This is a genomic window from Nocardiopsis sp. iso_237 (assembly GCF_056173345.1).
The window spans coordinates 2116372-2174042 of sequence record NZ_CM149669.1 but is presented as its reverse complement, the minus strand read 5'-3'; the positions used below and the strand labels follow the sequence as shown (position 1 = coordinate 2174042).

Here is a 57671-nt window from a genome sequence, read left to right as displayed (position 1 = left end):
CTTCTTCCCGAAGGAGGCGCCGGAGAGCAGCTGTCCCTGCGCGGTCACCGTGGTGAGTCGTTCGTCCACGAGCCTGACGGGGACGGGGTCGAGGAGCCGGGCCAGGGTGTTCGCGAACTCGCGGGCGGACCGGGCCGCCGGTCCCTCCTGGCCGGACAGTGAAGCAGGGTAGCCCACGACGATCTCGCGGGCCTCCTTCTCCAGGACGAGGAGGGCGATGCGCTGGACGTCGCCCCTGCCTCGCGGGATGGTCTCGACCGGGCTGGCCAGCACGCCGCTCGGATCGCTGGCGGCGACTCCGATACGTGCGTTGCCCGGGTCGATGGCCAGGCGCACACCGTGTCTCACGAGGACGCCTCCTCCTGCCTGGGGGCGCTGCTCGCGCGGGCGGCCGTACCGTCGACGGCACAGCACCGCTGCTGGGAAATCCTCAACACGGTGGTCCTGTTCATCAGCTGGATCGCGGGAATCTCCGCGCAGACAGCCATGTGATCGGCTGTGACGCGCCACAGTATGCCCGATTCGATGACGGTGCGCAGCCTCACCCATGGAACGCTCCCGGTCGCGCGGGGACGGGGCCTCTGGCCTCGGGTCTGCCGTGACGACGGGGACCGGGGAGCACACGTACCGTCCGAGTGTAGGTCACGGTGGTCACGTGCCGGGTCCGGGCCCGTCTCGCCGGGCCGTCCGGCCGTGTCGTGCGTCGGAGCGGGACCCGGTGCCGGAAGAACCGTCAGCTTGGTCACATAGCGAAACTGTACGGACATGTTCGGCGAGACGGGGTGATTGGCCGCTTCGGTGTGGCGGGAGGCGGACCGCGCCCCGTGGACCCCCTGAAGGGTCCACGGGGCGCGGTCGGAGCGGCCTCGCGGGCGTCTAGGCGCCCGCGACGCGCGCCTCCACGGCGCGCAGGGCCTCGTCCACCTTGCTCGCGTCGGTTCCGCCGCCCTGGGCGATGTCCGGCTTGCCGCCGCCACCGCCGCCGAGGGCGCGGGCCGCGACGCCCACGAGCTCGCCCGCCTTGATCCCGGCCTTCTGGGCGGCCTTGTTCGCGGCGATCACCACGACCGGACGGTCCTTCGGCACGGCGGTCATCGCCACGACCACGGGCTCGTCCTCACCGAGGCGTCCGCGTACGTCCAGGACCAGCTTGCGCAGGTCGTCACCGCTGGCGCCCTCGGGCGCCTCGGCGGCCACGACCCGGGCCGAGCCGTGTCGGCGGGCGCCCGCCGCGAGGTCGCCCGCGGCCTGGAGCACCTGCGCCGCGCGGAGCTTCTCGATCTCCTTCTCGGCGGCGCGCAGCCGCGAGACCATCGTGTCGATCCGCTCGGGCAGTTCCTCGCGCGGGGTCTTGAGCTGCTCGGAGAGCTGGCCGACCAGCGCCGACTCCTTGGACAGGCGCCTGAACGCGTCCACCCCCACGGCCGCCTCGACGCGGCGCACGCCCGAGCCGATGGAGGACTCCCCCAGCAGCTTGACGATGCCGAGCCTGGCGGTGGAGCCGACGTGCGTGCCGCCGCAGAGCTCGACCGAGTAGTCGCTCATCTCCACGACCCGCACGCGGTCGCCGTACTTCTCGCCGAACATGGCCAGCGCGCCCATCTTCAGCGCGTCGTCCAGGCTCTTCTCCTCGGTCCGGACCGCGATGTCCCCGGCGAGGACGGTGTTGACCTCCTCCTCGACCTCGGCCAGGCGCTCCCCGCCCAGCGCGTTGTCGGCGGTGAAGTCGAACCGCAGCTGACCGGGGCGGTTCTCCGAACCGGCCTGTCCGGCGGAGGGCCCGATCGCGTTGCGCAGCGCCGAGTGGATCAGGTGGGTGGCCGAGTGGGACCGCTCGATGGCGTGGCGACGGCCGGTGTCGATCTCCGCGTGCACGGTGTCGTCCAGGACGACCTCTCCCGAGCGCACGGTGCCCCGGTGCACGAACAGGCCCGGGAGCGGCTTCTGGACGTCCTCGACGTCCACGACGCCGCGCCCGTCGACGGTCAGGGTTCCGGTGTCCGCGAGCTGACCGCCGCTCTCCCCGTAGAACGGGGTGCGGTCCAGGACGATCTCGACCTTGTCGCCCGCGCGGGCGGCCGGGACTCCGGTGCCGTCCACCACGATGCCCCGGACGTGGGAGTCGCTCTCGGACTCGGTGTAGCCGAGGAACTCGGTGTTCCCGGCGTTCTCGTGCATCTGGGCGTAGAGGGAGATGTCGGCGTTGCCGAGCTTCTTCGCCTTGGCGTCGGCCTTGGCGGTGTCCTTCTGCCGCTGCATGAGCTCGCGGAACGAGCCCTCGTCCACGCTGAGGCCCTGTTCGGCCGCCATCTCCAGGGTGAGGTCGATGGGGAAGCCGTAGGTGTCGTGGAGCTGGAAGGCGTCCACACCCGAGAACACGGTCCCGCCCGCGGCGCGGGTGCGCTCGGCGGCGCGGCCGAAGAGCGTGGTGCCCGCGCGGAGGGTGTCCGCGAAGTTGCGCTCCTCGTTGTCGATCACGCCGTGGATGACGTCGGCCTTGTCGAGCAGGTCCGGGTAGATGTCCTTCATCGCGTCGATGCTGACGTCGGTCAGCTCGTGGAGGAAGAAGGCCTCGGTGCCCGAGAGCAGGCGCAGGTTGCGGATCGAGCGGCGCAGGATCCGGCGCAGGACGTACCCGGCCTTCTCGTTGCCGGGCTTGACGCCGTCTCCGACGAGCATGACGGCGCTGCGCACGTGGTCCGCGACCACGCGGAGCATGACGTCCTGGTCGTGGTCGTCACCGTAGGAGGTACCGGTCAGCTCGGCGGCGCGGTGCAGCACGCGGCCGATGATGTCGGTCTCGTAGATGTTGTCGACGCCCTGGAGGACCGCCGCCAGGCGCTCCAGGCCCAGGCCGGTGTCGATGTTCTTCTTCGGCAGCTCACCGAGGATCGGGTACTCCTTGCCGGAGCCCTCACCTCGCTCGTACTGCATGAAGACGAGGTTCCAGATCTCGATGTAGCGGTTCTCGTCCGCCTCGGGACCGCCCTCGATCCCGTACTCGGGGCCGCGGTCGTAGAAGATCTCGGAGCAGGGGCCGCAGGGACCGGGCACGCCCATGTCCCAGTAGTTCTCCTCCTTGCCCATGCGCTGGATGCGCTCGGGCCGGACCCCGACCTTGTCGCGCCAGATCGACGCGGCCTCGTCGTCGTCGAGGTAGACGGTCACCCACAGCTTCTCGGGGTCGATCCCGAAGCCGCCCTCGGACACCGGGGTGGTGACGAGCTCCCACGCCAGCGGGATCGCCCGCTCCTTGAAGTAGTCACCGAAGGAGAAGTTGCCCAGCATCTGGAAGAAGGTCGCGTGACGGGAGGTCTTGCCGACCTCCTCGATGTCCTTGGTGCGGATGCACTTCTGGACGCTGGTGGCGGTGTCGAAGGAGGGAGTGCGCTGACCCAGGAAGTAGGGCTTGAAGGGGACCATGCCCGCTGGCACCAGCAGCAGCGTCGGGTCCTCGGCGATCAGGCTTGCCGAGGGCACCACGGTGTGTCCGTTCTTCTCGAAGAAACTGAGGAAGCGGCGCGCGATCTCTGCCGTCTCCATTGATGCCCTCCTGTGCTTGGCTCCGCCGCGCCGTGGCGGCGGGGTTGTCCCTGGGTGGGACCGTGGTCACGCGTGGTCGGTAGGGGCCCATCGTAGAGGGGACCGCCACGTCTGCGCGCATGGTTTGCAGTGGCCGCCGAGGACTCGCGCCGTTGGGGACAACGGCGGCGGTCCGGCCGTTCCCAGGCTATCGCCGCTGGCCACCGACGCATCCCCGCGCGGGTTCCGGGGCGGCCCGGAAACGCGGAGGGGCCCGGCGGTCTCCCGCCGGGCCCCTCACCGGTCGCTCCGGTTCTCCGCCGGATCGACCGGCCGTGACGTGCGTGCCTAGGCGCCGTAGAAGCGCCGCACCGTCGGGGCGAACATGAGCCCGGTCATCGTGACGTGGAAGGCCAACGGAATCAGCGAGGAGGGAGCGGCCTCCATGGCGATCGACGCGATCACGTTGAGCACCAGGAGAAGCGACGCGATGACGTTGAAGACGACCACGCCCCAGTAGACGCCCTTCGAGCGCTTGCCCATCTTGGCGGCGAGTGTCGTCGACACGATGCCGTAGACGAGCGGGATCAGGGCGACGACGACGCCGAGGGCACCGAAGACCCCCACCATCCCCATCATCTCGGCGCTGTCCACCTCGGGCGAGCTGCCGGCGGCGGTTCCCATCCCGACACCGAGCAGGACCATCAGGCCGACACCCAGGCCGAGGAGGATACCGACCGGACCCCCGATGAACATGAGCACGCGCACGGCGACGCCCGGACCGGGCAGCGACTCGGACGCGCCGGGCCCGCCGTGGAAGTGCGGGGGCGGGACCGGGGCGCCGGGGGCGCCGTAGGGCTGGCCCGGGCCGGGGCCGTGCGGCATCGGCGCCTGGGGGTAGCCGTAGCCGCCCTGCTGGTGCTGCGGGGGGTGGCCCTGACCGTAGGGCTGGTTGGGGCCGGAGGGAGGTGAGGGATACACCTTGGTCCTCTCTGAGGAGATGTGTGGAGTGCGGGAAGGCTCGACAGAGTCAGACCCGAGGAAACGGACCGGGGTGCCGGGGCGGTCGGAACCGCCCCGGTTCTCAGTAACCGGCGCGGGGGCCGGCGGACGCGGGCGTGTAGTACGCGCGGGTCGCCGGGACCACCATCAGGACGATCATGCCGACCGCGAAGAACAGCGGGATGATCGCGCCGATGGCGCCGGTGAACAGGTTGATGACCAGCAGGAGCGCGGCCAGGGCCTGGAAGACGACGATCGACCAGAGGATGCCGCCGCTACGCCGTCCCATGAGCGAGGCGAGCGCGGTGGAGACGATGCCGTACACGAGCATGACGGCGCCGATGATCGCCATGACGATGACAATCTCGGCGGGGTCGATCTGGACGCCCGTCTCCTGCACACCCTCCGCGAAGCCCTGGGCGAACTCGCCGCCGCCACCGGCAGCGACACCGACCAGAAGGACGAGACCGCCGAGAAGCAGGCCGAACACACCGCCGATGAACATGAGCACGCGCACGGTGATCGCGGTGCCGGGCATCTTGTCCGGTGCCTGCGGGACGCCGGGGTAACCGTACTGCCCCTGGTTGTAGGGGTCGTGGCCTCCGGGGACGGGACCCTGGGGCGGTTGTGGCGGGTACATGGCGCTTCCTCCGTGTTGCACTGGTTCGTCAACCCTACAGACGCGCGTCAGGGGCTGGCGGTTCGCGAATGCGGTCACAAATCTGACCCGTTCGGGCCCCGTCCGGTTCCCTCGTTGTCCCAGGTTGTTCCCGTTACGACCAGTTGCTACCCGCGTTCGGGGCCGAGCGGGGGCGCGGCGTCGGCGGAACGGAGGGCCCGAGGCTCGGGCGCGTACCGGCGCAGCAGCTCCGCCTCCTCCTCCCGGACCGCCTCCGTGAGGTCCTCGTTGAGCTCCTGGAGGGCGCCCCGGTACTCGCTGACCCGGCCCTCGACGCGGTCGGCGATTCCCCCGGGCGTCAGCGCCTGACGGGCCCGGTTGACCCGGTGGACCACGTAGCCGCCGATCGCGGCCCCGGCCGCGAGGTAGAACAGTCGGCCGATCACCGGTTCTCCTTCCTCTTGCGTCCGCGCACCACGGCCAGGGCCTTGCGGCGGCCCAGGACCTGGCGGACGGCGTAGGAGAACGAGGCGATCCGCACCAGCGGGCCGGTGAACACCGACCGGGTGAGCGCGGTCATGGAGGAGACGTCCTCCGAGGAGGCCTGCACGTTGGCGGTGATCTCCTCGACCCGCTCCAGTGACGTGTTGGTGCGCTCCACCGTGGAGGCCACGTCGTCCAGCAGGGGCGGGGTCCGGTCCCCCACCTCGGAGACGACCTTGGTGGTCTCGTTGATGAGCTTGATCAGTTTGACGAGCGCCACGCACATGAACGTGGCCAGCACCGCCCAGACCACCGCTGCGACGAGCGCGGCGACCTCTCCTCCGGTCAGCATGAAGGCTCCGTAGGGCAGATAGAGGGTTGCTTCGAGGATGTGCGAACGGTCCCCGCGCGCGCTCGGGCGCGCACCGGACACCGTGGTCGGGTACGGGGGCCAGCGATCGCGCCGGGTCGGGGCTCCCGATCCGCGTCCGCCGCCGCTGCCGCTGAGGGCCGGGGCGGCTGGTTTCGGCTGACCCTATCGCGTCCGGTGTGGGGGCGCGTGGGCGCGCCACGGTGTGGCAGGCGGTGGCGGCGGTCACGTGTCCGACGGATCCGGGTTCGGACCCGTTCGGAGGCGCTGCGGGTATCGACGGGGCGGCGGGCCTCGACGAGAATCTCGGCAGGGACGGTTCTTCACTACGATGTCCGGACACCAGGGCACACCCGCAGCCGCCCGCTGGCCCAGAAGCACCGACAGGACACCCATGAGCCCCCGTTCTCCGCGTGAGATCTCCGTACTGGTACCCCCGGACCTGGCCCCCCTCTACCCGGACGACCCGTCGCGGATCGGCCCCTACCTCGTCCTCGGACGACTGGGGCAGGGTTCCACCGGCACCGTGTACGCCGCCGTGGACACCGCCTCCGCCACCGCTGGCGACCGCCTGGTCGCCGTGAAGCTGCTCCGGTCCCCCGAGCTGGAGTCGCCCGACGTCCACCCCGCCCTCGCCCGGAGGCTGCGCCACCTGTCGCAGGTCGACTCCGAGCGGGTGGTCGTTCCCCTGGCGTTCGACGCGGACGCCAACCCCCCGTGGCTGTCCATGCCCTACCTGGCCGGGCAGCGCCTCTCCCACTACGTGACCAGGCGGGGCGGGATCGGGGTCGGGAAGCTGATCGCCCTGGCCACCGCGCTGGCGGAGGGGTTGTCGGCCCTGCACGCGCGCGGGGTCTCGCATGGTTCGCTGCGCCCCAGCGAGATCCTGCTGGAGTCGCACGGTCCGCACATCATGGAGTGCGCGATCGCCCCAAGGGCGGAGCGGCTGCGCGGTTCGGGGGCCACCTGGCTGAGCCCCGAGCGGTACCGGGGCGGGGCGCCGACGCCCGCCGCCGACGTGTTCGCCTGGGGCGCCGTCGTGGCGTTCGCGGGGACCGGGCGTCTGCCCTTCGGTCCGGGCGAGCCCGAGGAGATCGCCGGTCGGGTGGCCTCCGGGGACTTCGCCCTGGACGGGTTGCCCCAGGGGCTGCGGCCGGTCGTGGGGCGTGCCCTGGACCCCGACCCGGACCGTCGGCCCAGCCTGCGCGAGGTGACCGGAGCGGTCTTCGCGGTGTGGCAGGCCGAGGGGTCCGGGGAGGACGGCTCGTCCGGGGGTCGCGAGGAGATCAGCCGCGTGCTCGAACGCGAGTGGCACGCCGTGGAGCCGCCCGCCCGGGTGCCGGAGGTGATCCGGTTGGAGGGGCGGATGGGCGACCGCCGCCCGACCCGCGCCCTCTTCCTGGCGGGTTCGGTATCGGTGGCCGCCCTGCTGGTCGGCGGGGGCGTCTGGGGCCTCTCCCAGGCGATCGGTGACGGCGCCGAGGCCGACCCGGTGGCCGACGGGAGTTCGGAGGCCCCCGAGGAGGAACCCGTCGAGGAGGAGGACCCGGGGACCCTGGTGGTCCGGTTCGACCCCTCGGAGCAGGCGGAGCCGGAACCCGGGGTGGACGAGCGGGTGTGGGTGTACACGCCGGTGACCCGGGACGACGAGATCCCGCGCAACCAGGGCATCCCGTCCCACGAGGCCTGGGCGGAGCAGTGGGAGGAGGCCGGTGACCCGGGCGAGGCGGTGATCCGGACCGACGCCGAGGTGAAGTGCGCCCGTTTCTGCGCGGCCCCCGAGCACGTCTTCCTGGACGAGGAGGCCCGTGGCACCTGGGACCTGAGCGGCGGCGACTTCGTCGACTACCTGTCCTGGGGCCCGGTGATGATCGTGGAGCTCACCTTCGCCGAGGACCAGGAGGGCGACGGGCCCCGTGAGGTGGTAGGGGTCGTCGAGCTGTTCTCCGACTGAGCCCGGACGGGAGGGCGGTTCCGCCCCCTCCCGCCTCTCCCGTGGGACGGCCCCGGCGCACCGCGCCGGGGCCGTCGCCGGTCTACCCCTCGCTCTTGAGGACGCTCCTGATCCTCTGGAGGATCTCGGTGAAGCGCCGCTCGGCCCCGTGCTGGGTGGGGCGGTAGTACTCGCGCTCGGTGAGCCCCTCGGGTGCGTGCTGCTGCGGGGCCACCCCGCCGGGGTGGTCGTGCGCGTAGCGGTAGCCCCTGCCGTGCCCGAGGTCGGCGGCGCCCTTGTAGTGGGCGTCGCGCAGGTGGGCCGGAACGGGCCCGGCACGGCCCGCGCGGACGTCGGACAGGGCCTCGTCGATGGCGGTGATCACCGCGTTGGACTTGGGGGCGAGGCTGATGTGGATGACCGCCTGGGCCAGGTTGATCCGGGCCTCGGGCATCCCGATGAGCTCCACCGCCTGGGCCGCCGCGACGGCGGTCTGGAGGGCGGTGGGGTCGGCCATGCCGACGTCCTCGCTGGCGTGCACGACCAGGCGCCGGGCGATGAAGCGGGGGTCCTCCCCCGCCTCGACCATGCGGGCCAGGTAGTGCAGGGCCGCGTCCGGGTCGGAGCCGCGCATGCTCTTGATGAAGGCGCTGATGACGTCGTAGTGCTGGTCGCCGGAGCGGTCGTAGCGCACGGCGTGGCGGTCCACGGCGCGCTCGACGTGCTCGGCGGTGATCTCCACCGGGCCGTCGGCGGAGGGCGGCCCGGCGACGAGGGCGCCCGCCTCCAGGTAGGTGAGGGAGCGGCGGCCGTCTCCCCCGGCCAGCCGGATGAGGTGCTCGGCGCCCTCCTCGGTGAGGGTGTACCGGCCGTCCAGGCCGCGCTCGTCGGTCAGGGCCCGGTCCACCAGGGCCCTGATGTCGGAGTCGTCCAGGGACTCCAGGGACAGCAGCAGGGAGCGGGACAGCAGCGGGCTGACCACGGAGAAGAAGGGGTTCTCGGTGGTCGCTCCGATGAAGCTGACCCAGCGGTTCTCCACGGCGGGCAGCAGGGCGTCCTGCTGGGTCTTGTTGAAGCGGTGCACCTCGTCCACGAAGAGCAGCGTGCGGGTGCCGTTCATGCCCATGCGGCGCTTGGCCTCCTCCACGACCGCGCGCACGTCCTTCACCCCGGCGTTGACCGCGGAGAGCTCCACGAACCTGCGCCGGGTGACCCGGCTGACCACGGTGGCCAGGGTGGTCTTGCCCGTCCCCGGCGGCCCCCACAGGAACACGGACATGGGTGCGTCGTCCTCGACCAGGCGGCGCAGCGGACTGCCCTCGCCCAGGAGGTGGCGTTGGCCCACGACCTCGTCGAGGGTACGCGGCCGCATGCGGACGGCCAGCGGTTCCTGCCCCTTGGCGGCCTCGGCCCCGGCATCGTCGAACAGTGTTTCGGACACGCACCCAGGGTAGGCGAGGACGGAGACGGCCGTGGTCGCCCCGGAGGCCGGTCCCGACCTCAGCCCTGCTGGACGGAGATGTTCTCCGGGCTCCCGGCCTGTTCGGGCGGGGGCGTGGCGCGCGGGATCATCCGGGTGATGAGCAGGGCGATGTCGTCGCCCCGGCCCGCGGGCGCCATCTCCGCCAGGACCTGCGCGGCGGCGTTGGGGTCCTGCCCGTGCTGCGCGAGGGCCTCCCCCACCTGGGCCAGGCCGTCCTGCATGGTGACGTCGGAGCTCTCGACGAGGCCGTCGGAGCACAGCAGCAGCGTGGTGCCCGGGGCCAGCACCCGGGTGGTCACGGTGTACTCGGTGTCGGCGAGCACACCCAGGGGCGGTCCGGTCTCGGGTGACCACAGTTCGTAGGAGCCCTGGGTGGCGAGCACGGCCGGGGGCTGGCCCGCCCAGGCCGCCTGCATGACCCCGCTGGCCCGGTCCACCACGAGGTAGCCGCAGGTGGCGAAGACGATCTCGCCGGTCTCGGTGAGCAGCCGGTTGGTCTCGCCCAGGACGACGCCCGGGTCGGACTGGTTGCTGGCGTAGGCGCGGAAGGCCACCCGGATCTGGCCCATGGCGGCGGCCGCCTCCACGCCGTGGCCCTGCACGTCTCCGACCAGGAGGCCCACCTTGTTGTCGGGGAGCTCGATGACGTCGTAGAAGTCACCGCAGATCCGCCACTCGGCGCGGGAGGGCAGGTACTTGGTGGCGATGTCCATGTCCGGGAAGCTCGCCACCTGGCGGGGCAGCATGCGGCGCTGGACGGCGTCGGCCAGTTCCAGCTCGGCCTGCTGGGCCTTGATCCGCTGGAGCGCCTGACCGGCCAGCCCCGCGAAGGTGAGCATGAGGGCGCGTTCGTCGCGGCTGGCGTGGTGGGGACGGTCCCAGACCATCTGCCACACACCGAGGGCGATCTTGCCGTCTCCGAAGATGGGGACGGTGGCCCAGGCCTGGCCCCGGGCCGAGCGCATGAGGTCGACGGCGGCCGGGAAGCGGCTGGCGATCTCGGCGCGGCTCTCGAAGAACCGGGGCTGGCGGTCCTGGATGACCGCGCCCATGGGGAAGTCGGTGTCGTCGGCACGGCGACCGTCTATGCGGTGGGTGTTCCCGCGTTCCCTCGCGCTGGGCGAGGTGCGCAGGATGCCCTCCTCGACGTACAGGGCGAGGGCGTAGACGCCGCCGAAGATCGGCAGGAACTCCTCGCTGAGCAGGTCCATCACCTTGTCGACGGTGGTGGCCGAGACCAGCTTGGAGGAGAGCTCGGTGACCAGGCGGCCGTGTTCGGCCTCGGTGCGGCGGCGGTCCGCCAGGCGGCGCACCAGCTGGACGTGCTCGGTGACGTCGTCGATGATCCCGACCAGGCGGTCGGGCTGACCCGGTACGAACCGGGCGCGCACGTGCAGGGAGCGTTCGTCCCCGAGACGGTCGAAGATCCGGAAGCGCTGCTCGTAGTCCCGGCCGCTGAACGAGGCCGCCATGGCGTCGCGGACACGGGCGTTGTCATCGGGGTGGATGCGTTCGAGGATGCGCTCCAGGTCGCGGTCGTTCCCGGCCAGGAGCCCGCCCAGCGGGGTGGGTCCGAAGAGTTCCCGCAGGCGTCCGTTGCTCAGGTCCAGGCTCCACAGGACGGAGTCGGAGTTGTCGGTGCGCAGTTCACCGACCACGCGGAGGTCGGTCTCCTCGGTGGAGAGCACGTGCAGGAGGACGACCACGGCCGGAGTGGCGGGGTCGTCGGGCACGGCGCCGTCGCCGTCGACGGGGCGGAGGCGGACCTCGGCCAGCCGGGAGGACTTGTCGGTGACGGCCAGGCGCAGCCGGGAGCGGCGGTGCCAGTTCCCGGAGAGGGCGTCACCGTGGGCACGGGTGCCGTGTTCGACGTCGGCGGAGTCCAGGAGTTCGAACCAGGGCCGCCCGGCGAGTTCGTCGGCTTCCCGGCCGAAGAGTTCGGTGAGCGCGTGGTTGGCGTGCTGGATCGCGCCGTCGGTCCCGGTGACCGCCATGGGCTCGGGAGCATGCCGGAACGCCTCCGCGAGAGCGTCCTCGGAGCCACCGCCTGAAGCGCGTTTTCCGTTCACGTATGACTCATCCTCATGTCGGCTCGGACGTCACACCCGCGTCAGGCGCGGTCACCCCTGGAACGTACCGATTCGGCTCATTGTAGTGTCCGGAACGGGAACGGTCCGGGCCGGGAATCGAGGCCGGCCCACCGGCGCCCGTCTCCCGTCGGCTGCGTCACCTCGTCGAACACGGACCCTCATGGTCCATCAACGTGCTGGGGTCACGGCCGGTTCCACTCCGGGGGGCCGTACCCTACCGGCCCCAGGGCGCGAATCGTTACGCCCGTGTGACTCGGCGGCGCAGAAATGCACTCCGCTCCCACGGCGCCCCCTCTTGGGACGGGCCTCGTCGACGCTCCGTGTTCACTCCCGGACACGTGCGTTCCTCGGCGTGGGAGGGTGATTCGCCCCCAACGGTAGGGGATGACGGGCCCGACCGCATCCGCGTGTCGCCTTCTTCCGGATTACGGACGGGGTTTTTGACCTGTTAATCACCTATTTTCACTTTCTGGCCGAATGTGGCACGTTCAAAGCGAGGTCTTTCCGGGCACCGATCTGGTCAGTCGAGAACTCGTCCCCCAACCCGAGGACTCACCATGCACCCTGAACGCGTCCGTGCCCTGGCCGGAGCTCTCCTCCCCGACGCCACCTGCGACTGGACCTGTCGGCTCTGCACCCACAGCAACCCCGAGGACGAGGACATCTGCTGTCAGCGCTGCGGCGCCACCAAACCCTGACCCGACGCGGCGGGGCGGTGCCGGTCCGGCGCACCGCCCCGCCGCTCCTCTAGCCGAGCACCGACTCGGTCGCCGGTTCGGCGGCCCCGAGGTCGAGCCGCCCCCAGGTGCCCGTGTCCCGCCTCAGCTGGCGGTCGTGGGTGGCCAGGACCACCGCCGCACCGGACGCTCCAAGCCCTTCGGTGAGCTCGTCGACCAGTGGGATCGACAGGTGGTTGGTCGGCTCGTCCAACAGCAGCACGTGCGGCCTCGACGCCAGGGCCAGCGCCAGGTCGAGTCGGCGCTGCTGTCCGGTCGACAGCTCACGCACCGGCCGCCCCGCGTCGGCGGACGACAGCAGTCCCAGGGAGCTCAGGGAGACCGTCTCCTCCTCTTCGAGGACGCCCTCGCTGACGAGTCGGCCCACGTGCGCGGCGAACACGTCACGGGCCCGCCGGGCACCGGGCGCGGGCGACTCCTGGTCCAGCAGGCGCACCCGCGCCGTACGCGCGGTCCGCACGAGCCCGCCGGTGGGTTCGGCCCGCCCGGCCAGCAGTGACAGCAGGGTCGACTTGCCCGCGCCGTTGGGCCCGGTGACGACCAGCTTCGTGCCCGACTCCAGGGCGAGCGTGACCGGCCGGTCCAGCCTCCCCTCCACACGGACCCCCTCGGCCCGCAGCAAGGTGATGCCCGGCCGTTCGGGCAGGTCCGGAAAGCAGAACCGCATCGGTGGCGGCGGCATGGTGACGGCGTGCGCCTCCAGGTCGTCCCGACGCCGGTGGACGGCGCGGACCAGGGCGGGCGCCCGGGTGGCCCGTTGGTGCTTGCCCGTGCCCTTCTCCGGTCGCCATCCGCTGATCAGCCGGTTCCGTGCCTCGGACAGGTCCTGGGTGAGCCGCGCGTGCTCGGCCCGCTGTTGTTCGTACTCCTGCTCCCAGCGCTCCCGTTCGGCGCGCCGACCCTCCTGGTATCCGGCGAACCCCCCGCCGAAGACGCGGGGCCCGCCGTCCCGGCTCGGGTCGAGGTCGAGCACGGTCGTGGCCACGTCCGACAGCAGGGCGCGGTCGTGGCTGACCAGCACCACGCCGCCCGGATGTGCCCGCAGCCGGTCGGTGAGGAAGTCGAGCCCGCCGGCGTCCAGGTGGTTGGTGGGCTCGTCCAGGAGGAGGAAGTCACGGGTGGCGCCGAGCAGACAGGCGAGTCTGACCCGGTAGCGCTGACCGACGGAGAGCGCCGCCAGGGGGCGCGACCGGTCGGTGACCGCGCCCAGGTGCTCCAGGGCGAGGTCCACGCGTCGGTCGGCGTCCCAGGCGTCCAGGACCTCCGCCGCGTCCAGCGCCTCCGCGTAGTGTTCGGCGGCCCGCGGGTCGCCGCTGGCCAGACCCGTGGCGCTGGCGTCGAGCGCGGCCAGGGCGGCACGGGCGTCGGACAGTTCGAGGTCGACCAGGTCACCGACGGTGCGGCCGTCGGCGACGGTCATCTCCTGTTCGGCAACGCCGAGCGTGCCGACGCGGCGCACCAGGCCGGAGTCGACGTCCAGCGCCCCGGTCAGGACGTGCAGCAGGGTCGACTTGCCGCGGCCGTTCTCCCCCACCACGCCCCACCGGGAGCGGGGTGTGACGGTCACGTCGACGCCGGACAGGACGGGGCGTCCGCCCCGGGCGACGTGGACACCGGACGCGGTGAGCTGGGCCCGCTCTCCGGCGGGCAGGCCGGAACGGGGGTTGAGTGCAGGCAAGGTTTCTCCGAACCGAGCTCGGCCCGGCCGGAACGCGAACACGGTTCGACGGCGGGGGCGCGTGTGAGCTCTTCGAGCAGACGAGGTGACCCGGGAAGGGGTCAGGACACACGTCGTGCGCCCGCGGCCACACTGTGGCGGGCGGGAGCCTCGGTTCGGCCTACAGGAAGTAGAGGTACTGCATGGGCCCAGGTTAACAAGGGGCCGCGAGGGAGGTCCAGGCAATAGACACGAGGCGTCGGCCACCGGAACCCTCCGGTGGCCGACGCCTCGTGTACGTCCGGCGGCCCCGTTCCCGGGGCCGGTCCGGCTACTTCTTCTTCTGCTCCGGGAGCACCGTGCGGATGTGCACGTCGCGCAGCTGCTGCTCGGAGACGACCGCCGGAGCGCCCATCATGAGGTCCTGGGCGTTCTGGTTCAGCGGGAAGGCGATGGTCTCGCGGATGTTGGGCTCGTCGGCGAGCAGCATGACGATCCGGTCGACGCCCGGGGCGATGCCGCCGTGCGGCGGGGCGCCGAACTTGAGCGCCTTGAGCATGCCGCCGAACTCGGCCTCGACCGCGTCCCTGTCGTAGCCCGCGATGTCGAAGGCCCTGTACATGATCTCGGGCGAGTGGTTCCGGATCGCGCCGGAGGACAGCTCCACGCCGTTGCAGACGATGTCGTACTGCCAGGCGAGGATGTCCAGCGGGTCCTTGTTCTCCAGCGCGTCCATCCCGCCCTGGGGCATGGAGAACGGGTTGTGGCTGAACTCGATGTGGCCCTCGTCGGAGCGCTCGAACATCGGGAAGTCCACGATCCAGCAGAAGCGGTAGACCTTCTCCTCGGCCAGGTCGGCACGGCGGCCGGCCTCGACCCGGACGGGGGCCATGATCCGGTTGATCTCGGCCTCGTCCTCGCTGGCGCAGAAGAACAGGCCGTGTCCGGGACCGGCGCCCAGGGTCTGGAGCAGTTCGTCGGAGATCTCGGTGACGAACTTGGCGATGGGACCGGTGAGCTCGCCGTTCTCCCCGACCTTCAGCCAGGCCAGGCCCTTGGCACCCTGCTCGACGGCGTAGTCACCGATGCCGTCGAAGAACTTGCGGGGCTTGTCCCCGACCTTCGGGACGGCCAGGGCACGGACCTTCTTGCCCGCGAAGGCGCGGAAGTCGGTCTTGTCGAAGAGCGCGGTGACGTCGAGCATCTTCATGGGCACGCGCAGGTCGGGCTTGTCGGTGCCGTACCACTCCAGCGCGTCGCGGTAGGCGATGCGCGGGTAGGGCGAGGTGATCTCCCAGTCCGTGGAGAACTCCCGGAAGACGTCGGTCATGACCTTCTCGATGACCTCGAAGACGTCCTCCTGCTCGACGAAGCTCATCTCGACGTCGAGCTGGTAGAACTCGCCGGGCGAGCGGTCCGCGCGGCTGTCCTCGTCGCGGAAGCAGGGCGCGATCTGGAAGTAGCGGTCGAACCCGGCGATCATCAGCAGCTGCTTGAACTGCTGGGGCGCCTGCGGGAGGGCGAAGAACTCACCCGGGTGCAGGCGGGAGGGCACCAGGAAGTCGCGGGCCCCCTCGGGGCTGGAGCTGGTGAGGATGGGGGTCTGGAACTCGTTGAAGCCCAGCTCCGTCATCTTCTGGCGGATGTAGGCCACCACCTGCGAGCGCAGCATGACGTTGCGGTGCATGCGCTCACGGCGCAGGTCGAGGAAGCGGTAGGTGAGGCGGCGCTCCTCGGAGGTGTTGTCCTCGGGGTAGACCGTCAGCGGCAGCTCCTCGGTGGTGCCGAGGACCTCCACCTCCGACGCCTCGATCTCGATCGCGCCGGTCGGCAGGTTGGGGTTGACGTTCTCCGCGCTGCGGGCCGCCACCACGCCCGTGACCTGGATCACCGACTCCTTGGAGATGCGGCTGAGCTCCTCGAACACCGGGGACTCGGGGCGGGCCATGAGCTGCGTGACACCGTAGTGGTCGCGCAGGTCGACGAAGAGCAGACCACCGAGATCCCGGCGGTTGTGCACCCAGCCAGAGAGGCGCACCTGCTGCCCGACGTGCTCCTCACGGAGCTGACCACACGAATGAGTCCTGTAACGATGCATGAGTTACCAAGTCCACTAACTACGCGGCTGAGCGAGGATGCCGGGGAGCCCGAGACCGGGTCCGGCGGGGGCGGGGCGTCGCCCCTTGAACAACTGGAATCCTACCGCCAACGGCACCGGCCGGTCCCCTGGATCACGACGGCGGGCGACGGTCAGCCCGCGACCCCGCGCAGGTACGGGTTGGTGGCGCGCTCGCGCTCGACCGTGGTCGCGGGGCCGTGGCCGGGCAGGATCTGGGTGTCGTCCCCCCGCCCCAGGACGGTGCGGGCGAGGCTCGCGTTCATCGCGTCGCCGTCACCGCCGGGGAAGTCGGTGCGTCCGATCGACCCCGCGAAGACCAGGTCCCCGGCGAACATCACCGGCACACCGTCCTCTGTGCGGGTGAGATAGACGACCGAACCGGGGGTGTGGCCGGGGGTGTGCTCGACGGTGAACTCCATCCCGCCCAGGGTGAGGCTCTGGCCGTCCGTCACCTCGACCAGCTGGTCGGGTTCGGGGTAGGGGCCGGGGCCCAGGAGCATCCGCAGCTGGGCGGCGAAACCGGCGTCGACCCCGGCGGCCGGTTCGGTGAGCAGGCCCCGGTCGGCGCCATGCAGGTGGACCGGGATCCCGTGCTCCTCCTGGAGTTCGGCGGCCGACCAGACGTGGTCGAAGTGGCCGTGGGTGAGCAGGATCGCGGCCGGGGTGAGGTCGTGTTCGGCCAGGGCCTTGGCGACCTGGGGTGTGGCCCCCTGACCGGGGTCGACGATGACGCACGCGCCGCCGGGTGCGGGAGCCAGCACGTAGCAGTTCGCGGAGAGGGGCCCGGTGGGAAGCGCGGCGATGAGCACGGCGGTGGTCGTCCTGTCCTGGTGGCTTCTGCGGTCCGGGAACCCTCCGACCTCGGCCGGAGCTCGGGTCCCCCAGCCGCAGAGCCTACCGAGCCGGGTCTGGGCGGGCCAACCGGCGGGTTCGCCGGGGAGGCGTTTGATCACCATTCGATCACCGCGCGCGGCCGGGCTCTTTGCCTGGGCGCGCGGTAGTGCCATATTGGTCAGCGTCGTCGTGTTGACCGAGGCCCTCGACCTGCGCCTCCTCTTCCGAGGCGGGTGACGGGCCCGGCCGACGGCATGGCAGCGGGACCAGAACCCCCGGGCTGCGTTGATGTGAGACACGGCGCGTCGTTGTCCGCCGAAACGTATGGATATCGTGCTGGTGCACGGTGGTTCCCATCACGAACAGGCGCGGTACCGCCGCGACGACCCGAACCCGACCCCGACCGGCCGGGTTCACGACAGCAGGAGGACACGGTGACCACGGACCCTTGGGGCCGCGTAGACGATGACGGCACGGTCTATGTGCGCACAGGTGAAGGCGAACGGGTCGTCGGATCGTGGCAGGCGGGCGCCCCGGAGGAGGCCCTGGCCTTCTTCCGGCGCAAGTACGACTCTCTGGTCACCGAGGTGGAGCTGCTGGAGAAGCGCCTCCGCAGCACCGACCTGTCCGCCTCCGCCGCGATGACCACCATCGAGAAGCTGCGTTCCACCATCACGGACGCGAACGCCGTCGGTGACCTGGAATCGCTCATCGGTCGGCTGGACGCGCTGACCGGCCGCGCCGAGGAGCGCAAGGTCGAGCAGAAGCAGGCGCAGGAGGAGGCCCGCGGCCAGGCCCGCGAGGTCAAGGAGCGGATCGTCGCGGAGGCCGAGCGGGTCGCCGCCGAGACCACGCACTGGAAGTCCGGCGGCGAGCGGATGCTCCAGCTCATCGAGGAGTGGAAGAAGGCCCCCCGGGCCGACCGCCCGACCGAGCAGGCGCTGTGGAAGCGCATGTCCGCCGCCCGCAACTCCTTCTCCAAGCGGCGCAAGACCTACTTCGCCAACCTGGACCAGCAGCGGGAGGGGGTGCGCGCCGAGAAGGAGCGCATCGTCGCCGAGGCGGAGGCGTTGTCGAACTCCACCGACTGGGGGCCGACCGCGCGCGCCTACCGCGACCTGATGCAGCGGTGGAAGGCCACGGGCCGGGCCGACCGGGCCAGCGAGGACAAGCTGTGGACCCGGTTCAAGGCCGCGCAGGACACCTTCTTCGACGCCCGCAACGCGACCTTCGCCGAGCGTGACGCGGAGCTGCGGGTGAACGCGGAGGCCAAGGAGCGGATCCTGGCCGAGGCCAGGGCCGAGATCCCCGGCATCACCGACCCGCGCCGCGCCCGTGCCCGTCTGCGCGACTTCCAGGAGGCCTGGGAGGAGGCGGGCGACCTGCCGCGCGACGTGCGCGACCAGATGGAGGGCGCGTTCCGGCAGATCGAGGACGGCGTGCGCCGTGCCGAGGACGCCGAGTGGGAGCGCACGAACCCCGAGGCGCGGGCCCGCGCGAAGGACACCGTGGACCAGCTGTCGACGGCGATCGCGGGTCTGGAGGCCAAGCTGGAGAAGGCCAGGGCCAACGACGACGCCCGCCGGATCAAGGAGCACGAGGCCGCCCTGGAGGCCCGCCGCTCCTGGCTGGCCGAGGCCGAGAAGGCGCTGGGCGAGCTGAGCTGACGCTCCTCCCGAGCAGGGCACTGGGCCGTACCCCACGGGGGTGCGGCCCTTTCGTACACCCGCGCCCGAATTTTCCCTCCCCGTTCCGTGCCCTTTTGGACTTCCGCCGTCAAAGATGACCACAATGAGTGCATGGCTCATCGCTTTAAGAAGTCACGCCAGCGTGACGAGGCACGGTTCGGTTCCACCGGGAGGGGCGCGCTGTGCGCGCTCGGCGCGGCGACGGTGGTGGCCGTCCCGCTCATCTGGGGCACCGGCACCGCCCTGGCCACCGAGACGGCCGACGAGGCCCCGGCCGCCCAGGAGGTCAGCGGGTTCACCCCCGGGGCCGAGGGGGTCGGCACGGAGCAGGCGGAGAGTGTGTCCGTCCCGCCCGTGGAGGCTCCGGAGGTCCGGCCCCAGCGCGGCCCGGAGGCCCACGACGGCTACGGGTACGCGGGCCACCCGTCGGACGACGGGCCCGCCAAGGGCGGAGGCCACGGACACGCGAACACCCCCTCCGACCACAGGCCCGCCAAGAGCGGGGACCACGGATACGCGAACACCCCCTCCGACCACAGGCCCGCCAAGAGCGGGGACCACGGGTACGACGAGCCCTCGGCGGACGGCGGGTACGCGGAACCCCACCCAGGGCCGGGCGAGGGTCCGAACCCCGGCCACGGTGAGTCCCCCGGCGCGGGCACGCACCCCCTTCCCGAACCGGCGGGCGTCACTCCCCCGCCGTTCCCGGGCGGGGGCGGGGCTCCCGGCGAGGCGCCCGCTCCGAGCGGCGGCCCTCGCCCGGATCAGGGTGAGACGCCCGACGGGGCACCCGTCACCGAGGTCGACGCGCCCGGCCAGTCGCAGCCTCCGGGCCCCTCGCCCAGCGGGGGCGGCGACACTCCGGCCCAGACGTCCACGCACGGCAAGCCGACCCGACCTTCCCAGCCGGAGTTGGCCGCCACCGGGGCGGGCGCGGTCGTCCCGGCGGCCGCGGGCCTGCTGAGCGTGGCCACTGGTGCGGCCGCCCTGTTCGTCGGCAGGCGCCGCCGCGGCGAACTGGACTGACCCGTGCACGGGAGCGGGGCCGGGGATCGTCCCCGGCCCCGCTCCGTGTGTTCACGTCACCTGTGGGCGTCCAGTTGGTAAACGGGCGCCCGACCCGGGAAGGTGCGCAGGTTCGGCACCGAGCCGGGACTGTGGTTGCTCGGCGGCTCGGGCTCCGGCCGGGGTCCGCGAGTGCCCCGGTAGCGCAGGTAGCCGCCCACGGCGAACGCGACGGCGGCCACGGCGAGCAACCCGGCCACCACCCACACCATCGGCAGGATCCGCTGGACCTGGTGGACGGTGGAGGCGCAGGAGGAGAGCGGGGCGTCGGCCGTCGGGCGCAGGCAGACGGTGGAGACCGGCTGCTGGGCGCCCTCCGGCACCTCCGTGAGCTCACCGACCACGTTGAGGACCACCCGCTCCCCCGGTTCGAGGGGCCGCACCCACTCGGCCCGCCCGTCCTCCACTCCTTCGGGGGCACCGGAGACGTAGCGCATCGAGGGGGGCAGGAACTGCACCACGCGCGCGTCCGGCAGTGCCTCGTGTCCGGCGTTGCGCACCTTGACGGTGTACTGCACCCGATCGCCCGGCCGCAGCCGTTCCTCCGACGTCTCCTGGACGGTGACGTGCAGACTCCCGGCCCCGGGCACCGGTCCCTCGTCCGCCTGGACCGGCTGTCCCGGCAGCGCGATCAGCGCCGCCAGCCCCAACGCCGACACCGCAGCTGGCAGGGCCATGGTGTTCCTCCTCCGCATGGCAGCCCGAAAATGACTTTGTGCACACAATTATTAACACAGAGTAGTCAAACGGGGCGTAAGGCATGCGGGGGGATCCAGACGACACCGAGGGCGGGCGGCCTCACGGCCACCCGCCCTCGGTACTGGTACGTCTCCTAGGCGCCGACGAACGAACGCAGCGCCGCCGCGCGGTCCGTGCGCTCCCAGGTGAACTCCGGCAGCTCACGGCCGAAGTGGCCGTAGGCGGCGGTCCGGGAGTAGATCGGACGCAGCAGGTCCAGGTCGCGCACGATGGCGGCCGGACGCAGGTCGAAGACCTCCTTGACGGCCTTCTCGATCAGCTCCGTCGCCACCCGCTCGGTGCCGAAGGTCTCGATGAACACACCCACCGGGTGGGCCTTGCCGATCGCGTAGGCCACCTGGACCTCGGCGCGCTCGGCCAGCTCGGCGGCGACGATGTTCTTCGCGACCCAGCGGGTGGCGTAGGCGGCGGAACGGTCCACCTTCGACGGGTCCTTGCCCGAGAAGGCGCCGCCGCCGTGGCGGGCGTAGCCGCCGTAGGTGTCGACGATGATCTTGCGGCCGGTCAGACCGGCGTCGCCCATCGGGCCGCCGATCTCGAAACGGCCGGTCGGGTTGACCAGGAGGCGGTAGTCGTCCGCGTCCAGGCCGTAGGCGGCGACCACGGGCTCGATGACGTGCTCCCGGATGTCCGGGGTCAGCATCTCTTCCAGGTTGATGTCCGCCGAGTGCTGGCTGGAGACCACCACGGTGTCCAGGCGGACCGGGGTCTGGCCCTCGTACTCGACGGTGACCTGGGTCTTGCCGTCGGGGCGCAGGTAGGGGACGGTGCCGTTGCGACGGACCTCGGACAGGCGCTCGGAGAGCGAGTGCGCCAGCTTGATCGGCAGCGGCATGAGCTCGGGGGTCTCACGGTTGGCGTAACCGAACATCAGGCCCTGGTCGCCGGCGCCCTGCCGGTTGAGGACGTCGTCCTCGTGCTCGACGCGCGCCTCGTAGGCGGTGTCGACACCCTGGGCGATGTCCGGGGACTGCGCGTCGATGGAGACGTTGACCCCACAGGAGTCACCGTCGAAACCCTTGGCGGACGAGTCGTACCCGATCTGGAGGATCTTCTCGCGCACGATCGCGGGGATGTCGACGTAGGTCTGGGTGGTGACCTCACCCGCGATGTGGACCTGACCCGTGGTGATCAGCGTCTCGACCGCGACCCGGCTGCCGGGGTCGGTGGCGAGCATCGCGTCGAGGATCGCGTCACTGATCTGGTCGGCCATCTTGTCGGGATGACCTTCGGTGACCGACTCGGAGGTGAAAAGGCGGCGGGACACGTTGCGTGACTCCTTGCAGCGGCTGCTGGCTGACATGTGTCGGGACGGCAATACCGACCGACGCGGTTGGTTATCGGTCCACTGTAACGGGACTGGTGGGGGCGGGTGCGCGGCGGCGGGCCTCCTCAGCCGTTCGTCGGCACCCGAACGAGTCTGTCGTACTCAGCGGTAGGAATCCAGCGCGCCGAGCGGAAGTTTTGCCGACGGCACGGTGACGGACCCCCGATCGCGCGGTACGACGGGGGTTCCCTCGGCGGCGGTGATCCTCATCCCGGAAGCCGTTCGACCACCAGGTCCCACACACGGTCCGCGAGGTCCTCCTTGGGCCCTGTGGGAATGTCCACGACGCTCCCGTCGGAACCGAGCACGGTCGCCTGGTTGTCGTCGGTGCCGAAGGCGCGCCCGCCCCCGACCTGGTTGACCACGAGCAGGTCGCATCCCTTGCGGGCCAGTTTGGCGCGACCGTTGTCGATCACGTCGTCGGTCTCGGCCGCGAAGCCCACGATGGTCTGCTCCGTGCCCTCCCGGGACCGGGAGGCGACCAGACCGGCGAGGATGTCCGGGTTCTCCACCAGCTCGATCGGCGCCGGGGCGTCACCGGACTTCTTGATCTTGGAGGCGGCGCTGGTCACCGGACGGAAGTCGGCCACGGCGGCGCTCATCACCACGGCGTCGGCCCCGGTGCGCTCCGTCTCCATGGTCTCGGCCAGCTCCACCGCCGACTCCACCCGCACCAGGCGCACCCCGGCGGGGTCGGGCAGGGAGACGTTGGCCGCGACCAGGGTCACGTCGGCGCCCCGGGCGGCGGCGGTGCGCGCCAGGGCGTACCCCTGGCGGCCCGAGGAGTGGTTGCCCAGGAAGCGGACCGGGTCGATGGCCTCGCGGGTCCCGCCGGCGGAGACGACCACGCGGCGGCCCGCCAGGTCGGAGCGGGTGGCGCCCCGCCGCAGGACCAGCCGGGCGGCCTCGAACAGTTCGGCGGGGTCGGGCAGACGGCCCCGGCCGGTGTCGGCACCGGTGAGGCGGCCCACGGCCGGGTCCAGGACGATGGCGCCGCGCGAGCGCAGGGTGGCCACGTTGGCCTGGGTGGCGGGGTGCTCCCACATCTCGGTGTGCATCGCGGGGGCGAACACCACCGGGCACCGCGCGGTGAGGAGGGTGTTGGTCAGCAGGTCGTCGGCGAGTCCGGCGGCGGCCTTGGCGAGGAGGTTGGCGGTGGCCGGGGCGACGAGGACGAGGTCGGCCGACTGGCCGATGCGCACGTGCGGGACCTCGTGTACCTCGTCCCACACACCGGTGGCGACGGGCTGGCCGGACAGGGCGGCCCAGGTGGGCTCACCGACGAAGCGCAGGGCGTCGGCGGTGGGCACGACCCGGACGCGGTGGCCGGACTCGGTCAGTCGGCGCAGCAGCTCGCACACCTTGTAGGCGGCGATGCCCCCGCCGACACCGAGGACCACCTGGGGAACGGATTCTGTGTCACTCACACATGGAGTTCTACCAGGCCGCGCCCGCCGCACGCCCCGGGCGGGGGTGCGACGGGCGCGGTCGGTACCCCCAAGGGGGCGTGCCCCGTGGGGCGAGGCTCAGTTGCCCTCGTACGGCTCGGCGGTGAGCAGGCCGGACTTGACCTCGCGCAGGGCGATGGACAGGGACTTCTCCTGGACCTGGGTCTCGACCAGCGGGCCGACGTACTCCAGCAGGCCCTCGCCCAGCTGCGCGTAGTAGGCGTTGATCTGGCGGGCCCGCTTGGAGGCCATGGTGACCAGGCTGTACTTGCTGTCGACGCACTCCAGCAGGTCGTCGATCGGCGGGTTGGTGATGCCTTCGGCGACGGGCTCGGTACCAGCCACTTCGTTACCTCCAGGGACGGTGTCCGGCTCGTCGGAAGCCGTGACGCGGGTTGGAACAGAAAGGTTCAAGGGGCCCAGGGACGGGGCGGACGCGGCCGCCGCCGGAGTCCGGCGCGGCCCGATGCGCACCCGCTATCACACCTTGGGCGCTGTCATCAACGCTAGCAGCTCGTCGCACACTTCCTGTACGGACGTGTTGACGAGGGTGGTGTCGAACTCCTTCTCGGCGGCGAGCTCGATCTTGGCCACCTCCAGGCGGCGCTGGATCACCTCGTCGGACTCGGTCCCCCGGCCGGTCAGCCTGCGGACCAGCTCCTCCCACGAGGGCGGGGCGAGGAAGACGTGCAGGGCGTCGTCCATGGACTCGCGGACCTGGCGCGCGCCCTGGAGTTCGATCTCCAGCAGCACGGGGACGCCCGCGCTGAGGCGTTCCTCGACGGGGCCGCGCGGCGTGCCGTAGCGGTTGCCCGCGAACTGGGCCCACTCCAGGAGCTGGTCCTCCGCGACGAGGCGGTCGAACTCCTCGTCGGAGACGAAGTGGTACTGGACCCCGTCGCGCTCGCCGGGTCGGGGTGCGCGGGTGGTCACCGACACCGAGAGCCACACGTCGGGGTTGACCTGGCGCAGGTGGGCGACGACCGTGCTCTTCCCCACGCCGGAGGGGCCGGACAGGACGGTCAGTCGTTTCTCGGCCGGTCGGGTCTGGTCTGCGGTCTGCGCAGGCATGTGAGTATCAGGCTTCCATTCGGCTCTCCGCCACGCGGTGGGCCGTGGGCCTCGTGAGCGCTGCCTGGGCCGGACCCGGGGTCCGGCGCGCACCGCGCGGGCGGCTCGTGCTGGCGCACTGGCGCGCAGCGTACGGTCGCGGGAAGCTCCCTTTATATCACCGAGCCACGGTGGGGCGGACGGGGTGTGACCTGGGGCCCACCCGCCCGCCCACCGTGGCGTCGGGTTGTTGCTCACCGCGTGCCGTGGCCACTGGTGCAGCGGCTCCGAGCGACTGTGGGGGACGCGTCGGGGGCGGTGTTGGCCGGTGTCGCCACCGGACCGGTGTTACTTGGTGAGGTCGCCGAACTCGCTCTCGAGGGCGGCACGCTGGTTGGTGCCGAGGCCTCGGACACGGCGCGACTCAGCGATGTTGAGCCGCTCCATGATCTGCTTGGCACGCACCTTGCCGACACCGGGGAGGGATTCCAGCAGAGCCGAAACCTTCATCTTGCCGATGACGTCGTCCTTGAGGCCGTTGGAGAGGACCTCGGACAGCGAGATGCCGCCGTTCTTGAGCTTGTTCTTGACCTCCGCACGCTCTTTTCTGGCCTTGGCGGCCTTCTCAAGAGCCGCACTGCGCTGCTCGGGTGTGAGGGGAGGAAGGGCCACGCCGGGTCACCTCGGTTTTCTACTCGTTTGTAGAGGGCGGACGCCTGCGCAAGTTAGTAGGTCTGACCCCTGTTAGGCAACGTAAAGTGCCCTTTCAAGGGCTATTTCATCGAAGGAACTACCCTGGGTGACGATCCAATTGCGGTCGGACACGAAAATCAGGACTTTGGTCCCGATTGACGAGCTGGGAAAGCGCACCACCTGCGCAGGTCACCCTACGGTGACTCGGGTCACTCTTCGCCATGGATTCCTAGTTTTGGACACGCCTAATTGGTGACCGTCCGTGATCCACAACTGTGAGTGATGGGACAGATGCGACAAATGGGACTACCCCGCCCTGACCGGCCCTGAGTCCGGGCAGCCCACGGGCCCCCGACCCCGACCCCTCCCGGTTTTCAGACACGCCCACCGGCCCTCCGCACGGCCGCCGCGATCGAGGCCGCCGCCGCACCCGGGTCCGGGGCGCGGGTGATGGGTCGTCCGATGACCAGGAGGTCCGCCCCGGCCTCGATCGCCGCCTCGGGGGTGGCGACCCGCGACTGGTCACCGAGGTCCGCCCCGGCCGGTCGCACCCCCGGGGTGATCAGCGTGACGTCCGGACCCACCTCGGAACGGACCATCGCCACCTCCTGGGGCGAGCACACCAGCGCACGGGCGCCCGCGCCCACCGCGAGCACCGCGAGGCGCCGCACCGCGTCCCGCGACGGACCGAGCAGCCCCACCTGCTCCAGGTCCGCCTCGTCCATGGACGTGAGCACGGTGACCGCCGCGATCCTGGTGTCCGGCGCCGCCTCGACCGCCGCGCGGACCATGTCCGCGCCCCCGGAGGCGTGCACGGTCAGGATCGAGGGCCGCAGACCGGCGACCGAGCGCGCCGCCCCGGCGACCGTGGCCGGGATGTCGTGCAGCTTCAGGTCGAGGAAGACTCCGACCCGGTTGGCCCCGCGCACGGCGCTGATCACGTCGGGGCCGTAGCGCAGGTACAGCTCCAACCCCACCTTCACCGTGCTCACGTGCGGCGCGACCGCGGAGGCCCAGGTGGCCGCCGTCTCGATCTCGTTCGCGTCGATCGCGACGGCGATGGGCGCGGAGTGCGCGGTCATGTCGGTATCTCCAATCGTGTGCCACCGGTGTTGGACCGGTGCCGGAAAGCTTCCGTTCGTGCCTTACGTCCGTACTTACGCCCGTGCTTACACACGCACCAGCCGATGCACGTTCGCTGTCATGTGCACACCATCAAGGTGTGCGGTTCCCCGGATCGGCCGCTTCATGCGCCCTACCCGCGTCACTTCCCCGTAACGGCCGCTCAAACGGACGTAGGCGCATGTTCTCCGCGAACCCACCCACGTATCCCCGCAGCACGCGTTCGGCCACACAGAGCCATCTCAGGGCCGTTCAGGCCGGTCAGGGCACTATGGATGCGTGAACGGGTGGTCACACACCCGTGCCGGCGCGGTGGGCGGCGCCCACCACGTCCGAGGCCCTGGAGACTCCGCGCGCCTCCAGCGCCTCGTTGAACTCCCGCAGGACCCGCGTGCACGCCGACGGATCGGAGAAGTTGACCGTCCCCACCGCCACCGCGCTGGCGCCCGCCGCCATGAACTCCAGGACGTCGGTGCCGGTGCGCACCCCGCCCACGCCGACGATCGGCACCTCGGGGAAGGCCTCGTGCACCCGGTAGACGCACCCCACCGCCAGCGGGCGGATCGCCGGGCCGGACAGCCCGCCCATACCCCCGGCCACCGCGGGGCGCAGCGTCCGCGGGTCCACGCTCATCCCGCGCAGGGTGTTGATCATGGTCAGTCCGTCGACGCGGGCCGCCACACAAGCGCTGGCCAGCTCCACCACGTCGGGGACGTCGGCGGCGAGCTTGGCCAGCACCGGAACGTCCGAGCGCGCGTGCGAGCGCACCGTCTGCACGATCGTCGCGGCCTGGGCGGCGTCGTCCGCGAAGTGCCGCCCCGCCGGGTCGGCCGGGTTCGGGCAGGAGAGGTTGACCTCGATGGCGCCCACCCCCTCCGCCTCGGAGACCCGCCGGGCCAGCTCACCGAACTCGCCCACGCCCGACCCCGCGATGGAGACGATCGCCCGTCCCCCTCGTGCGAGCAGCCAGGGCAGGTCCCGCTGGAGGAACACGTCCACCCCGGGCCCCTGCATGCCCGTGGTGCTCAGCATCCCGCTCGGGGTCTCCGCCATGCGCGGCGCGGGTCTGCCCGCACGCGGTTCCAGCATCAACGACTTGGTGGTGACCGCGCCGATCTCCCCGATGTCGAAGAACTGCGACAGCTCGCGCCCCGAACCCGCGCACCCGGCGGCGGTGACCACCGGGTTCGGGAGGCGGAGGGAGCCGAGCCTGGTCCTGAGGTCTGCGTTCACTGGCCTTCGCTCGCTCGTGGCCCGGCGCCGTGCGGCGCCGGGCCTCTCGTGGCTCTGATGTGTCAGGCGATGTCGCGGGCCGACTCCGCGGCGCGGGCCGCGCTGGACCCCTTCCACCCCGGGGCGCCCAGGGCGTCGAAGGGGATGGTCCCGACGTCGTCGAAGCGCACCTGCTCGCCTCGGAACACGGGTCCGTCCACACAGGAACGCACCATGCGGGTGATGCCGTCCTCCCCCACCACCGGGATCACGCAGGTCATGCAGATCCCGATGCCGCACGCCATGGCCTCCTCGACCGCGACCTGCACGGGGACCCCGTGCTCACCCGCCACCTGGGTGACGGACCTGAGCATGGGCATGGGGCCGCAGGCGTACACCGCGTCCGAGCGGGACTCCTCGATCACGCGGCCCAGGACGTCGGTGACCCTCCCCCGGGTTCCGAAGGAGCCGTCGTCGGTGGTGAAGGTGGCGGTCTCCGCGACGCGGCGCGCGGTGATGGCGCTAAACACGCGGTCGGCGGAGGCGGCGCCCAGCACGAAGTCCACCCGGCAGCCGCGCCTGCGCAGCGACTGCGCGAGCGGGAACAGCGGCGCGCTGCCGGACCCGCCGCCCACGAGGACGCAGTTCACGGGGTCGCGGGGCAGCGGGAAGGGCCGTCCGAGCGGTCCCACCACGTCGAGCAGGTCGCGTGATCTTCGTTCCGCCAGCCAGGCGGTCCCCGTGCCGCGCACCGCGAACAGGAACTCGACGGTCCCGCCGTAGTCGGGCTTGACGTCGTGGATCGCGAAGGGGCGGCGCAACAGCGTGCTGGAGTGGTCCCCGCCGACCGCCACCGACACGAACTGCCCGGAACGGAACCGTTCCGCGATGCCCGGCGCGACGACGGTGATGGCGTAGTAGGCGTCCACCCTGCGCACGTTCAGCACGGGGCACCTGGTCTGCACCGGTCCGTTGTCGCTCATGTCTGGTGGTGGCCTCTCTGGAACTGGGCTTCACCGTCCGGGCGCCGCGACGTACCGCGGCGCCCGGACGGTGCCTGCTGTGGGCCTCCGCTCCGCTTCAGCCCGTGTCCGGGTACCCAGGCGGCCAGGGATCCCTCGTCCTCGTCAGCGCCCGGCCCGTTGCTCGCCGACGCGCGACTCGTCCTCCGGAACCCTGGCGGCACCCGGACTGCTACAGCCTAGGAGTTCCGACGGCTCTCCGTGAGCGACTGGGCGTGCTCCTGGAGGGAGCGCACCCCGACGTCGCCGCGCACGCGGGCCTCGATCGCCTGGACCGCGGCGGCCAGACCCTGCACGGTGGTGACGCTGGGCACCGCGCGGGCGATGGCGGCCGTCCGGATCTCGTACCCGTCCAGACGCGGACCGGACTGGCCCGCGCTGCCGAACGGGGTGTTGACGATCAGGTCGACGTCACCGTCGTGGATGAGCTGCACGATGGTGGGCTCGCCGTTGGGGCCGGTGCCCGTGCTGTGCTTGCGCACCACGGTCGCGAGGACGCCGTTGCGGCGCAGCACCACGGCGGTGCCCTCGGTGGCCAGGATCTCGAAGCCGAGGTCGGCCAGGCGCTTGACCGGGAAGATCATCGAGCGCTTGTCGCGGTTGGCGACCGACACGAACACCTTGCCCTGGGTGGGCACGTTGCCGTTGACCGCCAGCTGGGACTTGGCGTAGGCGGGGCCGAACCCGGTGTCCAGGCCCATGACCTCACCGGTGGAGCGCATCTCGGGGCCGAGGATGGTGTCGACGCCCTCGCCCTCCTTGTTGATGAACCGGTTGAAGGGCAGCACGGCCTCCTTCACCGACACCGGGGCGTCGGCGGGCAGGTCGCCGCCGTCGCCCTTGGCGGGCAGCATGCCCTCGGCGCGCAGTTCCGCGATGCTGCTCCCGGCCATGACGCGGGCGGCGGCCTTGGCCAGCGGCACCGCCGTGGCCTTGGAGACGAACGGGACCGTGCGGGAGGCGCGCGGGTTGGCCTCCAGCACGTTGAGGACGCCGGAGGCCAGCGCGTACTGGACGTTGAGCAGGCCCCGGACCCCGGTACCGCGCGCGATGGCCTCGGTGGAGTAGCGGATGCGCTCGATGTCCTCGCTGCCCAGGGTGATCGAGGGCAGGGTGCACGCCGAGTCGCCGGAGTGGATCCCGGCCTCCTCGATGTGCTCCATCACGCCGCCCAGGTACAGGTCCTTGCCGTCGTAGAGGGCGTCGACGTCGATCTCGATGGCGTCGTCGAGGAAGCGGTCGATCAGGACCGGGTGCTCCGGGCTGACCTCGGCGTTGCGCTCGATGTAGTCCGCGAGCATCCGCTCGCTGTAGACGATCTCCATGCCCCGGCCGCCCAGCACGTAGGACGGGCGGACCATGACCGGGTAGCCGATCTCGTCGGCGGCGGCCTTGGCCTGCTCGAAGGAGTAGGCCATGCCGTACTTGGGCGCGGGCAGTCCGGCGTCGGCCAGGACCTTGCCGAACTCGCCCCGGTCCTCGGCCAGGTCGATGGCCTCGGGGCTGGTGCCGATGATGGGCACGCCCGCGTCCTTGAGGCGGCGGGCCAGGCCGAGCGGGGTCTGGCCGCCCAGCTGGACGATCACGCCGACGACCGGTCCGGCGGCCTGCTCGGCGCGCACGACCTCCAGGACGTCCTCCAGGGTGAGCGGCTCGAAGTAGAGCCGGTCGCTGGTGTCGTAGTCCGTGGAGACGGTCTCCGGGTTGCAGTTGACCATGACGGTCTCGAACCCGGCCTCGGAGAGCGCGAAGGAGGCGTGGACGCAGGAGTAGTCGAACTCCACGCCCTGGCCGATCCGGTTGGGGCCCGAACCCAGGATGATGATCTTGGGCCGGTCTCCGGTGGGAACCTCGGTCTCCTCGTCGTAGCTGGAGTACAGGTACGGCGTCGCGGCCCGGAACTCGGCGGCGCAGGTGTCCACCGTCAGGTAGACGGGGTGGATACCCAGCGCGTGGCGGAGCTCGCGGACGACGTCCTCGGTCCGCCCGGTGATCTCACCGATCTGGACGTCGGAGAAGCCGAGGCCCTTGGCCTCGCGGAGCAGGGCGGCGTCGAGCTTGGGGGCGGTGGCCAGGACGCGGGCCATCTCCTCCAGGCGCAGCATCTGGTCCAGGAACCACGGGTCGATCCTGGTGGCCTCGTGCAGTTCCTCGACCGTGGCTCCGGCGCGGAGGGCCTGCTGGACCTGGCGCAGGCGGTGCTCGGTGGGCTGGGCGGAGCGGCGCAGGAGATCGTCCTTGTCGCCGGGGTTCCCCGCCCAGGTCAGGCCGATGCCGGACTTCTCCAGGGAGCGCATGGCCTTCTGCAGCGCCTCGGGGAAGGACCGGCCGATCGCCATGGCCTCGCCCACCGACTTCATGGTGGTGGTGAGGGTGGGGTCGGCGCCGGGGAACTTCTCGAAGGCGAAGCGGGGGACCTTGACGACCACGTAGTCGAGCGTGGGCTCGAAGCTGGCCGGGGTCTCCTTGGTGATGTCGTTGGGGATCTCGTCCAGCGTGTAGCCGACGGCGAGCTTGGCGGCGATCTTGGCGATCGGGAAGCCGGTGGCCTTGGAGGCCAGCGCCGAGGATCGGGACACGCGGGGGTTCATCTCGATGACGATGACCCGGCCGGTGGTGGGGTGGACGGCGAACTGGATGTTGCAGCCGCCGGTGTCCACGCCGACCTCGCGGATGACCGCGATGCCGATGTCGCGCAGCTTCTGGTACTCGCGGTCGGTGAGGGTCATGGCCGGGGCGACGGTGATGGAGTCGCCGGTGTGCACGCCCATGGGGTCGAGGTTCTCGATGGAGCACACGACCACGACGTTGTCGTTGGTGTCGCGCATCAGCTCCAGCTCGTACTCCTTCCAGCCGAGGATGGACTCCTCCAGGAGCACCTCGGTGGTCGGGGAGAGCGCCAGGCCCTGGCCCGCGATGCGGCGGAGCTCGGTCTCGTCGTGGGCGAAGCCGGATCCGGCGCCGCCCATGGTGAAGGACGGGCGCACGACGACCGGGTACTCGAGTTCCACGGCGGCGTCCAGGCACTCCTGGAGGGTGTGGCAGATGCGGGAGCGGGCGGACTCGCCGCCGATGCGCTCGACGATCCCCTTGAAGATCTCGCGGTCCTCGCCGGACTGGATGGCGTCGATGTTGGCGCCGATGAGCTCGACGTCGTACTTGGCCAGGATCCCGGCCTCGTGCAGGTCGACGGCGGCGTTGAGCGCCGTCTGCCCGCCCAGGGTGGGCAGGAGCGCGTCGGGGCGCTCCTTGGCGATGATCTTCTCGATCATCTCGGGGGTGATCGGCTCGACGTACGTGGCGTCGGCGATCTCCGGGTCGGTCATGATCGTGGCCGGGTTGGAGTTGACCAGGATGACCCGCAGGCCCTCGGCCCGCAGGACACGGCAGGCCTGGGTGCCCGAGTAGTCGAACTCGGCCGCCTGCCCGATCACGATCGGGCCGGAGCCGATCACGAGGACGGATGAAAGGTCACTACGGCGCGGCATGCTCTGTTCCTCTTACTACTTGGCAGCCGGTGCGGGCTGGGCGGACATCAGGTCGACGAACTCGTCGAAGAGCTCGGCGGCGTCGTGGGGGCCCGCGGCGGCCTCCGGGTGGAACTGGACGCTGAACACGGGCCGGTCCAGCAGCCGCAGGCCCTCGACGACCTGGTCGTTGAGGCCGATGTGGCTGACCTCGGCCCGGCCGTAGGGGGTGTCGAAGGGCGCGTCGAGCGGGGCGTCCACGGCGAAGCCGTGGTTCTGGCTGGTGATCGCCACCTTCTTGGTGCGGGTGTCGATGACCGGCTGGTTGACGCCCCGGTGGCCGAAGGGCAGCTTGTAGGTGCCCAGGCCCAGGGAGCGGCCCAGGATCTGGTTGCCGAAGCAGATGCCGAAGAGCGGCTTCCCGGCGTCCAGCACCCCGCGCATGGCGTCGACCGAGCGGTCGGCGGTGGCGGGGTCGCCGGGGCCGTTGCTGAAGAAGACGCCGTCCGGGTCCAGCGCGAGGATGTCCTCGGCGGTGGCCGTGGCGGGCAGGACGGTGACCCTGCACCCGCGCTCCGCCAGCCGCTGGGGGGTCATGGCCTTGATGCCGAGGTCGACGGCGGCCACGTGGTAGCGGGTCTCGACGCCCTGGGGCGGCAGGACCTCGTAGGCGGTGTCGGTGCTGACCTCGACGGCCAGGTCGGAACCGGCCATGCGGGGCTGCTCCAGGATGCGGGCGTGCAGCGCCTTGGGGTCGGTCTCCACGCTGCTGACCGCCGCGCGCATGGCGCCCCGGTCGCGCAGGTGGCGGGTGAGGGCCCGGGTGCCGGTCAGCGCGATGCCGACCACGCCCTGGCGGCGCAGTTCCTCGTCGAGGGTGCGCCGGGCCCGCCAGTTGGAGGGGATGCGCGCGGGCTCGCGGACGACGTAGCCCGCGACCCAGATGCGGCCGGACTCGGGGTCGTCGTCGTTGACCCCGGTGTTACCGATGTGCGGTGCGGTCATCACCACGATCTGGCGGTGGTACGAGGGGTCGGTGAGGGTCTCCTGGTAACCGGTCATACCGGTGTTGAAGACGGCCTCCCCGAAGGTCTCGCCGGTGGCGCCGAAGGAGCGGCCGTGGAACACACGACCGTCCTCAAGCACCAGGATCGCCGGACCGCCGGTCTCCTCGGACACGCTTTCCCCCTCTGCCGCACCAGGCGTGGCCTGCGCGTTCACTGCGTTCTGTGTGCTCAATTGATCTTCCCCTCCAGGACGGTGGGCACGCCGCGCAGGAACGTGGCGCGGACCTCGCCGGGCAGGGTCATGCCCCGGAAGGGGGTGTTGTCGCTCTTGGTCACCATGGCCGCGCCGTCGACGCCCACCGGCGACGCGGGGTCGTAGAGGACGACGTTGGCGGGCTCGCCCACGGCCAGTTCACGGCCGTGTCCGCTGACCCGGCCGATACGGGCGGGCGCGGTGGACATGCGGTCGGCGACCTCGGCCCAGGTGAGCAGGCCGGTGTCGACCATGGTGCGCTGCACGACCGCCAACGCGGTCTCCAGTCCGACCATTCCCATGGCGGCGTTGGACCACTCGGTCTCCTTCGCCTCCGCCGGGTGCGGGGCGTGGTCGGTGGCGACGATGTCGATCGTGCCGTCGGCCAGTCCCTCGCGCAGCGCCTCGACGTCCTCGGCGGTGCGCAGGGGCGGGTTGACCTTGTAGATCGGGTCGTAGCCCTCGACCAGGTCGTCGGTGAGGAGCAGGTGGTGCGGGGTGACCTCGGCGGTGACGTCGCAGCCGCGCGCCTTGGCCCAGCGGATGATGTCCACCGAGCCCTTGGTGGAGACGTGGCACACGTGCAGGCGCGAGCCGACGTGCTGGGCGAGCAGGCAGTCGCGGGCGATGATCGCCTCCTCCGCGACCGCGGGCCAGCCGGGCAGGCCGAGGCGGTCGGAGACGCACCCCTCGTTCATCTGCGCGCCCTCGGTCAGGCGCGGCTCCTGGGCGTGCTGGGCGATGACGCCGTCGAAGGCCTTGACGTACTCCAGCGCGCGCCGCATGAGCAGGGCGTCGGAGACGCAGATGCCGTCGTCGGAGAAGACCCGCACCCGCGCGGCGGAGTCGGCCATGGCGCCGATCTCGGAGAGCTGCTGTCCCGCGAGGCCGACGGTGACGGCTCCGACGGGGCGCACGTCGCAGTACCCGGCCTCGCGGCCCAGGCGCCAGACCTGCTCGACCACACCGGCGGTGTCGGCCACGGGGTCGGTGTTGGCCATGGCGTGCACGGACGTGTAGCCGCCCATGGCGGCCGAGCGGGAGCCCGAGGCGACGGTCTCGGCGTCCTCCCGGCCGGGTTCGCGCAGGTGGGTGTGGAGGTCCACGAGTCCGGGCAGGGCGACCAGGCCGGTGGCGTCCACGACCCGGGCGCCCTCGGGGGCCTCCAGGTCCGGGCCGATCGCGGCGATCTGGCCGTCGACGAACAGCAGGTCGACGGGCTCGCCGCCGAGCGGGCGGGCGCCCCTGATCAGGTGCGGTCCGGTGTTTTCGGGCATGAAGGTGTCGGCTTTCTCGTGTTTCGTGAAGTTCGTGGGCGGCCCGGGGCGCTTCTCGCACCGCGGGCCCGCTCCGGCGGCTCTCGCGTGTCCGGGCGTCCGGGCGCCGGTGGGGTTCCGCCCTTCCGGGCGGTCGGCCGCGGGCCGGGCGGAGCGGAGGCCGGGAGCGGGCACAGCGCTCCTAGGAGCCGCCGAGCAGCAGGTAGAGCACGGCCATGCGCAGGCTGACACCGTTGGCGACCTGCTCGGTGACGGTGCAGCGCGGGGAGTCCGCGACCTCGGCGGAGATCTCCATGCCCCGGACCATCGGACCGGGGTGCATGACGATCGCGTCGGAGGGCATCCGGCCCAGGCGCTCGCCGTCGAGCCCGTAGTTGCGGCTGTACTCGCGGACGGAGGGGAAGAAGGAGTCACGCATGCGCTCCGCCTGGACCCTCAGCATCATGACCACGTCGGACTTGGGCAGGACGTCGTCGAGGTCGTAGGAGACCTCGCACGGCCAGGTGTGCACCGAGACCGGCAGCAGAGTGGGCGGCGCGACCAGGGTGACGTGCGCGCCCAGGGTGGTGAGCAGCAGCACGTTGGAGCGGGCGACCCGGCTGTGCAGGATGTCCCCGACCACGGCCACGCGCAGGCCGTCGAGACGGCCCAGGCGGTCGCGCATGGTGTAGGCGTCCAGCAGTGCCTGGGTGGGGTGTTCGTGGGTGCCGTCGCCCGCGTTGAGGACGGAGCCGTCCACCCAGTGGGCCAGGCGGTGGGCGGCGCCGGAGGCACCGTGCCTGATGACGACGGCGTCGGCGCCCATGGCCTGGAGGGTGAGCGCGGTGTCCTTGAGGCTCTCACCCTTGGAGACGCTGGAGCCCTTGGCCGAGAAGTTGATGACGTCGGCGGACAGGCGCTTGGCGGCCAGCTCGAAGGAGGTGCGGGTGCGGGTGGAGTCCTCGTAGAAGAGGTTGACCACGGTGCGTCCGCGCAGGGTGGGGAGCTTCTTGACGGAGCGGTCCCCGACCTGGGCCAGTTCGGCCGCGGTGTCCAGGATGAGCGTGGCCTCGTCGCGGCTGAGGTCGCCGGTGGAGAGCAGGTGGCGCATCAGGCGTCCCCTTCCTTGGTGTCGGCCGTGGTCGGGGCACCGGTGCGCGCGGGGGAACCGGGCCGCAGGCCTCCCTTGAGGGTGGTGGAGGGTGACGGGCGGGCGGGGCCGAGGAGCACGCCGTCCTGGCCGTCGGTCTCGGACAGCTGGACCGTGACGCTCTCGCGCAGGGAGGTGGGCAGGTTCTTGCCCACGTAGTCGGCGCGGATGGGGAGTTCGCGGTGGCCCCGGTCGACGAGGACGGCGAGCTGGACCGCGCGGGGGCGGCCGAGGTCTCCGAGGGCGTCGAGGGCGGCGCGGACGGTGCGGCCGGAGAAGAGGACGTCGTCGACGAGGACGACCACGCGGTCGTCGAGGCCCCCGGCGGGGATCGCGGTGCGACCCAGGGCACGCGCCGGCGCCAGGTGCAGGTCGTCGCGGTACATCGTGATGTCGAGCGAGCCGTGGGGGACGCTGAGGTCCTCGACCCGCTCGATCCGGCGGGCCAGGCGCTCCGCGAGCGGTACGCCGCGTGAGGGGATGCCCAGGAGGGTGACGTTCTCGCCGCCCTTGGTGCGTTCGAGCACCTCGTGGGCGATGCGGGTCAGGGCCCGGTTGATCTCGTTGCCGTCGAGGACGGCCCTGGTGCCTTCGGGTACCTCGGGTGTCTCCGGTACCTCGGGTGAGGGGACACCAACATCCTCACCGCTGGTTGGTTTTCGCGCACGCAAAGTAGTGACCCCTTCCCTGCCTCACAGAACAGGTCGTTAAAGGATGTCGATCGGGGCCACGCTACCAGCGGGGACAGCGGGGCCCTCGGGCACGTTCCACGCTCCGAGACCAGCGATGTGATGCTGATCACAAAGACCGTCGAAGATTGCCCAGCTAAGAGTATCCGTATCATGACACTCCGGATTTGCACACCATTCGGGCGAAACGCGAAATTCCCTGTAGGAGCGGGCTTTCCGACCTCCAAACCCGCACCACTCGCCCCCACTCCTCCCAAAATGAGAGGCGTCTCACCTACGCACGGTTTGGCCACTGATTAGTCGCGTTTCACACCAACGGCTTGACCTGGACACCAGCACCCCTCTACCGTCACTGTCTGTAACCACTACCGGGTGGGGTTGCACCCCGTGACCATCCGCTGGACCGCTCAGGCGGCCCGCCGAGTACGAGCGGACGTCTCCCCACTCACGCCAGCCACCGTCACGGCCGGGAGCGACAAGAAGATGCCATCCGAATACGCCAAGTCCCTCGGTGCGCGACTGCGTGCCATCCGCACCCAGCAGGGCCTGTCCCTGCACGGGGTGGAGGAGAAGTCCCACGGACGCTGGAAGGCCGTCGTGGTGGGCTCCTACGAGCGCGGTGACCGCGCCGTCACCGTGCAGAAGCTGGCCGAACTGGCCGACTTCTACGGGGTGCCGATGTCGGAGCTGCTGCCCGGCGGCGCCGCGCCCACCCCGCTGGGCCCCACACCCAAGCTGGTGATCGACCTGGAGCGCATGCAGCAGCTCCCGCAGGAGAAGGCCGGTCCGCTCTCCCGCTACGTCGCCACCATCCAGAGTCAGCGGGGCGACTACAACGGGCGGGTGCTGTCCATCCGCCAGGAGGACCTGCGCTCACTCGCGGTCATCTACGACAAGTCGCCTGGCGACCTGACCGAGGAGCTCATCAACTGGGGCGTCCTCGACCCCGAGGCCCGTCGCGCCGTCGACGCCTTCTAGGAGTCTCCGGCTCCGGGACCTCCCGGAACGGGAGAAGGCCGGGTGTTCCCCCCAAGGGAACACCCGGCCTTCCGCGTGTCCGGACCCGGGCGGACCGGACACCACGTGGGAACGGACGCGGCCGGGCAGGGGCTTCCCCTCCCCGACCCGGCCGCGCCTGCCCCACCGGACGAGCCGGTGGAGCGAATCGAACTCGTGTTCGACACAGGACAGTTAACACTCCCCCCGGGGCACTCGTCAAGGAGCGCCGCGCACGGCGGCACGGCGAGGACCAGCGGCGACCGGCGCTCACGCCCTAGTGTGGGGGCGTGTCAGCCCACACCGAGTTACGCGCACTCGCTCCCCCCGCGTTCACACACGCCGTACCCGCCCTGCTGGAGGTCTACGAGGCGGCCATGCGGCCTCCGCCGGACCAGCTCCCCGGGCGGGCCGCCGTGATGACCTCCCACGCCGGTTACCCCGGGTTCGGTTCCGTGGTGGCCGTGGAGGGCGACCGGCCCCTCGGCTTCGCCTACGCCTTCCACGGCCACGAGGGCCAGTGGTGGCACGACGTCGTCACCGAGGCGCTGCGCCTGCACGGGCGGTCACGGCACGTGCGCCGGTACCTGGCCGACCCGCTGGAGATCGCGGAGGTCCACGTGCTTCCGGAGGCGCAGAACCGGGGGCTGGGCCGCTCCCTCCTGCACGCGCTGTGCGCGGGCAGGCCGGAGCGCACCGCGGTGCTGTCCACGCGTACGGGACCCACCGCGGCGCGCCACCTCTACCGTTCGTGCGGGTTCGTCGAGGTGCTGGAGTCCTTCTCGTTCCCCGGCACCCCCGACCAGCCCTTCTCGATCATGGCCGCGCGGCTTCCGCTCCTCGGACCCGGTTCCCGGCGACCTCGCGGTAGATCTCCCTGGTGGCCGTGGACTGGTTGAACGTGATGAAGTGGATGCCCGGGGCGCCCTCGGAGAGCAGCCGCTCGCACATGCGCTGGGCGTGCTCGATCCCGAAGGCGCGCACCGCCTCCTCGTCGTCACCGAACCGCTGGAAGCGCTCGGCCAGGGCCGCCGGGAACGGGGCGCCGGAGAGCTTCTCCGAGCGCGGGATGGAGGCGAGCTTCACCACCGGGAAGACCTCGGGGATGATCGGCACCTCGCAGCCGCGCGCGGCCACCCGGTCGCGCAGGCGCAGGTAGTCCTCGGCGTCGAAGAACATCTGGGTGATGGCGTAGTCGGCCCCGGCCTCGCACTTGCGCACGAAGTGGTCGGTGTCGGTCTCCACGTCGGCCGAGCGCGGGTGCTTGTAGGGGAAGGCCGCCACACCGACGCAGAAGTCACCGCTCTCCTTGAGGAGCCGGACCAGTTCCTCGGCGTAGGTGAGCCCGGCGGGGTGCTGGACCCACTCGCCGTCGGGGTCGCCGGGCGGGTCGCCGCGCACGGCCAGCATGTTCGACACGCCCGCGTCGGCCAGTCGGCCGATGAGGTGGCGCAGCTCCGCGACGGAGTGGTCCACCAGGGTCATGTGGGCGACCGGCATCAGCGTGGTGTCGGTCGCGATGCGCTCGGTGGTCTCCACCGTGAGGTCGCGGGTGCCGCCTCCGGCACCGTAGGTGACGGAGACGAAGGACGGGCCGAGGGCCTCGATCTCCCGGATCGCGCGCCAGAGTCGTTCCTGGGCCCTGGCGTTGCGGGGCGGGAAGAACTCGAAGGAGAACATCGGCTCGCCCGAGTCGAGGAGGTCGCGGATATGACGCGGCCTGGAAGCCGGGGTTCGGGGCGCCACGGGGCGGGTCGGTGCAGCCAACATGACTCCAACCTTAGGCGAGACCCCCTCGGAAGCGGATGCCGCGTCCCACTTTCTGAGACCGAAAGTGAAACTCCGCTCCATTTCCCAGTATGCGAGACAACAAATGACACACAGGTAAACACTGTCTCTCATTCTGGGCCCATCGGGTCTCACCCGACCTCTCACCTGGAACCGGATCCCCATCCCCCGATCCGGGGCATCCGCGCGCGGACCAGCCGCTAATGTGCAGGGTATGGCCGTCTCCTCAACTTCCTCAGCCTCCTCCGCCGTGTCCGTCATCCGCTCCGACGTGGACCGCGAACTCTCCTCCTTCTGCGCCTCGCACCGCGAACGGCTGCTGGAGATCGGAGAGGAACTGGCCCCGGCCATGGACTCCCTGGAGGTCATGGTCTCCTCGGGCAAGCGCCTGCGGCCCACCTTCGCCTACTGGGGGTGGCGCGGCGCGGGCGGCGCCGCCGGTGACGACCGCATGGTGCGCGCCGCCGCCTCCCTGGAGTTCCTCCAGGCCTGCGCCCTGGTCCACGACGACGTGATCGACAACAGCGACACCCGGCGCGGACGGCCCGCCACGCACAAGCGCATGGCCAAGCTCCACGCCGACCACGGCTGGAACGGTGACAGCGAGGGGTTCGGCGAGGGCGCGGCGATCCTCATCGGAGACCTCTGCCTGGCCTGGTCCGACGAGATGTACCAGGCCAGCGGCTTCTCCCCGGAGACGCTCCAGGCCGGAAGGCGCCCCTTCGACGCGATGCGCACGGAGGTGATGGCCGGGCAGTACCTGGACACCCTGGAGCAGGTACGGGGCACCGCCACCCGCGAGGCCGCCCTGCGCGTGATGCGCTACAAGGCCGCCAAGTACACGGTGGAGCGCCCGCTGCACCTGGGCGCCGCGCTGGCCGGGCGCCACGAGGCACTGGCCGGGGTCTACACCGACTACGGCATCCCCCTGGGCATCGCCTTCCAGCTCCGCGACGACGTGCTCGGGGTCTTCGGTGACCCGTCCACCACGGGCAAGCCCGCCGGTGACGACCTGCGCGAGGGCAAGCGCACCCTGGTCGTGGCCGAGACCCTGGCCCGGTCCGGCGCGGCCGACGCCGAGCGCTTCCGGAGCCTGCTGGGCACGCCCGACCTCACCGTGGACGCGGTGGAGTGGATGTGCGGCCTGATCGAGTCCTCGGGGGCGCTGGCCGCCTGTGAGTCGATGGTCTCCGAGTACGCGGACCAGGCGCTGGCCGCCCTGGAGAGCCCCGAGCTGGACGCCGGGGCCCGTGGCCCGCTCGGTGACCTGGTGGTGGCCGCCACGCGGCGCTCGCACTGAGCCCGGTCCGGTCCGGGTCCGGCCGACCCGTTCCGGCGCGCCCCCGAAGCCCCTAGGGGTCGACCCTGGTGACTTCGGGGGTTTTCTCATACTTGAAACCTGTTGCGACGTCTGTCTGGATCCGGGTTGAATCGGAGCTCACGATACATCTCGAACCCGGAGACCTCCCTTGTCCAGACAGACCCCCGTGGTCGGGCCGACCGGCACCACGGACCGGGCCCTCGCGCCCGACCTCGCACGCGGTTTCATGCTGTTGTTCATCGCGTTGGCCAACTCCGTCTGGTACCTCTGGGCGTCCCCCAGCGACGGCCTGACCGTGCACCCCGCACCCGAGGGAACCCTGGACGCGGTCGCCCAGTTCTTCACGGTCATGGCCGTGGACATGCGCAGCTACCCGATGTTCGCGTTCCTCTTCGGCTACGGCATGATGCAGCTGGCCCGGCGGCAGGAGGCCGCCGGCGCCGACGTGAAGAGCGTGAACGCCCTGCTGCGCCGCCGCAACCTGTGGCTGGTCGTCTTCGGTTTCGTCCACGCCATGCTGCTGTGGATGGGCGACATCCTGGGCGCCTACGGCGTGGCCGGGCTGGTCCTGGGCTGGCTGTTCTTCCGCCGCAAGGACGTGACCCTGGTCGTGTGGAGCGCGGTGCTCACCTTCCTGATGGCGGTGGGCAGCGCGCTCAGCCTCCTGGCCCTGCCGTTCGTCGGGGAGACCGAGGGCGGCACGGGCGGCCTCGACATGAACGAGATGGCGGGCAACATCGGTGACCCGTCCGTCCTGTCGGCCGCCGCGGACCGGCTGCTGAACTGGCCGCTGGTCAGCATCGGGCAGGGCCTGCTCGGCCTGGTCGTGCCCACCGCGATCCTGCTCGGTTTCTGGGCCGCGCGGCGCCGCTTCCTGGAGGAGCCCGGGCTGCACCTGCGGACGCTGCGCTGGGTGGCGGGGGTCGGCATCGGTGTCGGCTGGATCGGCGGTCTCCCCGAGGCCCTGGCGCAGGTCGGCGTCCTCGGCCTCACCACGGACCAGGGCGTGATGCTCACCTTCCCGCACATGCTGACCGGCCTCTTCGGCGGCCTCGGGTACGTCGCCCTGATCGCCCTGGTCGCCCACGGCCTCCAGGAGCGGGGCCGGACCGGAGGGGTCGTGGTGACCGCCCTGACGGCCACCGGCAAGCGTTCCATGAGCGCCTACCTTGCACAGTCCGTGCTGTGCGCGCCGATCCTGGCCGCCTGGGGCCTGGGGCTGGCCGCGTACATGACCTCGTGGACGATGTTCCTGTACGCGGTCGCGGTGTGGTTGGTGACGGTGGCGGGTGCCTACGCGCTGGAGCGCGCGGGACGCCGGGGACCGGCCGAGGTCCTGCTGCGCAGGCTGTCGTACCGGCGTTCGACCACGGCGGTCACGGCGCCCGCCGGGCCGCCCCCGGCCGACGAGCACCAAGAGCGCACCACCCCCTGACCGGGGGGCGCAAAAACGGGCGCGCCGATCAGCGACCGGTGGGCACTCGTACCCCAGGATGGGTTTCCATGGGCGACGATCACATGACAAACCACACCATAGGGGTGACCGGGGCCACCGGTGCGCTGGGCGGGCGGGTGGCCGCCCGGATCGCGCGGCTCGGGTTGGCGCAGCGCCTCATCGTGCGCGACATCAACCGGGCGCCGGAGTACCCGGAGAGCAGCGCGGCGATGGCGGTCTACGAGGACACGGCCGCCTTCGAGAAGGCCTGTCGCGGCGTGGACACGCTCTTCCTGGTCTCGGCCACCGAGTCCGAGGACCGGGTGGAGGCCCACCTGAGCGCGGTGGACGGCGCGGTCCGCGCCGGAGTGTCGAGGATCGTGTACCTGTCGTTCCTGGGCGCGGGTCCGGCGTCCACGTTCACGTTCGCCCGTACGCACTTCTACACGGAGGCGCACATCCGGTCCACGGGTGTCCCGCACACGTTCCTGAGACCCAGCCTGTACCTGGACCTGCTGCCCCGCTGGGTGGACGAGGAGGGCGTCGTGCGCGGCCCCGCCGGTGAGGGCAGGATCGCGTGGGTCTCACGCGACGACGTGGCGGACGTGGCCACGGCGGTGCTGACCGACCCGGTGGTGGTGGCGGCCTCGGAGGAGGCGTCCTACGACGTGACCGGGCCCGAGGCGCTGTCGGTGGGCGCCACCGTGGAGAAGCTGGGCAGGCTGACCGGGCGGAGCGTCCGGTACGTGCCCGAGACCTGGGAGGAGGCCCTGGCGTCGCGCCGTCCGAGCGGGGCCGCCGAGTGGGAGATCGAGGGCTGGGCCTCCTCGTACGCGGCGATCGCCGCCGGGGAGATGGACGTGGTCTCGCCCGTCGTACCCGACCTGACCGGACATCCGGCGCAGTCCATCGAGGGCTTCCTGCGCCGCCACCCGAGCGCCCTCTCCCACGTCGCGGTCTGACCCGGCCCTCCCCCGCCACCGCCGTGCCCCGTGCGCGGCGGTCTCCCTTTTCCCGGGACGGCCCTTGACCTCAATATTGGTTGAGGACCAATTCTTGGTTCCTGCGGGGGACGGACCCCCGCACGAGGAGAGTGGTGGACATGCGCGCGGTACGAGTCGACCGGTTCGGCGGCCCCGAGGCCCTGGTGGTCAGGGAACTCCCCGACCCCGAACCCGGCCCCGGCGAGGCGCTGGTCGAGGTCGGGGCGGCCAACGTCATCTACCTCGACACCCTGATCCGCAGTGGCGCGGCCCGGGACCACTTCCCCCAGACGCCGCCCTACGTCCCCGGGGGCAGCGTGGTGGGCCGGGTCGCCGCGGTCGGCCCCAGCGCGGACCCCGCGTGGGTCGGCGCCCAGGTCCTCACCCGGACCGACGACGGCGGATACGCCGACCGCGTGACGGTCCCGGCGGAGGGCCTGGTCCGGGTCCCCGCCGAGCTGCGTCCCCTCGACGCCCTGGCGCTCATGGTCGACGGCGCGACCGCGATGATGCTGGAGCGGGCCGCCCGCTTCACCCCGGACACCTGGGTCCTGGTCCTGGCCGCCACCGGCGGCGCGGGCAGCCTGGTCGTGCAGCTCGCCCGCCTCGCGGGGGCGAGGGTGATCGGCGCGGCCCGGGGCGCGGAGAAGCTGGCGCTGGCACGGTCCCTCGGCGCGGAGGAGGTCGTGGACTACGCGGAGCCGGGCTGGTTGGACCGGGTGCGCGAGCTCACCGGAGGCGCGGGGGCGGAGGTGGTGGTCGACGGGGTCGGCGGCGAGCTCGGGTCGGCGTCCTTCACGGCGGTGGCCGACGGCGGCCGGTTCCTCAGCTACGGAACGGCCGGTGGTTCCTTCGCGGAGTTCGACGCGGACGAGGCCGCACGGCGCGGGATCACCGCCCTGGGCCTCAACGACATGCAGGCCCGACCGGGGACGGACCGGAGCGACCTGACCCGGCTGGCCCTGGAGGAGGCGCGGGCCGGGCACCTGCGGCCCCACGTGGGCCTGACCCTGCCGTTGGAGCGGGCCGCCGAGGCGCACGCCGCCCTGGAGGGCCGCCGCGTCCTGGGCAAGGTGCTGCTGGTCCCCTAGGTCGGGCCCGGCGCGTGGCGGTCGGGCCAGCGCGGCCTCACATCCGGGCACGGAGCACGTCGACCTCACAGCCCGGCGCGAACGGATCGAAACCGTGCTCGACCAGCCAGCGCACCCCCAGGAGGCTGCGCAACGACCACCACGCCCGGACCACGTCGAGGTCTACGTCGGTGCCGTAACCGGCGACGACCGCGTCGAGGTGCCCCTCGTGTCCGAGGGTCAGGGTGGCGAGGTCGAACAGGGCGTCGCCCCGGCCCGCCTCGGACCAGTCGATGATGCCGGTGACCTCGTCGTCCTCGACGAAGACGTGCTCCCTCTGCAGGTCGCCGTGCGTGAACACCGGAGTGCGCGGCCGGATCGCGGCCTCGGCCACCTGGCGGTTGCGGCTGACCAGGTCGGAGGGCAGGACGCCGTTCGCCACGAGCAGTCCGCACTCGCGGTCGAGCTCCGCCGCCCACTCCTCGGGGTTCCGGCGGCGACGGCCGGGCCAGGGAGGTGGCGGTGCCTCGTGCAGTCTCCGGACGGCGGCGCCCGCCGCGGCCCACGCCGCCGACGACGCGGGCGACGGCTCACCGAGGCGGCCGAGCGCCGTCCCCGGGAGCGCGGCGATCGCGAGCACGGGCGGCCTGCGCCACAGGACCTCCGGGGTGGGGACCGGGGCGAGGGACATCGCCTCGACCTCGGCGTCGATGCGCGTCTGGTCGGCGTCCACCTTCAGGAACACGTCGCCTACACGCAGGGTCGCGCGCTCGGAGTGGGCGACGACCACTTCAACCTCATCCATGGTCGATCAGTATCCCGGGGACGGTCGTCGGCGTCTCCGGGTTTTCGCCGCGGTCAGGCGTCGCCGCGCCGTGCGGTCAGGCGGGACCGGAGCGCGCTGGCCGCCGCTCGCGGATCCTCGGCCTCGGTGACGGCGCGCACCACGACCACGCGGGTGGCCCCGGCGTCCAGCACCCGGTCCACGTTGTCCAGGTCGATGCCGCCGATCGCGAACCAGGGCCGGTCGGTGCCGAGCGCGGCCGCGCGCTCGACCAGTTCGAGCCCGGCCGCCGGGCGGCCCGGCTTGGTGGGGGTCGCCCAGGTCGGGCCCACGCAGAAGTAGTCGCTCCCGGGCTCCTCCGCCGAACGGGCGGCGGCCTCGGGGTCGTTGTTGGAGCGGCCGACCAGCGGGTCGGCGCCGATGATGTCGCGGGCCAGGGGCACCGGCAGGTCGCGCTGGCCGAGGTGCAGGACGTCGGCGCGCACCGCGCGGGCGATGTCGGCGCGGTCGTTGACGGCGAGCAGGGCGCCGTGGCGTTCGCACGCCTCGCGCAGGACCTCCAGGGCGGCCAGTTCCTGGCGGGCCTCCAGGCCCTTGTCCCGGAGCTGGATGATGTCCACGCCCCCGGCCAGGGCGGCGTCCGCGAACTCCGCGAGATCACCGCTCTCGGTCCGGGCGTCGGTGCACAGGTACAGAAGGGATGCGTCCAGGCGCTCGCGCAGGCTGGTTCCGTGGCTCGTCCTCACGCGCCCCACCCTAACCAACGGCCCGGGGGACGTCACCGGGGCGGTGCGTCCCCGGGCCGTGGGCGGCTCAGAAGGCCATGCCCTGGGCCCGGCGGCGGACCTCGGTGCCCCGGTTCTCGCGCATGGCCTGGATCGGCGTGCCCGGCAGGGTGTCGTCCGGCGTGAACAGCCAGCGCAGGGCCTCCTCGGTGGAGAAACCGGCGTCGGTGAGCAGCACGATGGTGCCCGGCAGGCCCTTGACCAGGTCCGGGCCGTCCAGGAAGGCGGCGGGAATGGAGAGTTCGCCACCGCGCACCACGCCCATGAGGCGGTTCTCGCGGATGAGGGTCTTGATGCGGTTGGGGCTCACGCCCAGCGGCGCGGCCGCCTCACGCAGGGTCAGCCATTCGCCGACGAGTTCGTCGAGTTCACGATCGCTTTGTGTCACCCGTCCAATCTGCCACACCCGGCCGGGCCCCGGTGACCATCGCGCCGCTCCCGGGCCCCCTGCCTGGGAGATCCCCGCCACGACCGCCCTGGACGGGTTGTCCCAGGGCGTGTTTCTGTGGATGCTTTCGCCGGTGGCGGCGGAGCCGCCACCGATGCGAGCGGCCGTCGCCCCTACTGTGCACTGCTACGCAAGCTCCGCAGCCTCGCACAGCGGGGGCCCGGCAATCTCTCGCAAGCCGTGGAGCGAGAGGCAGCCCGGTGGTAACGCGAGGACACAGCGCCGAAGGCGTCCGTTGAGGGTGGTGGCGGGCGACGGGCGGGAGGAATGATCCAGAAAACACGGCCTAGGATGGGAGTGAAGAGAGACGTCCCGCGGGAGCCGGGTGGACCCGGCTGAGAGGGAGGCTCACCGCCTCCGACCGCACGAACCTGATCCGGGTCATTCCGGCGAAGGGAGTGGAACACGGCGCCGTGCGCACCGACGAGGTTCCCCCACAGAAGACGATTCATCCCACCAATGCGGTGGTCGTGGTCGGCGGCGGCGTCGTCGGCCGGGTCACCGCCTGGCGCGCCGCCCAGCGCGGCCTGGCCGTGACCCTGGTCGAACCCGACCCCGTCACCGCGCCCTCCGAGGCCCGCGCCTCCTCGACCGTCGCGGCGGGCATGCTCACCCCCGCCACCGAGGCGGTCTTCGGCGAGGAGGAGCTCATGGAGCTCGGGGTGCGCTCGGCGCGCCTCTACGACGACTTCGTCACCGAACTCCAGGAGGCCAGCGGCGTCGACGTCGGCCACCGCCGCACCGGGACGCTGCTGGTCGCCTTCGACCGCGACGACCTCGCGGTCCTCACCGACCTGCACGCGCTCCAGCAGCGCCTGGGCATCCCCACCGAGCGGCTCACCAGCCGCGAGTGCCGACGCCTGGAACCCACGCTCGCGCCCGGCGTGCGCGGCGGGGTGCTGGCCCCCGAGGACCACTCCGTGAACCCGCGCGCGCTGCTCCTGGCCCTGGCCCGTGCCGGGGAACGCGCGGGCGTGCGCGAGGTCCCCGGGTACGCGGAGGAGATCGCCTCCCCCGGCACCCACGGGGCGCGCCTGGGCGTCCGCCTGGCCGACGGGACCGAACTGCCCGCCGAGCAGGTGGTGCTCGCCGCCGGGTGCTGGGGTGACCGGGTGCGGGTGCCCGAACCGGTGGTGCCGCCGCTGCGCCCGGTCAAGGGGCAGCTGCTGCGCGCCCGGGTGCCCGCCGGAGAACCCCCGCTCGTCAACCGCACCGTGCGCGGACTGGTGCGCGGCTTCCCCGTCTACCTGGTGCCCCGGGCCGACGGCGAGGTGATCGTCGGCGCCACCCAGGAGGAACTGGGCCACGACACCTCCCTGACGGTGGGCGGGCTCTGGCAGGTCCTGCGGGACGCGCGCGAGCTCGTCCCGGGGGTGAGCGAACTGGAGGTCGTCGAGACCTGCGTGGGGCTGCGGCCGGGCTCCCCCGACAACGAACCCCTCCTGGGCCCCACCCGGGTACCGGGACTACACCTGGCCGCCGGACACTTCCGACACGGGGTCCTGCTGGCCCCGGTGACCGGGGAGGTCATGGCCGAGGCCCTCACCACCGGCGCGCTGCCCCCGTACGCGCGCCGGTTCGCAGCCAGCAGATGGACGCGTGAGCAGACGTGGGAGTAGCAGTGGAACTGATCATCAACGGACAGGCCCAGGACAGCGCGGCGACCACCGTGGACGCGGTCGTGCGCGCCCTCACCGACGCCGGGGACGGCGCCGTGCCGGGCGGGATCGCCGTCGCGGTCAACGACGAGGTGGTGCGCCGCACCGCCTGGACGGACACCGAGCTCTCCGCGGGCGACCGCGTGGACGTGCTCACCGCCGTACAGGGAGGCTGAACATGACACAGACGTCCGAGTCCGTGAACACCGCGGCGCGGATCCCGGAGGACCCGCTGGTCATCGCCGGGGTCTCCTTCGGGTCCCGGCTCATCACCGGCACCGGCGGGGCACCCTCCCTGGAGGTCCTGGAGGACGCGCTCCTCGCGTCGGGGACCGAGCTCACCACCGTGGCGATGCGCCGGATCACCCCGGGCACCCAGGGGTCGGTGTGGGACGTCCTGGAGCGCAACGGCATCCGCCCGCTGCCCAACACCGCCGGGTGCTTCACCGCCGTGGACGCCGTGCGCACCGCGAAACTCGGCCGCGAGGCCCTGGGCACCGACTGGGTCAAGCTGGAGGTGGTCGCCGACGAGCACACCCTCCTGCCCGACCCGGTGGAACTGCTGGACGCCGCCGAGGCTCTGGTCGACGACGGCTTCACGGTGCTGCCCTACACGAACGACGACCCGGTGCTGGCCCGCCGCCTGGAGCAGCTGGGCTGCGCCGCCGTGATGCCGCTGGCCGCGCCGATCGGTTCGGGCCTGGGCATCCGCAACCCGCACAACCTGGAGCTGATCGTCGAGCAGGCCGACGTCCCGGTGATCGTGGACGCGGGCATCGGTACCGCGAGCGACGCGGCCCTGGCGATGGAGCTCGGGTGCGACGCGGTGTTGTTGGCCACCGCCGTGACCCGCGCCCAGGAGCCGGTGCGGATGGCGGCGGCGATGCGCGACGCCGTGCGCGCCGGGCGCGGCGCCCGGCTGGCCGGGCGCATCCCGGTCCGCCGCCACGCCAGGGCCTCCAGCCCCGACGTGGTCTGAGGTTCCTGGGAGGGCGCCGCCACGGTGGGGCCGGAGGCCCGGACCTGGGGCGTCCTCCCGCGTGGACACACCGCCCGAACAGTCGGTGACGACACGCGAACAGGCCGTCACCACCGGGTTTGCTCCCGTCCCCTACCGTGGGAGGGTGCGGGTGCCGCGCGGCGGCACCGCACCCTCAGACCGCCCAGGCGCGGGCGCCCCGAACCGACCCTCCGGTCGGCCTCCACGACGGTGGACACGGGGGCCGCCGCGACCGTGAACCGCGGGGCAGACCTGACACCGGCTTCCGCTATCGTGTCGGATCGACACCAGGTGTCGGGTACGCGCCACCGGCAGCGAACGCCCGCGCTCCCCGCAGCAAGGACACAACTCCGCCGTGGACATGACGACTTCCGACCCGCTTGTAGGCGCGACGCTGGACCGTCGCTACTTCGTCGAGTCAAGGATCGCCGGTGGCGGCATGGCGACGGTCTACGTCGCCCACGACCTGAGGCTCGACCGACGGCTGGCCCTCAAGGTCATGCACCCCTCCCTGGCCCAGGACCCGACCTTCGTCCAGCGCTTCATCAACGAGGCCCACTCGGTCGCCAAGCTCTCCCACCCCAACGTCGTGCAGGTCTTCGACCAGGGTGAGGACCAGGGGCACGTCTTCCTTGCCATGGAGTACGTCCCGGGCCAGACCCTGCGCGACATCCTCAAGGCGCACGGACGCCTGGCCCCGAAGCAGGCCCTGAACTTCATGGCCTCGGTGCTGGCCGCGCTGGGCGCCGCCCACCAGGCCGGGATGGTGCACCGCGACGTCAAGCCCGAGAACGTCCTGATCAGCAAGGACGGCCGGGTCAAGGTGGCCGACTTCGGTCTGGCCCGCGCGGTGGAACAGTCCAACCAGGGTCTGACCCGCACCGGCACGCTCATGGGCACCGCCGCCTACCTGGCGCCCGAGCAGATCGAGAAGGGCACCGCCGACGCGCGCAGCGACGTGTACGCGGCCGGGATCATGCTCTACGAACTGCTCACCGGCGGCCAGCCGCACACCGGCGAGACCCCGATCGCGATCGCCTACCAGCACGTGAACGAGGACGTCCCGCGCCCCTCCCACTTCCTGCCGAACCTGCCGCCCGAGGTGGACGGCCTGGTCACCAAGGCCACCGAGCGCGACCCGCGGTACCGCCCGAGCAACGCGGGCCAGTACCTGGCCAAGGTCCTGGAGGTCCTGCGGACGCTGCCGGACTCGGTGACGGGCTCGGCCGCGCCGCTGGCCCCCGTGGCCCCGCAGGCCAACTCCGCCGCCACCATGACCGCGCCCCAGCTCATCGCCGGGGGCGCCGGTCCGGGTACCGAGAACGCCACCATGGTCGTCGACATGAACGGCGGCGGCCTGGGCCGGGACGACTACGACGACGGTTACGACGACTACCCCGAGGGTCGGTCGCGGTTCTCCCGCAACCGCCTCCTGGTGGTCGGGGCGATCGTGACGGCCCTGGTCGTGGGCGTGGCGGGCTGGTGGTTCCTGCTCGGCCGCTACGAGGCGGTCCCGGACGTGATCGGACTGTCCCCCGAGGCCGCCAGCGAGCAGATCCGCGGCGCGGGACTGGTCGTGGAGCTCTCCGACGACAGGGTGTACAGCGACGACGCCGCCGCAGGTGAGGTCGGTGGGACCGACCCGGAGGTGGACTCGCGGCTGTCCCCCGGTGACACGGTGACGGTGTTCCTGTCCAAGGGCCCGCAGAACGTCTCCATGCCCGACCTCGTGGGCGACGACGTCGCCAACGCCCTCAAGGCGCTGGAGGACCTCGGCTTCGACGACGAGAGCATCGTCCAGGAGGAGCAGGACTCCCCGGACAACGACCCCGGCGAGGTGCTGGCCACCAGCCCCGAGGCCGGGACGGAGGCCGACCGCGAGGGAACGGTGACCATCACCGTCAGCAGCGGGATCCCCGTGCCCAGCCTGGCCGGGGAGAAGCGTGAGGACGCCGAGAAGACCCTCGACGACCTGGGCCTGTCGGCCGAGATCGTCGAGGAGGAGAGCGAGAACATCGACAAGGGCCTGGTGATCAGCCAGACCCCCGACACCGGCACCAACGTCGGTCCCGGGGCCACCGTGACACTGACCGTGTCCAGCGGTCCGCCCGAGGTCGACGTCCCGGACGTGGTGGGCGACTCCGTCCGCGACGCCCGCAAGGAGCTGGAGGACGCCGGGTTCGAGGTCGAGGTCGAGCGGATCTTCGGCGGCCGCGTGGTGGCGCACCAGTCGCACACCGGCACCGCTCCCGAGGGCACCAAGATCAAGCTCACCGCCACACCCGGCGGGATCGACCTGGGCGACCTCGACGAGGACGACGACTGACCCGGACTCCGCGCCCGCCGCGCGGACCCGGCTGACCGCCGAACACGCCCTAGGGAGTGTTTTTTGGATGCTTTCGCTGGTGGCGGCGGAGCCGTCATCGATGCGAGCGGCCGTCCAGGCAATCTCTCGCAAGCCGTGGAGTGAAGGTCAGCCCGGGTTTGGCTGTCCGAGCTTCATCGGCGCAGTGAGAGGCAGCCTGGTGGTCGCGAGCGCGGAATGATCCAAAAAACACGACCTAGTAGTGTCGGCGGCATGAGCGGCGACGAGATCCGGGTGATGGTCGTGGACGACCATCCCATGTGGCGTGACGCGGTGGCACGGGACCTGGCCGAGGCCGGGCTCCAGGTGGTGGGGACGGCGGGCGACGGCGCCAAGGCGCTGCGGATCGCCCCGGCGGCCCGGCCCACCCTGGCCGTGGTGGACCTGCACCTGCCCGACACCAACGGTGTGGAGCTGACGGCCGCCCTGGTGGCGCTCCCCGAACCCCCACGGGTGCTGGTGCTCTCCGCCAGCGGCGAGAGCGACGACGTGCTGGCGGCGGTCAAGGCCGGGGCCACCGGCTACCTCGTGAAGTCGGCCGGGCGCGAGGAGCTCCTGGACGCCGTCCGCCGGGTACACACCGGCGAGGCCGTCTACACCCCGGGACTGGCCGGACTGGTGCTCGGTGAGTACCGGCGGCTGTCCGCCGAGGACGACCGCGCGGCCGACGGCCGGGAGCGGGCACCCGAGCTGACCCCCCGTGAGACCGAGGTGCTGCGGCTGGTCGCCAAGGGGCTGGCCTACAAGCAGATCGCCCGCCGCCTCACCATCTCCCACCGCACGGTCCAGAACCATGTCCAGAACACCCTGACCAAACTGCACCTGCACAACCGGGTGGAGCTGGTGCGCTACGCCATCGACCAGGGCCTGGACGAATGACCCGGTGACCCTGCGGCGGCCGGAACGCGGGGTTTCGGATGGTGTCGAGGGGGCGGGGTTGGCCTGGCCCACCCCCGCCCACTATGGTCTAGACCATAGGGCGCCAGCGCCCTGAACACCCACCAACGTCGAGGAGAATTCGTATGCGAGTCGGGGTGCTGACCGGTGGTGGAGACTGCCCTGGTCTGAACGCGGTCATCCGCGCCGTGGTCCGCAAGGGCATCAAGGACTACGGGTACGAGTTCGTGGGCTTCCGGGACGGCTGGCGCGGCCCCCTGGAGGGCGACACCATGCCCCTGGACATCGCCGCCGTACGCGGCATCCTCCCCCGTGGCGGCACGATCCTGGGTTCCTCCCGCACCAACCTCATGAAGATCGAGGGCGGCGTCGAACGGGTCAAGGACAACATGGCCGGTCTGGGCGTGGACGCGCTGGTGGCCATCGGCGGCGAGGACACCCTGGGTGTCGCCCGCCAGCTGCACGACCGCGGCGTCAACGTGGTCGGCGTGCCCAAGACCATCGACAACGACCTCAACGCCACGGACTACACGTTCGGGTTCGACACGGCGGTCAACATCGCCATGGAGGCGATCGACCGCCTGCACACCACGGCGGAGTCGCACCACCGCGCCCTGGTCGTGGAGGTCATGGGCCGCCACGCCGGGTGGATCGCCCTGCACTCGGGCATGGCCGCGGGCGCCAACGTCATCCTCATCCCCGAGCGCCCCTTCGACATGGACGTGGTCGTCAAGCACGTCGAGAGCCGCTTCGAGACCCAGTACGCGCCCATCATCGTGGTCGCGGAGGGCGCGCACCCCAAGGCGGGGCAGCTGGAGCTGGCCACCGGCGAGAAGGACTCCTTCGGCCACGTGCGCCTGGGCGGCATCGGCCAGAACCTGGCCGAGGAGATCGAGCGCCGCACCGGCAAGGAGGCCCGTTCGGTCGTGCTGGGCCACGTCCAGCGCGGCGGCACCCCCACCGCCTTCGACCGCGTGCTCGCCACCCGCCTGGGCGTGAACGCCATCGAGGCCGTGCACGACAAGACCTTCGGCAAGATGGTCGGCCTCCAGGGCACCGACATCGTGCGGGTGGACCTGGCCGAGGCCACCGACACCCTCAAGACCGTGCCCACGGAGCGCTACGAGGAGGCCGAGGTCTTCTTCGGCTAGCCTCTCCCGCGCCGCGTACCGGGCCCCTCCCCCACGTCGGGGAGGGGCCCGGCCGTGTCCGGAGTCTCATCCGAGGACCGCGTGCTCCGGGAATGGACCGAGCGGTCCGGGGATTGTTCGATACTGGAAGGCATCGTTCCGTCCCCAGTCCCAGGCATCACCCTCCGGAGGTAGCACCATGTCCGCGTCGCTGGAGTCCGCGCCGCTCCCCGTAACCGAGGTCGGAGCCGACGCCGGGCTCGGCGAGCTCTGCGTGCTCATGAAGCTCGGCGAGATCGTTCTCAAGGGCTCCAACCGCAAGCTGTTCGAGCGCCGTCTGCACAACAACATCCGCTCCTCCGTGCGCGACCTGGGCGACATCCGCCTCTCCCAGCGCGGCGCGGGCGTGATCATCGTGCGCAAGCCCGGGGCCTCCGACCTGGAGATCGCGGAGATCGCGGACCGCATGGCCAACGTCATGGGCGTGGTCTGGGTGCACCTGGTCCGCCGCGTGGCCAAGGACCTGGACGCCATCACCGACATCGGCGTGCGCTCCCTGGCGGGCCGTGAGGGCACCTTCGCGGTGCGCGCCCGGCGCCGCGACAAGCGCTTCGAGATGAACTCCGGTGAACTCGCCGGGTACCTCGGTTCCAAGATCATCGAGGCGCACGGCTACAAGGTGAACCTCAAGCGCCCCGACAACACGCTCCACGTCGAGGTCGACAAGGACGAGGCGTTCGTCTTCACCGACGGGATCCCGGGCCAGGGCGGGCTGCCCGCCGGGATGAGCGGGCGCGGCCTGGTGCTGATGTCCGGCGGCATCGACTCCCCCGTCGCCGCCCACCGGATGATCCGGCGCGGGCTCAAGGTGGACTTCCTGCACTTCTCCGGGATGCCCTTCACCGGCCCGGAGTCCATCTACAAGGCCTACAGCCTGGTCCGCCAGCTGGACCGCTACCAGGTGGGTTCGCGCCTGTTCGTGGTCCCCTTCGGCAAGGCCCAGCAGCAGCTGAAGAGCTCCGGCATCGAACGGCTCCAGATCGTCGCCCAGCGGCGTCTGATGCTCAAGACCGCCGAGGCCCTGGCCGACGACCTCAAGGCGGAGTGCCTGATCACGGGCGACGCGCTGGGTCAGGTCTCCAGCCAGACGATGACCAACATCACCGCCCTGGACGACGCGGTGGACCTGCCGATCCTGCGGCCCCTCATCGGTATGGACAAGACCGAGATCATGGACCAGGCCCGGAGGATCGGGACGCTGGCGATCTCGGAGCTGCCCGACGAGGACTGCTGCACGATGCTGACCCCCCGCCAGGTCGAGACCGCCGCGAAGATCGGTGACCTGCGCCAGATCGAGAAGCGCCTGGACGCCGAGGAACTGGCCGAGCACCTGGTGACCACCGCCCAGCTGCACCGCCCCAGCTTCCTGGGCGAGGCCGCGCCCGCGCAGGTCGCGCCCTCCACCGCCAGGGCCGTCACCCCGGCCGTGTAGGACCGGACGGGCCCCCTCGGGCCCGTGAACGACGGTGCCCCGGACGCTCGTGAGCGTCCGGGGCACCGTCGTGTCAACCCCGGGCCGGTGGCTCAGGGGTCGCCGTTCAGCTGCCGGCGAGTTCGCGCGCGGGCGCGGGGGTGAGGGTGCGGCCGCTCAGGGTGGCCAGGGTGCCCGCCAGGTCGCGGAGCTCGGCCAGGTCCTCCTCCAGCAGCGCCTGGGGGCCGTCGCACAGCGCGGTCTCCGGGCTCGGGTGCACGTCCACGATCACGCCGTCGGCGCCGATCGCGATGGCCGCGCGGGAGAGCGGCAGGACCAGGTCGCGCTTGCCGCCGGAGTGCGACGGGTCCACGATCACGGGCAGGTGGGTCAGGCTCTGCGCGACCGGGACGGCGCTGATGTCCAGGGTGTTGCGGGTGGCCTTCTCGAAGGTGCGGATACCGCGCTCGCACAGGACGATGTCGAGGTTGCCGCGCTGCGCGACGTACTCGGCCGCCATCAACCACTCCTCGATGGTGGCGCTCATGCCGCGCTTGAGCAGGACCGGCTTCCCGGCGTCCCCGACCGCCTGGAGCAGGGCGAAGTTCTGCATGTTGCGGGTGCCGACCTGGAGCATGTCCGCGTAGGAGGCGACCAGCTCGACGTCGGCGGCGTCCACGACCTCGGTGACGATCGGCAGGCCGGTCTTCTCGCGCACGTCGGCGAGGATCTTCAGGCCCTCCTCGCCCAGGCCCTGGAAGGCGTACGGGGAGGTGCGGGGCTTGTAGGCGCCGCCACGCAGGAGCGCGGCCCCGGCGGCCCTGGCCATGAGGGCGGCCTCCAGGGTCTGTTCGGGGGTCTCGACGGCGCAGGGCCCGGCGATGACGGTCATGTTGTCGCCGCCGATCGGGACGCCGCGCACGCTGACCACGGTGCGGCTGTCGTGGTTCTCCCGGCTGACGAGCTTGTACGGCGCCGAGATGCGGAGCACGTCGCTCACCCCGGGCTTGGCGGCCAGGCCGAGGTCCTGGAAGCGTTCGACGTCTCCGACCAGGCCGATGATGGTGCGGCTGACGCCGCGTGTCACGTACGCCTCGCCTCCGGCGGAGGTGACCAGCTGGACGAGGGCGTCGATGTTGTCGGCGGTGGCGCCCGGCGCCATAACGATGACCATGTGGTTGTCCCTGTGTGTCGTTCGGGTGGCTGAGCCGCGCGGTGGTCGCGCCGAGGCCGGGGGCTTCGACCCTGGGCGAAAACAAAGGAGCCCCGGGCCGTTACCGGCCCGGGGCTCCTGGAAGGTCGTCTGTGTCAGCGCAGCGCTTCACAGGCGACCGGGGAGATGGGCCGGTAGCCATAGAAGCGCCAAAAGTTCTGCTGCATGGCAGCGACTATAGCGCAAGGTGAGCACTCCCCCACACAACCGGGGGGAGTGACGTGGCTCTCTCGGGCGCCTGGCAGGATGACAGGACGCCGTCGTCCGCCCCGGTGCGGGGGGACGTACCAGGGGCCCGCGGGGCCGGAGCGAAGGGACGGGGAACGGGTTGTCCGAGGGCGACGAGGCCGGGGGCACGGGCGAGGACCAGCGACCACGGCTGCCTCCGGGGCAGGCGGCCCGGTACGAGCACAGACCCCTGCACTACGGCCGGGTGCCGACCTTCCGACCGCAGCGGTGGGACTTCCGCGTGTTCGGCGCGACCGAGTCGCTGGGCACCTACCGGTGGACGTGGGAGGAGTTCGGCGCCCTGCCCCGCAGGGACGTGGTCCGCGACTTCCACTGCGTGATGCGGTTCAGCGTGCCCGACGTTCCCTGGGGCGGGGTCCCCGCCACCGACCTCGTCCGGCTCGCCCCTCCCTCCCCCGAGGTCACACACGTGATGGCCTGGGGTGAGTACGGCTACAGCGCCAACCTGCGGGTGGACGACTTCCTCGACGACGGGGTGCTGCTCGCCACGCACCGCGACGGGGTGCCCCTCGCCCCGGAGCACGGCTTCCCCGTGCGCCTGGTGGTGCCGCACCTGTACGGCTGGAAGAGCGTGAAGTGGCTGCGGTCCGTGGAGTACATGGTGGGTGACCGCCGGGGGTTCTGGGAGGAGCGCGGCTACCACAACCGGGCCGACCCCTGGAACGAGGAGCGCTTCTCCCACCAGGAGGACCCCGGGGACGGACCGCCGCTCCACTGACCGGACCGGCCTCCTGAGGGTCAGTCCCGGGGGACGGACATCTCGATCTCGGTGCCCTCCCCCGGCTCCGAGTAGAGGTCCGTGGTGCCGCCGAGGTCGCGGACCCGGCCGACGACGGACTGGGCGACGCCGAGGCGGCCGTCCTCACGGGCCCGTTCCAGGCGCCCGGGAGGGATGCCGGGGCCCTCGTCGCGCACGGTCACGGTGACCGCGTGCCCCTCGTCCTCCACCAGCACCCAGGCCCTGGTCCCGGGCGGGCAGTGGCGTTCCACGTTGTCGAGGGCGGCGGACACGGCGGCGGCGAGTTCGGCTGCCGTGTCCCCCGGCAGCAGCACCGGGGTGGCGGGCGCCGAGACCGAGACGCGCACGGACTCCAGACGGCGCAGAGCCTCCCGCAGGTCCGCCGGGGAGCCCGGGGCCGCCTCTGTTCCGGGCCCGGGCGGCACGGAAGCCGCCGCGTCCAGGCCGTCGGTGAGCAGCGACCGCAGCCGCACCTCCTGTTCACCGGCCATCCGGCCCAGTTCGGCGGCCTGGCCGCCGATCTCGTCGCCGCGGCGGCGCACCAGGGCCAGGACCTGGAGGACCGAGTCGTGGATGGAGCGCGCGAGCTGTTCGCGCTCCCGGATGCGCGCCTCCATGGTCACCGCCTGGGCGAAGCGCTCCTCGGCCTGCTCCGCGACCCGTGCCATGTAGCCCACGGCCAGGCAGGCCAGCAGGAGCAGCGCCACGCCGCGTACGGTGGCGGCGGTGATGTTGGCGTCCATCAGCAGGCGCAGGGTGATGTCCGCGACACCGTAGGCCAGGGCGACCGTGGCGGCTCCGCGCCGTCCCCAGATGACGCTGGCCGACAGCGCGGCCCCCGCGAACCAGTACGAGCTCAGCGGGGGCGCCTGGGTGAGGTAGTGGGGGACGGCCGCCAGTCCCGTGGCGAACATGCAGCCGAAGGCCACGGCGAGGTCGGCCACCAGCAGGCGCGAGGTGCGCCAGGCCGGATGCGCGTAGGCGTAGGTCGTCAGCACGGTCCAGCAGGCCATGACGACCAGCACCGCCCAGGCGACCCAGGGTCTGGACAGGTACTCGTGGTGCTGGGCGAGCGGCACCAGGGCGTAGACCAGAGCGACGGCGCGGAAGAGGGCGATGGTGCGCCAGAAGGGGACGTCGAAGCCCAGGGGTCAGACCACCGCCCCGTTGTCGGGACCGTTGTCTCCGGGGGGCCGCGCGTCGGTCATGCGCAGGATGAGCACGACGAAGCTGGTCAGGAAGGCCGCGACGGCCAGGAACATGATCCCGTTCGGCAGGGTGA

51 protein-coding genes and 1 riboswitch (2 of these 52 only partly in view) are annotated in these 57671 nt (G+C 71.7%); of the genes, 19 read left to right on the top strand and 32 right to left on the bottom strand.

Annotated elements, in window-relative coordinates:
- Positions 1-348: the 5' portion of a Holliday junction resolvase RuvX gene (gene ruvX, locus AC0VYM_RS09805; protein WP_475461318.1), read on the bottom strand. 141 nt of this gene lie to the left of the window's left edge; only the first 348 of its 489 coding nucleotides appear in the window; it begins with the start codon at positions 346-348; its stop codon lies beyond the left edge, outside the window.
- Here ruvX and AC0VYM_RS09800 point away from each other — a divergent pair.
- Positions 340-492 (top strand): hypothetical protein, encoded by a 153-nt coding sequence (locus tag AC0VYM_RS09800; RefSeq protein WP_378747145.1) that lies wholly within the window; start codon positions 340-342, stop codon positions 490-492. The two genes, ruvX and AC0VYM_RS09800, sit on opposite strands and share 9 nt — an antisense overlap.
- A 384-nt stretch (positions 493-876) precedes the next feature.
- On the opposite strand, the gene alaS is transcribed toward AC0VYM_RS09800, so the two are convergent.
- From alaS to AC0VYM_RS09775, 5 genes are all read right to left on the bottom strand, one after another.
- Complete coding sequence (gene alaS / locus AC0VYM_RS09795) at positions 877-3543, bottom strand: alanine--tRNA ligase (RefSeq protein ID WP_475461315.1); 2667 nt, start codon at positions 3541-3543, stop codon at positions 877-879.
- A gap of 327 nt (positions 3544-3870) precedes the next feature.
- Positions 3871-4503 carry a hypothetical protein gene (locus AC0VYM_RS09790; protein WP_475461312.1) on the bottom strand — a complete coding sequence of 211 codons (633 nt, stop codon included), beginning with the start codon at positions 4501-4503 and terminating at the stop codon, positions 3871-3873.
- A 103-nt stretch (positions 4504-4606) separates the two neighbouring features.
- On the bottom strand, positions 4607-5164 hold the full coding sequence (locus AC0VYM_RS09785; RefSeq protein WP_475461310.1) for a hypothetical protein: 558 nt from the start codon (positions 5162-5164) through the stop codon (positions 4607-4609).
- Between the two features lie 146 nt (positions 5165-5310).
- A complete protein-coding gene (locus AC0VYM_RS09780) occupies positions 5311-5589 on the bottom strand; it encodes a hypothetical protein (RefSeq protein WP_475461307.1) in 279 nt (92 codons plus the stop codon).
- On the bottom strand, positions 5586-5978 hold the full coding sequence (locus AC0VYM_RS09775; protein WP_475461304.1) for a DUF948 domain-containing protein: 393 nt from the start codon (positions 5976-5978) through the stop codon (positions 5586-5588). Before AC0VYM_RS09775 ends, AC0VYM_RS09780 begins: the two co-directional genes overlap by 4 nt.
- 412 nt (positions 5979-6390) lie before the next feature.
- Here AC0VYM_RS09775 and AC0VYM_RS09770 point away from each other — a divergent pair, with 412 nt between their 5' ends.
- Positions 6391-7950: a serine/threonine-protein kinase gene (locus AC0VYM_RS09770; protein ID WP_475461301.1), complete on the top strand. Its 1560-nt coding sequence runs from the start codon at positions 6391-6393 to the stop codon at positions 7948-7950.
- Positions 7951-8032: 82 nt separating this feature from the next.
- On the opposite strand, the gene AC0VYM_RS09765 is transcribed toward AC0VYM_RS09770, so the two are convergent.
- Both AC0VYM_RS09765 and AC0VYM_RS09760 read right to left on the bottom strand, forming a co-directional pair.
- Entirely contained in the window at positions 8033-9370 is a 1338-nt protein-coding gene (locus AC0VYM_RS09765) for a replication-associated recombination protein A (protein ID WP_475461299.1), read from the bottom strand.
- Between the two features lie 59 nt (positions 9371-9429).
- Positions 9430-11481: a SpoIIE family protein phosphatase gene (locus tag AC0VYM_RS09760; RefSeq protein ID WP_475461296.1), complete on the bottom strand. Its 2052-nt coding sequence runs from the start codon at positions 11479-11481 to the stop codon at positions 9430-9432.
- A gap of 578 nt (positions 11482-12059) precedes the next feature.
- On the opposite strand from AC0VYM_RS09760, the gene AC0VYM_RS09755 reads away from it, so the two are divergent.
- A complete protein-coding gene (locus AC0VYM_RS09755) occupies positions 12060-12200 on the top strand; it encodes a hypothetical protein (RefSeq protein WP_475461293.1) in 141 nt (46 codons plus the stop codon).
- A 49-nt stretch (positions 12201-12249) separates the two neighbouring features.
- Here the strand turns inward: AC0VYM_RS09755 and AC0VYM_RS09750 are convergent, their stop codons facing one another.
- The 3 genes from AC0VYM_RS09750 to AC0VYM_RS09740 form a co-directional block, all read right to left on the bottom strand.
- The gene (locus AC0VYM_RS09750; RefSeq protein ID WP_475461290.1) at positions 12250-13917 is read right to left on the bottom strand and encodes an ABC-F family ATP-binding cassette domain-containing protein; all 1668 of its coding nucleotides are present in this window, start codon (positions 13915-13917) and stop codon (positions 12250-12252) included.
- 310 nt (positions 13918-14227) lie between these two features.
- Positions 14228-15994: an aspartate--tRNA ligase gene (aspS, locus tag AC0VYM_RS09745; RefSeq protein ID WP_475461288.1), complete on the bottom strand. Its 1767-nt coding sequence runs from the start codon at positions 15992-15994 to the stop codon at positions 14228-14230.
- 152 nt (positions 15995-16146) lie between these two features.
- Positions 16147-16824, bottom strand: a complete 678-nt coding sequence (locus AC0VYM_RS09740) for an MBL fold metallo-hydrolase (protein ID WP_475462984.1) — start codon at positions 16822-16824, stop codon at positions 16147-16149.
- Positions 16825-17283: 459 nt separating this feature from the next.
- On the opposite strand from AC0VYM_RS09740, the gene AC0VYM_RS09735 reads away from it, so the two are divergent.
- The gene (locus tag AC0VYM_RS09735) at positions 17284-18516 is read left to right on the top strand and encodes a DUF349 domain-containing protein (RefSeq protein ID WP_475461286.1); all 1233 of its coding nucleotides are present in this window, start codon (positions 17284-17286) and stop codon (positions 18514-18516) included.
- Between the two features lie 132 nt (positions 18517-18648).
- Positions 18649-19563 (top strand): LPXTG cell wall anchor domain-containing protein, encoded by a 915-nt coding sequence (locus AC0VYM_RS09730; protein ID WP_475461283.1) that lies wholly within the window; start codon positions 18649-18651, stop codon positions 19561-19563.
- A gap of 56 nt (positions 19564-19619) precedes the next feature.
- Here AC0VYM_RS09730 and AC0VYM_RS09725 read toward each other — a convergent pair whose 3' ends face one another.
- From AC0VYM_RS09725 to pyrR, 14 genes are all read right to left on the bottom strand, one after another.
- Positions 19620-20279: a hypothetical protein gene (locus AC0VYM_RS09725; protein ID WP_475461281.1), complete on the bottom strand. Its 660-nt coding sequence runs from the start codon at positions 20277-20279 to the stop codon at positions 19620-19622.
- Positions 20280-20434: 155 nt separating this feature from the next.
- A complete protein-coding gene (metK, locus tag AC0VYM_RS09720) occupies positions 20435-21628 on the bottom strand; it encodes a methionine adenosyltransferase (protein ID WP_475461278.1) in 1194 nt (397 codons plus the stop codon).
- A gap of 266 nt (positions 21629-21894) precedes the next feature.
- A complete protein-coding gene (gene coaBC / locus AC0VYM_RS09715; RefSeq protein ID WP_475462983.1) occupies positions 21895-23088 on the bottom strand; it encodes a bifunctional phosphopantothenoylcysteine decarboxylase/phosphopantothenate--cysteine ligase CoaBC in 1194 nt (397 codons plus the stop codon).
- Positions 23089-23214: 126 nt separating this feature from the next.
- Positions 23215-23481, bottom strand: coding sequence for a DNA-directed RNA polymerase subunit omega (gene rpoZ, locus AC0VYM_RS09710; RefSeq protein WP_017546567.1), 267 nt, complete (start codon positions 23479-23481; stop codon positions 23215-23217).
- 135 nt (positions 23482-23616) lie between these two features.
- The gene (gmk, locus tag AC0VYM_RS09705) at positions 23617-24207 is read right to left on the bottom strand and encodes a guanylate kinase (protein WP_475461274.1); all 591 of its coding nucleotides are present in this window, start codon (positions 24205-24207) and stop codon (positions 23617-23619) included.
- 327 nt (positions 24208-24534) lie between these two features.
- On the bottom strand, positions 24535-24858 hold the full coding sequence (gene mihF / locus AC0VYM_RS09700) for an integration host factor, actinobacterial type (protein ID WP_017546565.1): 324 nt from the start codon (positions 24856-24858) through the stop codon (positions 24535-24537).
- Positions 24859-25253: 395 nt separating this feature from the next.
- Complete coding sequence (gene pyrF, locus AC0VYM_RS09695) at positions 25254-25961, bottom strand: orotidine-5'-phosphate decarboxylase (RefSeq protein ID WP_475461272.1); 708 nt, start codon at positions 25959-25961, stop codon at positions 25254-25256.
- 331 nt (positions 25962-26292) lie between these two features.
- Entirely contained in the window at positions 26293-27234 is a 942-nt protein-coding gene (locus AC0VYM_RS09690; protein ID WP_475461270.1) for a dihydroorotate dehydrogenase, read from the bottom strand.
- A 62-nt stretch (positions 27235-27296) separates the two neighbouring features.
- Positions 27297-28196: a dihydroorotate dehydrogenase electron transfer subunit gene (locus AC0VYM_RS09685; protein ID WP_475461267.1), complete on the bottom strand. Its 900-nt coding sequence runs from the start codon at positions 28194-28196 to the stop codon at positions 27297-27299.
- 218 nt (positions 28197-28414) lie between these two features.
- On the bottom strand, positions 28415-31723 hold the full coding sequence (gene carB, locus AC0VYM_RS09680; protein WP_475461264.1) for a carbamoyl-phosphate synthase large subunit: 3309 nt from the start codon (positions 31721-31723) through the stop codon (positions 28415-28417).
- A 15-nt stretch (positions 31724-31738) separates the two neighbouring features.
- Complete coding sequence (carA, locus tag AC0VYM_RS09675) at positions 31739-32881, bottom strand: glutamine-hydrolyzing carbamoyl-phosphate synthase small subunit (RefSeq protein ID WP_475461262.1); 1143 nt, start codon at positions 32879-32881, stop codon at positions 31739-31741.
- A 56-nt stretch (positions 32882-32937) separates the two neighbouring features.
- Positions 32938-34239, bottom strand: a complete 1302-nt coding sequence (locus AC0VYM_RS09670) for a dihydroorotase (protein WP_475461260.1) — start codon at positions 34237-34239, stop codon at positions 32938-32940.
- Positions 34240-34420: 181 nt separating this feature from the next.
- A complete protein-coding gene (locus tag AC0VYM_RS09665; protein WP_378742506.1) occupies positions 34421-35329 on the bottom strand; it encodes an aspartate carbamoyltransferase catalytic subunit in 909 nt (302 codons plus the stop codon).
- Positions 35329-36039: a bifunctional pyr operon transcriptional regulator/uracil phosphoribosyltransferase PyrR gene (gene pyrR, locus AC0VYM_RS09660; RefSeq protein ID WP_475461258.1), complete on the bottom strand. Its 711-nt coding sequence runs from the start codon at positions 36037-36039 to the stop codon at positions 35329-35331. Before pyrR ends, AC0VYM_RS09665 begins: the two co-directional genes overlap by 1 nt.
- Positions 36040-36540: 501 nt before the next feature.
- Between pyrR and bldD the strand changes: the two genes are divergently transcribed.
- Positions 36541-37035, top strand: a complete 495-nt coding sequence (gene bldD, locus AC0VYM_RS09655) for a transcriptional regulator BldD (protein WP_013154123.1) — start codon at positions 36541-36543, stop codon at positions 37033-37035.
- A 308-nt stretch (positions 37036-37343) separates the two neighbouring features.
- On the top strand, positions 37344-37952 hold the full coding sequence (locus AC0VYM_RS09650) for an N-acetyltransferase family protein (protein WP_475461256.1): 609 nt from the start codon (positions 37344-37346) through the stop codon (positions 37950-37952).
- On the opposite strand, the gene metF is transcribed toward AC0VYM_RS09650, so the two are convergent.
- On the bottom strand, positions 37870-38799 hold the full coding sequence (metF, locus tag AC0VYM_RS09645) for a methylenetetrahydrofolate reductase [NAD(P)H] (protein ID WP_475462982.1): 930 nt from the start codon (positions 38797-38799) through the stop codon (positions 37870-37872). The genes AC0VYM_RS09650 and metF overlap by 83 nt on opposite strands.
- A 256-nt stretch (positions 38800-39055) precedes the next feature.
- On the opposite strand from metF, the gene AC0VYM_RS09640 reads away from it, so the two are divergent.
- The 4 genes from AC0VYM_RS09640 (at position 39056) to AC0VYM_RS09625 (ending at position 43671) form a co-directional block, all read left to right on the top strand.
- On the top strand, positions 39056-40141 hold the full coding sequence (locus tag AC0VYM_RS09640; protein ID WP_475461254.1) for a polyprenyl synthetase family protein: 1086 nt from the start codon (positions 39056-39058) through the stop codon (positions 40139-40141).
- Positions 40142-40310: 169 nt separating this feature from the next.
- A complete protein-coding gene (locus AC0VYM_RS09635; protein WP_475461252.1) occupies positions 40311-41597 on the top strand; it encodes a DUF418 domain-containing protein in 1287 nt (428 codons plus the stop codon).
- A 68-nt stretch (positions 41598-41665) separates the two neighbouring features.
- Positions 41666-42559 (top strand): SDR family oxidoreductase, encoded by an 894-nt coding sequence (locus AC0VYM_RS09630; protein ID WP_475461248.1) that lies wholly within the window; start codon positions 41666-41668, stop codon positions 42557-42559.
- A 140-nt stretch (positions 42560-42699) separates the two neighbouring features.
- Positions 42700-43671 carry a zinc-binding dehydrogenase gene (locus tag AC0VYM_RS09625; protein WP_475461245.1) on the top strand — a complete coding sequence of 324 codons (972 nt, stop codon included), beginning with the start codon at positions 42700-42702 and terminating at the stop codon, positions 43669-43671.
- 37 nt (positions 43672-43708) lie between these two features.
- Here AC0VYM_RS09625 and AC0VYM_RS09620 read toward each other — a convergent pair whose 3' ends face one another.
- The 3 genes from AC0VYM_RS09620 to AC0VYM_RS09610 all read right to left on the bottom strand — a co-directional run bounded on the left by AC0VYM_RS09620 (position 43709) and on the right by AC0VYM_RS09610 (position 45607).
- The gene (locus tag AC0VYM_RS09620) at positions 43709-44455 is read right to left on the bottom strand and encodes an aminoglycoside phosphotransferase family protein (RefSeq protein WP_475461242.1); all 747 of its coding nucleotides are present in this window, start codon (positions 44453-44455) and stop codon (positions 43709-43711) included.
- A gap of 53 nt (positions 44456-44508) precedes the next feature.
- Entirely contained in the window at positions 44509-45180 is a 672-nt protein-coding gene (gene thiE, locus AC0VYM_RS09615; RefSeq protein WP_475461239.1) for a thiamine phosphate synthase, read from the bottom strand.
- 67 nt (positions 45181-45247) lie between these two features.
- Complete coding sequence (locus tag AC0VYM_RS09610) at positions 45248-45607, bottom strand: Rv2175c family DNA-binding protein (RefSeq protein ID WP_475461237.1); 360 nt, start codon at positions 45605-45607, stop codon at positions 45248-45250.
- Positions 45608-45971: 364 nt separating this feature from the next.
- Positions 45972-46082, top strand: a riboswitch (TPP riboswitch).
- Between AC0VYM_RS09610 and thiO the strand changes: the two genes are divergently transcribed.
- From thiO to thiI, 7 genes are all read left to right on the top strand, one after another.
- The gene (thiO, locus tag AC0VYM_RS09605) at positions 46081-47286 is read left to right on the top strand and encodes a glycine oxidase ThiO (protein ID WP_475461234.1); all 1206 of its coding nucleotides are present in this window, start codon (positions 46081-46083) and stop codon (positions 47284-47286) included. (Overlaps the previous riboswitch by 2 nt.)
- Positions 47287-47288: 2 nt before the next feature.
- Positions 47289-47501, top strand: coding sequence for a sulfur carrier protein ThiS (thiS, locus tag AC0VYM_RS09600; protein WP_475461231.1), 213 nt, complete (start codon positions 47289-47291; stop codon positions 47499-47501).
- Positions 47502-47503: 2 nt separating this feature from the next.
- The gene (locus AC0VYM_RS09595; protein ID WP_475461229.1) at positions 47504-48304 is read left to right on the top strand and encodes a thiazole synthase; all 801 of its coding nucleotides are present in this window, start codon (positions 47504-47506) and stop codon (positions 48302-48304) included.
- 376 nt (positions 48305-48680) lie between these two features.
- A complete protein-coding gene (gene pknB, locus AC0VYM_RS09590) occupies positions 48681-50651 on the top strand; it encodes a Stk1 family PASTA domain-containing Ser/Thr kinase (protein WP_475461226.1) in 1971 nt (656 codons plus the stop codon).
- Between the two features lie 252 nt (positions 50652-50903).
- Positions 50904-51569, top strand: coding sequence for a response regulator (locus AC0VYM_RS09585; RefSeq protein WP_475461223.1), 666 nt, complete (start codon positions 50904-50906; stop codon positions 51567-51569).
- 143 nt (positions 51570-51712) lie between these two features.
- Positions 51713-52738 (top strand): 6-phosphofructokinase, encoded by a 1026-nt coding sequence (locus AC0VYM_RS09580; RefSeq protein WP_475461220.1) that lies wholly within the window; start codon positions 51713-51715, stop codon positions 52736-52738.
- A gap of 178 nt (positions 52739-52916) precedes the next feature.
- On the top strand, positions 52917-54209 hold the full coding sequence (thiI, locus tag AC0VYM_RS09575) for a tRNA uracil 4-sulfurtransferase ThiI (protein WP_475461218.1): 1293 nt from the start codon (positions 52917-52919) through the stop codon (positions 54207-54209).
- Between the two features lie 106 nt (positions 54210-54315).
- Here thiI and aroF read toward each other — a convergent pair whose 3' ends face one another.
- The gene (gene aroF / locus AC0VYM_RS09570; protein WP_475461215.1) at positions 54316-55362 is read right to left on the bottom strand and encodes a 3-deoxy-7-phosphoheptulonate synthase; all 1047 of its coding nucleotides are present in this window, start codon (positions 55360-55362) and stop codon (positions 54316-54318) included.
- 367 nt (positions 55363-55729) lie between these two features.
- Between aroF and AC0VYM_RS09565 the strand changes: the two genes are divergently transcribed.
- On the top strand, positions 55730-56368 hold the full coding sequence (locus AC0VYM_RS09565) for a molybdopterin-dependent oxidoreductase (protein ID WP_475461213.1): 639 nt from the start codon (positions 55730-55732) through the stop codon (positions 56366-56368).
- Between the two features lie 20 nt (positions 56369-56388).
- Here the strand turns inward: AC0VYM_RS09565 and macS are convergent, their stop codons facing one another.
- Together macS and AC0VYM_RS09555 are read right to left on the bottom strand one after the other, a co-directional pair.
- A complete protein-coding gene (macS, locus tag AC0VYM_RS09560) occupies positions 56389-57468 on the bottom strand; it encodes a MacS family sensor histidine kinase (protein ID WP_475461210.1) in 1080 nt (359 codons plus the stop codon).
- Positions 57469-57540: 72 nt separating this feature from the next.
- Positions 57541-57671, bottom strand: partial view of a hypothetical protein gene (locus tag AC0VYM_RS09555; protein WP_475461207.1) — the end only. It continues 784 nt past the right edge of the window; 131 of the gene's 915 nt are visible here — the last part of the coding sequence; the start codon falls outside the window, past its right edge; it ends in the stop codon at positions 57541-57543.

Bases quoted from the DNA above. Each gene is read 5' to 3' on its own strand.
- alaS (WP_475461315.1), bottom strand. From the start codon at position 3,543: ATGGAGACGGCAGAGATCGCGCGCCGCTTCCTCAGTTTCTTCGAGAAG.
- AC0VYM_RS09785 (WP_475461310.1), bottom strand. From the start codon at position 5,164: ATGTACCCGCCACAACCGCCCCAGGGTCCCGTCCCCGGAGGCCACGAC.
- AC0VYM_RS09775 (WP_475461304.1), bottom strand. From the start codon at position 5,978: ATGCTGACCGGAGGAGAGGTCGCCGCGCTCGTCGCAGCGGTGGTCTGG.
- AC0VYM_RS09770 (WP_475461301.1), top strand. From the start codon at position 6,391: ATGAGCCCCCGTTCTCCGCGTGAGATCTCCGTACTGGTACCCCCGGAC.
- AC0VYM_RS09755 (WP_475461293.1), top strand. From the start codon at position 12,060: ATGCACCCTGAACGCGTCCGTGCCCTGGCCGGAGCTCTCCTCCCCGAC.
- aspS (WP_475461288.1), bottom strand. From the start codon at position 15,994: ATGCATCGTTACAGGACTCATTCGTGTGGTCAGCTCCGTGAGGAGCAC.
- AC0VYM_RS09730 (WP_475461283.1), top strand. From the start codon at position 18,649: ATGGCTCATCGCTTTAAGAAGTCACGCCAGCGTGACGAGGCACGGTTC.
- AC0VYM_RS09725 (WP_475461281.1), bottom strand. From the start codon at position 20,279: ATGGCCCTGCCAGCTGCGGTGTCGGCGTTGGGGCTGGCGGCGCTGATC.
- gmk (WP_475461274.1), bottom strand. From the start codon at position 24,207: ATGCCTGCGCAGACCGCAGACCAGACCCGACCGGCCGAGAAACGACTG.
- pyrF (WP_475461272.1), bottom strand. From the start codon at position 25,961: ATGACCGCGCACTCCGCGCCCATCGCCGTCGCGATCGACGCGAACGAG.
- AC0VYM_RS09685 (WP_475461267.1), bottom strand. From the start codon at position 28,196: ATGAGCGACAACGGACCGGTGCAGACCAGGTGCCCCGTGCTGAACGTG.
- carB (WP_475461264.1), bottom strand. From the start codon at position 31,723: ATGCCGCGCCGTAGTGACCTTTCATCCGTCCTCGTGATCGGCTCCGGC.
- AC0VYM_RS09670 (WP_475461260.1), bottom strand. From the start codon at position 34,239: ATGCCCGAAAACACCGGACCGCACCTGATCAGGGGCGCCCGCCCGCTC.
- AC0VYM_RS09665 (WP_378742506.1), bottom strand. From the start codon at position 35,329: ATGCGCCACCTGCTCTCCACCGGCGACCTCAGCCGCGACGAGGCCACG.
- bldD (WP_013154123.1), top strand. From the start codon at position 36,541: ATGCCATCCGAATACGCCAAGTCCCTCGGTGCGCGACTGCGTGCCATC.
- AC0VYM_RS09640 (WP_475461254.1), top strand. From the start codon at position 39,056: ATGGCCGTCTCCTCAACTTCCTCAGCCTCCTCCGCCGTGTCCGTCATC.
- AC0VYM_RS09630 (WP_475461248.1), top strand. From the start codon at position 41,666: ATGGGCGACGATCACATGACAAACCACACCATAGGGGTGACCGGGGCC.
- AC0VYM_RS09625 (WP_475461245.1), top strand. From the start codon at position 42,700: ATGCGCGCGGTACGAGTCGACCGGTTCGGCGGCCCCGAGGCCCTGGTG.
- AC0VYM_RS09620 (WP_475461242.1), bottom strand. From the start codon at position 44,455: ATGGATGAGGTTGAAGTGGTCGTCGCCCACTCCGAGCGCGCGACCCTG.
- AC0VYM_RS09595 (WP_475461229.1), top strand. From the start codon at position 47,504: ATGACACAGACGTCCGAGTCCGTGAACACCGCGGCGCGGATCCCGGAG.
- AC0VYM_RS09585 (WP_475461223.1), top strand. From the start codon at position 50,904: ATGAGCGGCGACGAGATCCGGGTGATGGTCGTGGACGACCATCCCATG.
- AC0VYM_RS09580 (WP_475461220.1), top strand. From the start codon at position 51,713: ATGCGAGTCGGGGTGCTGACCGGTGGTGGAGACTGCCCTGGTCTGAAC.
- thiI (WP_475461218.1), top strand. From the start codon at position 52,917: ATGTCCGCGTCGCTGGAGTCCGCGCCGCTCCCCGTAACCGAGGTCGGA.
- aroF (WP_475461215.1), bottom strand. From the start codon at position 55,362: ATGGTCATCGTTATGGCGCCGGGCGCCACCGCCGACAACATCGACGCC.